Source organism: Geothrix fermentans DSM 14018 (assembly GCF_000428885.1).
Classification (GTDB): domain Bacteria; phylum Acidobacteriota; class Holophagae; order Holophagales; family Holophagaceae; genus Geothrix; species Geothrix fermentans.
On sequence record NZ_AUAU01000012.1, the window covers coordinates 56508 to 112622 of the forward strand.

Below are 56115 nucleotides of genomic sequence, written 5' to 3' on the forward strand. Positions count from 1 at the left end.
CCTGCTGCTTGCTGTCCTGCCCTCGCTTCTGGTCGCCCAGGAGTCCGTCACCACGCTCAAGGACCAGAAGGCCCTGGCAGTGACGATCTACAACGACAACCTGGCCCTGGTGAAGGACAGCCGGGAGGTGCGGCTGCCGAAGGGTGAGTCGCGCCTGGCCTTCCAGGAGGTGTCGGCCCAGATCCGGCCGGAGACGGCGCTGCTGCGGAACCTCACCCATCCCAGGGACTTCTGGGTGGCCGAGCAGAACTTCGACTTCGACCTGCTCACGCCCCAGAAGCTGCTGGAGAAGTATGTGGGCGAGAAGGTGACGGTGGTGCGCAGCGTCCCGAACGAGTCGGGCGCCGGGGCCAAGGAGGTCCGGGAGGAGGCCACGGTGCTGGCCACCAACAACGGCACCGTCCTCCAGTTCGCGGACCGCATCGAGACCAGCGTCCCCGGGCGGATCATCTTCCCCAGGGTGCCCGGCAACCTGCGGGCCCGGCCCACCCTGGTGATCAGCCTCAACAGCGGCGCCGACCGGGAGCAGAAGCTGGAGCTGAGCTACCTCACGGGCGGCCTCTCCTGGCGGGCCGACTATGTCGCCAACCTGGCCCCCGACGAGAAGACCCTCGACCTCAGCGGCTGGGTGACCCTCACCAACCAGAGCGGCGCCGCCTATCCCAACGCCACCCTGCAGTTGGTGGCGGGAGATGTGAACCGGGTGCAGCCGCGGGCGGAGCGTGTCTATGCTTTTGACGGATTGGCGGCCAAAGCCGCCCCGGCCCCCCCGAAGATGGCCGAGGAGAGCCTCTTCGAATACCACCTCTACACCCTGGACCGCCCCACCACCCTGGCCGTGAACCAGACCAAGCAGGTGGCCCTGCTCAGCGCCAGCGCCGTGCCCGTGCGCAAGGAGTACCTGCTCCGGGGCCAGTCCTACTACTACTCCGGCAGCTACGGCGACCTGGGCGACAAGCAGAAGGTGGGCGTCTTCGTGGAGTTCGACAACAAGGAGGCCAGCCGCCTGGGCATGCCGCTGCCCAAGGGCATCATCCGCGTCTACAAGCGCGACAGCGAGGGCCGCGCCCAGTTCGTGGGCGAGGACAACATTGACCACACCCCGAAGAACGAGTTGGTGCGCCTGAAGCTGGGCGACGCCTTCGACATCACCGCCCGGCGCAAGCAGACGGACTACAAGAGCCTCGGGAAACAGGGGAAGTTCGGCTTCGTCCACGAATCCGCCTTCGAGATCGAGCTGAAGAACGCGAAGAAGGAGCCCGTCACCCTCACCGTGCTGGAGCCCATGCCCGGCGACTGGGAGGTGCTCCAGAGCAGCCACCCCTGCACCAAGGCCGCCGCCGGCACCGGCAAGTTCCAGGTCGCCGTCCCCGCCGAAGGCAAGACCACGCTGACCTACCGCGTGAGGGTGAGGTGGTAGGGGCAGTCTTCAGGTATCAGTCTTCAGTCTTCAGTAATGGCACCCAGGGGCGGCCTTCGGCCGCTCCTGGGCTACTGAGGACTGAGGACTGAGGACTGAAGACTGCCATACTGACCCTCCATGCCCCTCCCCGCCCGCTTCCTCGCCCGCCTGCGTCGTCTGCCCCTGCGCCTGCGGGGGCGGCTGGGCGGGGGGACCGAGGGACTGCACCCCTCGAAGCTGAAGGGCGCGGGCCTCACCTTCGTGGAGAATCGGCCCTACGTGCCGGGGGATGATCCCCGCTTCATCAACTGGCCCCTCACCGCCCGCACGGGCGAGCCGATCATGAAGCGCTTCGAGAGCAGCCGGGACCTGGTGCTCTGGCTGGTGGTGGATCCCTCGCCCTCCATGTTCCTGGGCGACCCCGTCTCACCCCTGCGCTGGGCCCTGGAGCTCTGCGGCGCCGCCTTCGCCACCCTCCAGGCCACGGGCGACCGCCTGGGCCTCATCGTGCCCGGCGACGGGCGCACCCCGGCCCTGCGCATCGCGCCCAAGCGGGGCCGCATCCACGGCCTGCGCATCCTGGAGACCTTGGCCGAGCGCGGCCCGTCCATCCCCACGGAGGCCGCCTGGCGCGAAGCCCTGGGCCACTGGGGCGAGCACGGCAAGGGGCACCGCCTCTGGCTCTTCAGCAACGGCGCGGGCCTGCAGGGCCTGGCGCCCCTGCTGAAGCCCCTGGCCACGCGGCACCGGCTGGTCTGGTTCCAACCGGAGACGCCCGGCGGGCCCAAGGCCCCGGCCTGGCCCGATCCGGGCTTCTCCCCCGCCATCGAGCGGCAGCGCTGGGACCTCCTGGAGGATCCCATCGTGAAGCTGAACGCCTGGCTGCGGGCGGGGGGGGCGTGATGGGTGGTGAGGGTTCCATCCATCCATCGTTCTTGCTCGGAATCCGCTTGCGGATTCCGAGCAGAGGGAAGGCGGCGCTATGGGTGGCGGCGAGTCTGGTGGCTTCCGCCGCGCCGGCCTGGAAGGCGCCGGGGCAGCTGAGGCTCGGGGAGCTGGAGACGCTGGAGCTGCGAGAGGAGGACCCCGGGGCGCCGGCACCGCCGCGGCCCACGGTGGAGGATCGCCTCGGCCCCCTGCGCCTGCGCTCCATGGAGCCCCTGCCGGACGGGCGGGGCTGGCGCTTCCAGGTGCAGGCCCTGGAGCCGGGCCCCGCCGTGATCCCCGCCCTGGACCTGGGCAACGGCCAGCGGACGCCTGAGCTGCGGCTGGAGGTGCCGCGCACCATCCCCTTCGGCGGCCCCTGGGTGGGCTTCGGCGGCGGGAATGACGACCGCCTGCCCGCCATCCCCTTCCCCTGGGCTTGGGCCAGCCTCCTGCTGCTGCCGCCCCTCGGGCTGGCGGTCTGGATCCTCCGCCGCTGGCAGAAGGGCTCGGGCAAGCGCCGCCTGCACCACGCCGTCCACGCCTTCCGCCGGCACTGGCCTCCGGCCCGGCGCGACCGCGCCGCCCTCGACGCCGCCCACGCCCTGGGCCGCGACCTGCTGGCCGCGCGCTTCGGCGAGGAGGCCCGGGCCTGGGGGCCCGCGGAGTTCCAGTCCCGCAACCTCGATCCCTGGGACCAGTGGACCAAGAGCCTGGACGCGGCCCGCTTCGGCCGGACGGAACCGCCCTTCCCGGCCCCGGAGCCGCTGGTGGCTGCCCTGGACGCCCGTGGCGACCGGAGGGGGGACGCGTGATCGCCCTGCGCCATCCCCTCCTGCTGCTGGTGGCCGTGCCCCTGCTGATCTGGGCCTGGCGGGTGGTCTACCGCTGGGGCATCCCCTCCTCGCGCCCGTCCAGCGCCCTGGCGCGCCTCAGCTCCCACTGGCTGCCGCCGGTGCTGGCCCTGGCCCTGGGGCTGGCCGCGGCGGGCCCCGAGTGGCGCCGCCCCGTGCGGGGCGAGGCCCCCGTGGTGGACTTCGCCGTGGTGCTGGACGGCAGCAGCAGCATGAAGATCCTCGACCGGCCCGACGAGGACCGCTGGCACGCGGCCCGCCGCACCCTGGCCCAGTTCGTCCAGCGCCGGCCCGACGACCGCTTCGCCCTCATCCTCTTCAGCGCCCACCCGGTGACGCTCAGCCCCCTCACCGCCGACCACACGCGCCTGCTCCGCATGCTGGCCCGCCTCGACCTGGACAGCCGCGACGACGGCACCGCCATCGGCTCGGCCCTCATGACCGCTGTGCGGCGCCTGGAGGAGAGCCCCGCCCGCAGCCGCGTGATCCTGCTCCTTACGGACGGCGTGCAGAACCGCGGCCGCGTCACGCCCCAGGAGGCCGCAGAGGAGGCCCACCGCAACGGCATCCGCATCCACGCCGTGGCCATGGGCGCCGAGGGGGAGAGCCTGGTGCCCCTGGAGGGCGGCGGCTTCGCCCGCCTCCGCGTGGAAGTGGACCACGCCACCCTCCAGCAGGTGGCCCACCTCACCGGCGGCGAGTCCTTCAGCGCCGAGGATCCCGGCGGCCTGGCCCGCAGCCTCGCTGCCGTGGACCAGCTGGAGAAGACGCTCCTGCCCGTGGACCAGCCCACGGAAGGCGAGCCACTGGCCCGCTGGTGCCTCCTGGCCGCCGCCCTGCTGGCCCTGCCCCTGGCCGCGGACCTCGCTTTCAAGCGCGGCAGGCCCCGGCCCGCCTGGGTGGAGGGACCATGAACCTGCCCTTCACCCATCCCTGGCTGCTGGCGCCCTTCGGGGCGGCGGCGGCCGTGGCCCTCGCCCTCGCCCTGCGGGCCCACCTGCGGCCCGGGCTGGGCGTGCAGGTGGTGGGCCAGCGCCCGCTCTGGCAGGGCCTGGGCATGGCGCTCATGCTGGCGGGCCTGGGGCTCGGCCTAGCGGAGCCCCGCTGGGGCCTGCCGGAGTTCCCGCGGCTCACGGTCCATGTGGTGCTGGACGCCAGCCGCTCCATGAGCGTGCCAGACGCGGGTGGCCGCTCGCGCTGGGATGCGGCCGTGGCGGCCCTGGACCGCATCTGGTCCCAGCCCCAGGCGGGCCTCCGCTGGGGATTGGACCTGCTCACCGGCGACGACATCCCCCTCCAGCCCCCGGGCGAGGACCGCACCCTCCTGCGGGAGGCCCTGCGCGCCGTGACTCCCGGCGAAGTGGGATCCCCGGGCACGAGCCTGGGCCGGGGCCTCCCCCAGGTGGCCGCCCAGGCGGACCGCGATGCGCCTGCCGTGATCCTGCTGCTGAGCGATGGGGAGGAGACCTGGGAGGCCCCGGAGGCCGCCCTGGACCGCGCGATCGAGACCCTGAAGAAGGCGAAGCTCCCGGTCTGCGTGCTGGCCTTCGGAGACGGCCAGCCCCACACGGTGCCGGCCCGGCCCGCGTCTCAGGACCAGCCTCCCGCCCAACCACCATCCTCGCCGGAGCCGGCCGTGAGCACGGCCCACCTGGACTTCCTGGCCCGGCTGGCCCAGGCCACCGGGGGCCAGGTGTTCACGGACGGCGAGACCGCCGCCGCGGGCCTCCAGGCCCTGGCCGCCGGCAAACTGCCCCTGCCCGCCCAGCGCTCCCTCCAGCCGGCGCATCCCGAGGTGGGCGCCTGGCTGGCCCTGGCGGGCCTGGCCCTCTGGCTGGCCTTCGCCGGCAAGCCCATGGCCCGCTGGCGGCCGGCCCTGCTCCTGCTGCTGGCCCTGGCCGCCCCGCTGCGCTCCCAGAGCCGCCCCTGGGCGCCGCCGAGCGTGAAGGCCTGGCTGGCCCAGCGGGCCCTGGAGGATGGGGATCTGCCCGGCGCCCGCCGCTGGCGGCCCGGCGATGCCAAGCCCAACCATGTGCTCCTGGCTGCGCAGATCGACCTGCGGACGGGATTCCCCGAGGACGCCCTCAAGACCCTCTCGCCCCTGGTGGGCCAGGGCACGCCCCGCCCGGTCCCCGCCTGGCGCGCCCCGGCCCTGCTGCTGGCCGCCCGGGCCCACCTGGAGGCCCAGAGGCCCGCGGAAGCCCGGGCCCTGCTGGAGCGCCTGCTGCTGGAGCAGCCCGGCCAGCGGGACGCCATCCACGACCTCCAGACCCTGGTGAAGGACGCCGCGCCGCCTCCCCCGCCGGATCCGAAGAAGCCTCCGCCGCCGCCCCCGCCCCGCCCCAGCATGGGCGCCCAGCAGGACGAGCTGGAGGGCCTCAAGCAGCGCCTGCCCAAGCCGCCGAAGACACCGGCGGGCGTGAAGGATCTTTAGGGGCTGTCAGCTCTCAGCTATCAGCTATCAGCTAAAGAAACGGCGGCCCGGAGGCCGCCGTGCTTTGACTGAGAGCTGACAGCCGATAGCCAAAAGCTACTTCTGCCCCAGCCAGGCCGCGAACTCGGCGCCGGTGCGGAAGGCGCCCACCTGGCGGCGGACCTCCTTGCCATCGGCGTCCAGGACCACCATGGTGGGATAGGCTTCGAGGCCGAACTTCTCGGCCAGCTTCTTCCCCTCGGCCAGCGGCGTCCGGTCGCGCTTCTCCACCAGGGCGGAGAAGGGCACCACCTTGGCCAGGGCGGCCTGGCCCTCGGCGCTGGGGAAGACGTTCTTCTGCAGGTACTGGCAGGGCGGGCACCACTCGGTCCAGAGGTCCATGAAGATGATCTTCTTCTCGGCCTTGGCGCGCTTGAGCGCGGTCTGGTAGTCGTGCTCCCACTTCACGGGTCCCTGGGCCACCAGGGGCGCGGCGATGAGCAGGACGGCGGCAAGGGCTTTCATGCTGGAACTCCGGAAAAGGGGCGGACTGACCGCACATGGAATTGGATGGAGGCGGGCGGGCTTCCGTTCCATCTTCCAGGATAACCGGGCTAATCCGCCGGGTCCGAGGCCCGTAATCCCTGGTGAATCGGCGAGTGCCGAACCCCTTTCCTTCCAAGGAGGCCGCCCATGCGCGCCGTCATGATCCCGCTGGCCCTGGCGGCCAGCCTCAGCCTTCCTCTGGCCGCGCAGACCGCGCGGTTCATCAAGGTGGACATCGTCTCCAAATCCTTCCACCACCATGCCAGGCAGAAGGGCGTGGACGGCCCCAACGAGGTCCATGTCCGCATGCCCATCACCCTGGCCAACGGCATCCTCGACATGGCCGGCGAGGGCGAGATCAAGATCAACGGGGAAACCAAGAAGGGCATGAAGCCCGAGCAGCTCCAGAAGCTCCTCTCCAGCGCCAAGCCTGGGGACCTGCTCCTGGAAGTCACCACGGACAAGGGCGATCACATCCGAGTCACCGTCGAGTAGCCGGGAGCCCCTCCGCGCGCACCACAAGCCCCGCCCCGGCGGGGCTTTTTGATGGACGATCACGCCGCGCCACTGAAGACTGAGGACTGAAGACTGAAGACTGAGGACTGCCCCCATGGAATCGCTGACCGAACTCCGGGTGCGCTACGCCGAGACCGATGCCATGGGCATCGTGCACCACGGGGCCCCGTCCGCGACCGCAAGCGCAGCGCAGCGGGAGCGGGAGGGCAGCGCGGGGCGCTGTCCGATATGGGGGTAGTCAGAGTGGTGGATAATCCAACCATGGAATCTCTGACCGAACTCCGGGTGCGCTACGCCGAGACGGATGCCATGGGCATCGTGCACCATGCGACCTACCCGGTGTGGATGGAGCTGGGGCGCAGCGACTTCCTGCGGGAGCTGGGCCAGAGCTACGCGGACTGGGAGGCCCGGGGCGTGCGCCTGGTGGTCAACGAGATCCGTGTGCGCTTCCGCGCCCCGGCCCGCTACGACGAGCTGGTGCAGGTGAAGACCTTCCTCCAGGAGACCGGCCGCCGCCGCATGGTGTTCGGCTACCGCATCGAGCGGGAGGGCACCCTCCTGGCCGAGGGGGAGAGCATCCACCTGGTGGCGGGGTCCGACAACCGCGCCCGGGTGCTGCCGGACGACCTCCTGGCCCTGGTTCAGGGCCGCTGAGCCGTCTCCGGGCACAGGCAGGTGGACATCAGGGCCGCCAGGGCGTCCATGACCCGCCGCCGGCTCTCGCTGAAGGCGTCCGTCTGGAAGCTCTGGAAGCTCACGAGCCCCAGGGGCCGCGCCCCGCGCCCCAGGGGCACGCCGTACCAGGAGTGCGGGATGAGTCCCGTGGCCTGTTCGGCCGCGGTGAGCAGGCTCCCCGCGGCATGGCCCTCCTCCATGGTGCGGATGTAGATGGCCCGGTTGCCGGAGAGCACCCGCTCGGAGAGGCCGGCCCGCTCGGACAGCCGCCGCGCGGGATGCTGCCGCACCCGCCCGCCCTCGTGGTAGAGCACGAACTCCAGCTGATCGCCCTCCCAGTCCGCCATGGCCACGTAGAAACAGGCCAAGCCCAGGGGCTTGAAGCAGACCTCCATGAGCGCCTCGCCCAGCTCCCGCGCGGAGAACCCCGGACGGAGCCGCTCCACGGCGCCCAGGAGGAGGTCCCGGTCCTGGTCGAGGTGACGCACCAGTTCCTGAGTCTCCTCCAGGCGGAACCGGAGGGCCCGGGTCTCCCCCTCCAACTGATGCAGACGCTCCTCCCGCCCGGGGGGCGCCTGGTCCCTGGTTTTTCCCCCGAAGAGACCCATCACGTCACACGAAGCCTTCAGAAGATTGGATAAAGATGGTTACCTAGTGCCATGAAGATGCAGCGACGGATCTCCCTTTTCAACACCCTGACCCGGAAGATCGAGCCCGTGGTGCCGGTGGTGCCCGGAACCATTTCTTTGTACACCTGCGGTCCCACCGTCTACAACTATGCCCACATCGGAAATTTACGCACGTTCCTATTCCAGGACCTGCTCAAGCGGACCTTCCAGGCCGCTGGCCATGAGGTCCGCCACTGCATGAACATCACGGATGTCGAGGACAAGATCATCCGGGATTCCCAGGGCGCCCTACCCGCGGAAGCCACCAACGAGGCCCGCCACGGGGCCATGAAGGCCCTCACCGAGCGGTTCACGGCCATCTTCCTGGAGGATCTGGACACCCTCCGCATCCAGAAGGCCGACTTCCTCCCCCGGGCCACGGGCTACCTTCCCCAGATGATCCGCCTGATCCAGGATTTGGAAGCCAAGGGCCTGGCCTATGCCCGCGAGGGCAGCGTCTACTACCGCATCGCGGGCCTGCCCCAGTACGGCTGCCTGGCCCACCTGGACCGCGAGGGCATGCAGGCGGGCGCCTCCGTGGATGCGGACGAATACGAGCGCGACTCGGTCACCGACTTCGTCCTGTGGAAGGCCGCCAAGCCCGGCGAGCCCTGGTGGGACAGCCCCTGGGGCCACGGCCGCCCCGGCTGGCACATCGAGTGCTCGGCCATGGGCATGGAGCTGCTGGGCGAGCGGGTGGACATCCACAGCGGCGGCGTCGACCTCATCTTCCCCCACCACGAGAACGAGATCGCCCAGAGCGAGGGCTGCCTGGGCCACCGCTGGGTGAACCACTGGGTCCACGGCGAGTTCCTGCTGGTCGAAGGCCAGAAGATGTCCAAGAGCCTGGGGAACTTCTTCACCCTGCGGGATCTGGTCGCCAAGGGCGTGGATCCCATCTCCCTGCGCTACGCCATCCAGAGCAACCACTACCGCAAGGTGCTGAACTTCAGCTTCGAGGGCCTCCGGGCCGCGGACAACTCACTGAAGCGCATCCGCGCCTTCCGCACGCGCATGGAGGGCGAAGGCCAGGCCGGCGGCGGCCCCTGGGCCGAGGCCCTGGATCCCGCGAAGCGGCTGGAGGAGGCCCGGGAGGCCTTCTGGGCGGCCATGGCCGATGACCTCAACACCCCCGAGGCCCTGGCGGCGATCTTCACGCTCATCAGCGACCTCAACGCCCAGGACGACCACGTGGCCCTCACGCGCGAGGCGCGGGACGCCGTGCTGGCCTTCCTGGACGAGACCGACGCCATCTTCGCCGCCTGGCCCCACGAGGAAGCCAGCCTCGACGCCGACGTGGAGGCCCTCATCGAGGCCCGCCGCGCCGCCAAGGCCGCCAAGAACTGGCCCGAGGCCGACCGGGTCCGCGACCAGCTCAAGGCCATGGGCATCGTCCTGGAGGACCGCAAGGACGGCACGGTGGGCTGGAGAAGAGGCTAGTCTTTCCGTACGGAGAACGGCCCTCGCGCCTTGGCGCGAGGGCCGTTCTCCGCTAGCGGCTCAGCCGCTTCAAGGCGATCTGGATGAACTCGGGCGGGCCCGGGAGGAGGCCGGAGTCGGCCACGGCGTTCTGGCCTTCCTGGGTCAGGAGGAAGTGGATGACCTCGTTCACCGGCGCCGGGAGGGGCTGGCCGGGGGTCCGGTTCAGGTAGGCGTAGAAGAGGCGGGGCATGGGGTACTTGCTGGTGGTGACGGCTTCCTGATTCGGGAACCGGGCGTCCTCCATGTGGTAGGGCGTCACGGGCAGCACCTTGTTGGCGAAGTACCAGGAGGCCATGGTGCCGAAGGCGATGCCCGCCCGATCGGTCATGACTGCCTCCGCCAGCGCCGAGGAATCGCCGCGATCCTGGATGCCCGGGCGGTATTCGCCCTTGAGCATGGCCTGGGTGGCGAAGGAGGTGCGGGTGTTGGTGCCCTCGGCCCGGGCATAGGCCACGATGGGCAGCTTGGCCCACTCGCCCTTCAGCCCGAGATCGCCCCAGGTGAGGGCCGGTGCCTTGCTGCCCCCCAGGCGGGTCCTGGAGTAGATGGCGTCCAGCTGTTCCATGGAGATGGAAGTGATGGGGTTCGCCTTGTTGACGAAGACGATGTTGGCGTCCAGGCAGACGGGGATGCGCATGGGCATGTAGCCGAACTTCGTCTGGAAGGCCTTGCTCTCATCCTGCGTCAGCTCCCGGTCCGCGAGGATGAGCAGGGCGCCGCCATCCTGGAAATCCTTGACCGCATCCTTGGTGAGCTTGGAACGGTAGATCAGCTTGGCTTCGGGGTGGAACTTCCGGAAGCCGGCGGACCACTCGTCGCCGAGGTCCATGAGCTCGTCCGCCCCCGGCAGGTCGACGGGGCCCTTCACCGCGGCCTGCGGCTGGTAGCGGGGCACCGACGCGGGCACCTTGGCCCGGGCCTGGGCCGTCTGGGCCCGGAGCCCAGGGAAAGACATCCCCAGCACCACGGCCAAGCCCGCGGCGAAGTGCGTGCGGTTCCCTCTCATATGGACCCTCCGGACTCAGGGACGCCGGGAGAATACCCTCCGCGTCGGTCTCCTGAATGTTCAACGATTAACTAGCAATGATCTGGAAAGATGCCGCCATAGATGCCTTAGTGGTCATGATCCTACACCCGTATCAGCGGCCCCCATTCCCCCGCATCCAAACGTGATTGAGGTCACGCATGGGCGGAAAAACCGACCGGAAGCTGGATCCGGAGCGCCAGCCGAGGCACGCTGCTCGCACAAGGCCCCTGTATTCTGTGGACTTCCCCCCCGACCCGGCCGCGCCGCCCGGGCCATGAAGGATTGCCATGACCCCTGTCCGATGCCTCGCCAGCCTGCTCTGCGGCCTGTTCCTGGCCCTGCCCTCGTCCGCCCAGGAAACCGGCAGCCACAAGCTTCCCGAGCACCATGCGAAGGCGGGGGTCCACTGCTTCGACTGCCACCACGAGGAGAAGCCCACCAAGAAGGCGGTGGCATCTGACTCCTGCATGACCTGCCACGGCGACTACCCCGCCATGAAGGCCCTGACCAAGGATGCGAAGCCCAACCCCCACGATTCGCACCTGGGGGAGATTCCCTGCACGGAGTGCCACCGGCAGCACCAGGCCCCCAAGGTGAAGTGCCTGGAATGCCACGAGGGCAAGTTCAAGTTCAATATCCGGTGAGGGCCGCGCGGACCTGATCGGGCGCCAGTTCCTCCAGGCACTGCCGCCGCTGGCAGGCGCGTTCCCGGCAGGGGGAGCAGCCGATGCCCGTGCGGAGCACCACGCCGGCGCCCTCCGGCAGGCCCGCCACCACCGGATCGCTGGATCCGTAGAGGCCGAGGGCGGGCACGCCCAGGACGACCGCCAGGTGCAGGAGGCCCGTGTCCGGCGCCACCACCCGGTCCGCCTGCCGCAGGGCCGCCGCCAGCTGCCAGAAGCCCAGCCGGGGCAGGGCCGCCACCCCCGTCGTCTCCGGCAGCCAGTCCCGAAGATCCTCCTCCTCGGGCCCCAGGGACCAGCGCAGGTCCCAGCGGTCCTTCAGCATCGCCGCCAGGGCGATCCAGTGCCGCAGGGGCCAGCGCTTGATGGCCCCCCGGCGGGAGGCGCCGGGCACCAGGACGGCGCGGGGTTTCGCCCCCTTCTGCCAGAGGTCGCCCGGATCCGGCAGGGCCACGTCCTTCAGGACTGGCCGGAAGCGGCCCAACCCAGGCACGCCCCGGTCCAGGCCGAAAGCCCGGGAGAGCCCCAGGGCCTGGCCGTAGCGGGTCTGGTGGCGGAAGGGCAGCGGGCGGGTCTGGAGGGAGCCCGCGAACTCCTTGGTGACGCCATCGCCCCAGCGCTCGGGGATGGCCGCCAGCTTCGGGATGAGGGCCGCCTTGAGGATGCCGTGGAAGTCCAGGCTGGCCTCCGCATCCCGGATCAGTCCCGCCACACGCTTCAGCTCCGGCAGGGCCGACAGAGGGTTCGACAGGCGCCGGCGGCGCACGATCACCGGCTCCAGCCAGGGCAGCGGCTCCAGCAGGAAGGCGTGGCGGTCCTCCACCACGGCCCGGAAACGGGCGTCGGGAAAGGCTTCGCGCAGGTTGGCCCAGGCGGGCATGACCCGGAGGATGTCGCCGAGGGCGGAGAGGCGGAGCAGGACCAGATCCATGCCCCCATGCTACCTGCCGACTCCGCTAGGCTGTCGGCATGAAGCCTTTTGCCAGGGACCAGTCCAAGAATCCCCCTCCGGTGAACGCGCTGGACCGGCTGCTGCGCCGCTTCTCCCGCTTCGCCTACGGGGCCGCGGTCCTGGCGATGTACGCCGTGGCTTCCACGGCCCTGGGCCTGGCCCTCGCCCCGGCCCTGTGGCTCTGGCCCATCCTCCACGGGTGGATCCGCCCCCTCCCGGGGCCCCTCTCCTGGATCCTGGCGGGCTGCGGCCTGGCCTTCTGCTTCTTCCTCTCGGGGCTGACGCTGCTGATCGTGGTCCCCGTCTACAACTGGGTGCTGCCCACCCGGGTGAGGGCCTTCAAGGGCGGCTACTACACCCTCCACGCCGTGCCCTGGTTCCTGCACAACGGGCTGTTCTACCTGGTGCGGTTCACCTTCCTGCCCTTCGTCACGCTCACCCCCTTCGGCGTGTGGTTCCTCCGGGCCATGGGCATGAAGATCGGCCGCCACGCCTTCATCAACACCGAGCACATCAGCGATCCCCAGCTCATCACCATCGGCGACGACGCGGCCCTGGGGGGCAGCGTGCGCCTCTGCGCCCACTACGGCGGCGCGGGAAACCTGGTCATCTCCCCCGTGGTCGTGGGCAACCGGGCGACCCTGGGCCTGGCCTGCTGCATCATGGGCGACGTGGTCATCGGCGACGACGCCACCATCCTGCCCGAGAGCGTGGTGCTGCCGGGGAGCCGGGTGGGGACGGGGGAGACCTGGGGCGGCGTCCCCGCGCGCAAGATCGAGCGAGCTGAGATGGACAAGATCAAGGCTGAGGTCCGGGGCATGGCCGAAGCCCTGGGGTGACGCCGTATCCGAGGTGATGCCCTCCCTGTGGGGCCACTTCTGAGGTGATTCCCTCCCTGTGGGGCCACTTCTGAGGTGATTCCCTCTCTGTGGGGCCCTTCTGAGGTGATTCCCTCCCTGTGGGGCCACTTCTGAGGTGATTCCCTCCCTGTGGGGCCACTTCTGAGGTGATTCCATCTCTGTGGGGCCCTTCTGAGGTGATTCCCTCCCTGTGGGGCCCCGCTCCAGGGGCTGCCCCGCAGCCCCTTCCGCGACCCACATGGTCGGGACATGGTCGGGAGCCTTGGGATAAGCCGACATCCGACCCCAGGACTAGCCAAGGCTGGCGGATCCCGGAACAATGAAGGTTTCCCCCCGGGGGCGCCCCCCTTCATTCTGGGTCTTGCTGATGCGTACACTTGCCCTTCTTCCCGCTCTTCTCCTTCCCGCTGCCCTGATCGCCCAGGCTCCGGCCCCCTCCTTCGGGGACCGCCTGAAGGCCGAGCGTCCGGCCGTGGACAAGCTGATGGCGGACCTCCAGTACCCCGACGCCATGAAGCGGGCCGAGAGCCTGCTGCCCGCCGCGAAGCCGGCCTTCGTCAAGACCGACAACCAGACCCTGGTGCAGAGCGCCGTGACCTACATGGACCTCTGCCAGACCTATCGCCTGGCCGTGGAGACCGCGGACGCCGCCGGCAGCTGGGAGAAGGCCCTGGAATACGCCAAGACGGCCAAGGCCCTTAGCGCGGAGAGCTACGCCGCCATCAAGGATCCCTTCACCCAGACCGTCACTTACTACACCCAGGCCGAGGCCCGGGCCAAGCAGGTGCTCGCGGAGAACGATGCGCGCATCAAGGAGCTGAAGGGCAAGGCCGTGCTGGATCCCGGCGAGCGCCAGGAGTTGGACCTCGCCCTCGGCGTGGAGAAGGAGCAGGTGGACGACGCCAAGTGGGTGAAGTTCTTCCAGACCTACCTGGACGTCACCAAGCGCGAGAGCGAGGCCTACGATCCCCTGGTGAAGGTGATGGAGGACAAGCTCAAGGGCGAGGCGGCCCAGGTGGAGGAGTACAAGGCCGGCAAGGGCGACAGGCTCAAGTGGGTCGAGGCCGTGGTCTCCAGCCCCGCCTACCTCGAGGCCCAGGGCGACAAGGCCGGCAAGGCCCGGTTCCTCTACCGCCTGGCGGTCGTGGACCCGGAGAACAAGAAGGTGCAGAAGCAGCTGGACGTCCTGTTCGGCCGTGCGACCGCCGCCCCCGCCAAGCCCGTCAAGCCCGCCAAGAAGGGAAAGAAGGGCTGATCCCCTCCGGGGGCCTGTACCCTGGGGACATGGCCCGCCGTTCCGCCTCCCGCATTCCCGTCCGCCCCCCGGCCCGCACCCCCGATCGCCGGGAAGCCCCGAAAGCCCCGCGGCCATCCGCGGGGCTTCGTCCGTACGAAACCTTCGAGGCCACCTTCCTCGGCCACCCCGAGGGGACCGGCGGCTTCCTGAGGGTGGCGGGCATGCCCAAGGGGCCGGGCATGGATCTCCTGGTGGACTGGCGGGATGCCCACGGCGCCATCCACGGCGACCGCGTGGTGGCCGAGGTCAGCGGCGAAGGCTGGGACGGGCGCCTCAAGGCCCGCGTGCTGGAGATCAGGGGCCGGGGCGACACCCCCCTGCCCGGCACGCTCCAGAAGCAGCCCTGGGGCTGGCGCGTGGTGCCCCTGGAGCCGCGCCTCTCCCAGATCATCTCGGTGCCGCCCACGGACCTCGCCGAGGACGGCGAGCTGGTGAGCGTGAAGCTGGATCCCGATCCCGAGGCCAAGCAGCTGCACGGCACCGTGGTGGCCCGCCTCGGCAAGAAGACCGACCTGAAGATCGAGAACAAGCTCACGGCGGCCCTCTTCAACCTCCGCACCGCCTTCCCGGACGCGGTCATGAAGGAACTGGCGCCCTTCCCCACCGTCATTCCCCCGGAGTGGATCCAGGGGCGTGAGGACCTGCGCGAGACGCTGACCTGCACCGTGGACCCGCCCACGGCCAAGGACTTCGACGACGCCATCAGCCTGGAGGTGCTGCCAAGGTCCGAGGGCGGCGGCTGGCTCCTGGGCGTGCACATCGCCGATGTGAGCCACTATGTCGCCGAAGGTGGCCCCCTGGACGAGGAGGCCCGGCTGCGGGGCACCTCGGTGTACTTCCCGGACGAGGCCATCCCCATGATCCCGGACCGCCTCAGCGGCGATCTGTGCAGCCTCCGCGAGGGTGTGGACCGGCTCACCATGACGGCCTGGATGACGATCTCGCCCGAGCTGGAAGTCGTGGAGACGCGGATCTCCGAGAGCGTCATCCGCAGCGCCAAGCGCCTCACCTACGACGAGGTGAAGGAAGCCTCCATCGACCTGTCCACGCGGAAGCGCGCGGAGCTGGGCGAGGACCTCTGCGCCCTGCTGGACGAGTCCCTGGTGCTCTCGCGGCGCCTCACGGAGGCCCGCCTGGGCCGGGGCGCCATGAACCTCGACACGGAAGAGGCCGAGTTCATCTTCGATGCGGAAGGCCGACCCGTGGACGCCCGCCGCTACCCCCGCCACGATGCCCACCGCATGATCGAGGAGTTCATGCTGCTGGCCAACGAGACCGTGGCGCAGTTCTTCACGCGGAAGAAGATCCCCACGATCTACCGCATCCACGACGAGCCCGACCCGCTGAAGCTGGAGATCTTCGCGGAAGTGGCCCGCACCTTCGGGCTGCTCAAACCGAAGGAGACGCCCACGCCGGAGCACCTCAACGCCATGCTGGACAAGATCCGCGGGGGCCCCCTGGAGGCCATGATCAACACGCTGCTGCTGCGCAGCCTCAAGCGGGCCGAGTACAGCGCCGACAACATCGGCCACGCGGGCCTGGCCCTCCAGGACTACCTGCACTTCACGAGCCCCATCCGCCGCTATCCGGATCTCGTCGTCCACCGGCTGCTCCGCAAGGTGCTGCGCGGGGAGCGCCTGCCCGAGGGGCTCCACAGCCACTTGGCCGTGTTGGCCAAGGGCGCCAGCGATGCCGAGCAGAAGGCCACCGAGGCCGAGCGCGAGAACGACAAGTGGAAGGCCTGCCTCCTGATGAAGGGCCGCGTCGGCCAGCGCTTCCAGGGCCGCATCCAGGGGTTCTCCGCCAAGGTGGCGTTCATCACGCTGGACGCCCCCTTCGTGGAGGTGGGCGTGCCCCTGGCGGCCCTGGGCGGCGGCTTCTGGATCGATGAGCACCGCACCAAGGCCACGGGCCTGCGGGGCTCCGTGGTGATCACCATCGGCGACGCGGTGGAGGTGGAGATCACCGCCGTGGACGAGGACCTGCGCCGCATCAGCGCCTGGGTGACCGAAGCCAAGGCTCAGGACGCCCATGGAAAGGCGTTCACGTTCGTGCCGACACTCGCAGCGCCTGCGACGTTGCGGGAAGGGGACTTCGAGAAGCCGAAGCGGCGAGGCACGGAACGTGGCGTCCGCGTGCGGAACGAGGCACCCAAGGGGCGCCCGCCGAAAAAGGCCCGCGAGGCGGGTGGGAAGGCCCGCGAGGCCAAGCCCAAGCCGCCGAAGGGCAGCGTCCGGGGCGCCGGCAAGCGGAAGGCCCGGTGATCGTCGCGCCCTCCCCTGTGCGCTGCCTGGGCGTGGATCCCGGCTCCCTGGCCTGCGGCTGGGCGGTGGTGGAGCGCTTCGGGTCGCGGCTGACCCTGGTGGAGGCCGGCGTCATCCGCAATCCGCGGGGGGCGGACTTCGACCAGCGGGCCCTGCGCGTCCATGAGCGGCTGGCCGAGGCCATCGCCGCGCACCAGCCGGGCTTCATGGCCGTGGAATCCCCCTTCGTGGAGAAGAACGCCGCCACGGCCCTCAAGCTGGGCCAGATCCGCGGCGGCATCCTGCTCACGGCCGCCCTCCATGGCCTGCCCGTGGGCGACTACAACCCCATGCAGGTGAAGAAGGCCGTCAGCGGCTACGGCTGGGCCGCCAAGGACCAGGTGGGGAAGATGGTGATGACCCTGCTGAACCTGAAGGAGCCCCTGGCCGCGGACGCGGCCGACGCGGCGGCCGTGGCCATCGGCCACCTGCTGGCCACCCGGCGGGCGGGATAGCGCCTCTGAAAACGAGTCTCAAGACTCATCGACGACCTCGATGTCATGTTTTTCAAAGGCTTTCGAAATTGTCATGCCGATCGTGACAAAAATGTTCGTAACTCGTGACATTTCTTGTGATGTCCATCACTAGCATTGGTGATCATCAAAGACGATGATGATGTCCAGCAAGTGAGTGGAGCGGCCATGCACATGGATTCCAGCGTTCGACAGCACAACCCGGCCTTCTGGACCACCGCCGAGCGGTTGCACGAGGTGTTCAACCAGCTCGAGTCCAAGATGAGCGCCTCCCCGCGCGGCCTCGCCGTCCTCCGCCAGGTCCAGGCCCTTGAGGCCGAGCTGGAAGCCGAGGTCATGCACCGCAGCGGCCGCGTGCACGCCGCCTGATCCACCCGCCCTGTGCAGAACGGCCCGGCGATGCCGGGCCGTTCTGCGTACGGAGCGCCGTCTACGGCTGCTTCATCTGGAAGGTGAAGGTCTTCCAGGGCGCGTCCAGCTGCACCCGGGTTTCACCGCGCCAGCCGATGCCAGATTCCTCGCCACGGATCACCAGAGCGGCCCCGGCCTTGGAGGCATCCAGCAGGATCCTGGGCCTGGCCTCCATCCAGGGGCCCACGGTGTAGGTCCCATCCGCATGCTTCTCCCCAATCTGGACCGTTCCCAGCGCCCCGGTGCCTTCCGCCGGCAGGACCTCCAGCTTCAGGTTCCCCCGGCCGCTGGCGCGGAGCTGGAGTGAGATCCGGCCGCCACTGCCGCGGCGGATGACGCCCTGGATCTCCCCTTCCGTCAGCGGGACCTCCGGCTGCACGGCCTTGGCGGCCAGCACGCCCAGCACCAGCGCCCGGTAGCGGGTGGCCTCCTCGGTGATGCGCCCCTCGTCCAGGGCCTTCTCGCCGCAGTTGTAGGCCGCCACGGCCTTCTGGACGTCCCCCTGGTAGCGGTCCAGCAGGAAGCGCAGGTATCTCGCCCCCGCCGCCATCACCTGGGCGGGATCGTCCAGGTCCTTCGCCCCGTAGGTGCGGGCGGTCCCTGGCATGACCTGGAGCAGGCCCGTGGCGCCCATGGGGCTCTTGGCCGTCATGTTGAAGCCGCTCTCCACCCAGGCCATGCTGCGGAGCAGCTGGGGATCCAGGCCCTCACGGGCCGCCAGGGCGTCCAGCTGGGCCACTGCCTCCGCGGGCGCTCCGATGGGAGGCTGGGCCGGGGCCGCGGCGCGCAGGGCCAGGACCAAGCAGGGCGCCAGCAGCAGGGGCGCGAGGCTCCAGGGGGAGCCGCCGGCGGGGCGGGGCGAGAGCAGGCGGTCGATGCGCGTGAGCAAGTGTCCTCCTCGGGCCGCGAGGGCCGGGAACAGGGGGTGGTGGAGGGTGGGCTGGAGGTCGTCCAGCGCGTTGAGGGCCAGGGCCAGGCGCCGCGGATCGCCCAGGGCCCGGGCCGCCAGGCCGTCCGCGAGTTCTTCGCGCTCGGCCCGGATCCTGGCCGAGAGCCACCAGACGGCGGGATGGAAGAACAGCAGGGTCTCGGCGAGGCCCTGGAGCAGGTTGGCCAGGTAGTCCAGGCGGCGCACATGGGCCAGCTCGTGCGCCAGGAGGGCCTCCAGGTAGGCCGGCGGCAGGCTGGTGAGCAGGGCCGCCGGGACCACGACCACCGGCTTCCACAGCCCGAGGGCCATGGGCGTATCGCCCCGCTCCGCCAGGAGCAGGCGCACCGGCCTCAGGGTGCCGATCCGCCCGGCCAGGGCGTGCAGGCGCTCCTGCCAGGCCCGGGGGGCCGGAATCGCGCGGCGCCGCCAGCGCAGGCTGAGGACGAATCCTCCGCCGAGGCGCAGGGCCATGAGGGCGGCGCCCAGGGCCCAGCAGGCCACCAGAAGGGGCAGCCGGGGCTGCAGGGAGGCTTCCAGCCGCGCCAGCAGGGGCTGGGCGGGCGCATCCCTCCGGGGCGGGCGGGCGACGGGGGCCAGCTGGGCGGACTCCATGAGAGCCGGGTCGGGTCCCGCCGGCCCGGGCCCGTGGAAATGCCAGGCCGTGGCGGCGGGCAGGCCCAGGCAGAGGAACAGGACCAGGCCATTCAGCCCGTGCCGGACCCGGCCGCGGAGGACGGCGCCGAACACCGCCGACGAAGCCACCAGCAGGCAGTCCTGCCAGAGGGCGTGGATCAGGGCCCAGCCGAGGATCTGCACGAAGGCACCCATCAGTCCTCCTTCCCCAGCAGCTCACGGATGCGGGCCTTCTCTTCGGGGCTGACCTTCCCGGAGCGGAGGGCCGTGAGCACCAGGGCCGCCGCGGAGCCACCGAAAAGCCGGTCGGCCAGGTCCTCCACCAGGCCGCCCGCCATGGCCGTGCGGCTGTGGGCGGCGGCGTAGATATGGTTGCGCTGCCGCTCATCGCGCGTCACGAGACCCTTGTCCAGCATCACCTGGAGCATCCGCAGCACCCCGGTGTAGGCGTAGTCCTCCCGGCGGCTCAGGCAGGCATGGACCTCCTTCACGGTGGATGGGCCCAGGTCCCACAGGACGTTCAGGAACTTGAGTTCGACTTCGGTCGGCTTCAGGGGGCGCTTCATGGGATTCCTACACAAGATGATGTAGACAATTTTGTGTAGTTCACTCTCCCTGTCAAGGGGCCCCCTGATCCCAGCCGCCGCCCTGCCCGCCGCCCTGTCCGACCGGCGCACAAGAAAAGGGCACCCCGGAGGGTGCCCAGAGGTCTCGGCCGAAGGGTGCGTTGGCCGGAAGGGGCTGGCTTAAACGGTCGCCCCGTGGGAGGAAAGAGGGACTCTTCCCGCCCCAAAGGCTAGGCCGCCTCCCAGGCTGCTCAAGGGGAAAAACTGTCCCTGTTCTTAATCCGGCAGGCGGAGCGTCCCGGGCCGGTAGGAGGGATAGTGGGGATCCCACTGGGCCTTGGCGATGATGGCGGCGATCTGTTCATCGTCCAGGAGGCGTCCCAGCCCGGCGTTCCGGGCCTCGATGCCCACGGCCGTGGCCACGGCGGCGGAGACGTCGCGGATGTCCTTCATCTCCGGGAGCAGCAGGCCCGTGGCCTCCTGGGCGGGCGTCACATAGGCGCTGATGGCCTTGCTGGCCGCCAGGAACATGCTGTCGGTCACGCGGGTGGCCTTGCAGACCAGGGCGCCGAGGCCCACGCCGGGGAAGATGTACATGTTGTTGCACTGGGAGGCCTGGAGCGTGCGGCCCTTCCAGTCCATGGGCGCGAAGGGGCTGCCCGTGGCCACCAGGCCCTTGCCGTCCGTGGCCTTCCAGACCGCCTCGGGCGAGCACTCGCACTTGTGGGTGGGGTTGGAGAGCGCCAGCACGACCGGGCGTTCCGAGTGCCTGGCGGTCTCCGCCAGGATGGCGTCATCGAAGAGGTTGGGCTGGGCGGTGACGCCGATGAGCACCGTGGGATGAGCGTTGCGCACCACGTCCTGGAGGCCGATGCGGGAGGAGTCGTCCAGCTTCCAGCCCTCCACCGCGGACCGGCACTGGGCCAGGGGCATCTGGGGCCCTTCCAGCAGCGGGTCGCCCTCGAGGAGCAGGCCCTGCATGTCCACGGCGAAGATGCGCTTGCGGGCCTCCTCGTCGGAAAGGCCCTCCGCCTTCAGGGCGGCGCGGATGTTCATGGCGATGCCGGTGCCCGCCTGACCCAGGCCCACGATGACGTAGCGCTCGTCCTGGAAGCGGCTCTTCTTGATGCGCATGGCCGTCATCAGCGCGGCGAGCGCCGTGGAGCCCGTGCCCTGGATGTCATCGTTGAAGGAGAGGATGCGCTCGCGGTAGCGGTCCAGGTTCTTGAAGGCCGTGTGCTTGGCGAAGTCCTCCCACTGGAGCAGGGCCCCGGGGAAGTTGCGCCTCACGCCCAGCACGAACTTCTCCACCAGCTCCTCGTACTCGGCGCCCCTCAGGCGGGGCCTGCGGATGCCGAGGTAGAGGGGATCCTCCAGCAGGCGGGGGTTGTTGGTGCCCACATCGAGCGTGATGGGCAGGCAGACGCCGGGGTGCACGCCGCCGGCGGCCACGTAGAGGCTCACCTTGCCCACGGGGATGCCCATGCCGTCGGAGCCCAGGTCGCCGAGGCCCAGGATGCGCTCGCCGTCGGTCACGACGATGAGGTTGACCTGGGGCTGGGCCAGGCCGTGGAAGATCTGGTCGATGTTCGCGATGTTCTCGGGCGTGATGTAGATACCCCGGTAGCGCCGCTGGATGTGGCTCAGCTGGAGGCAGGCCTGGCCCACGGTGGGCGTGTAGACGATGGGGACCATCTCGTCCAGGTGGTCCACCAGGAGCCGGTAGAACAGCACCTCGTTGCGGTCCAGCAGGCCCGAGAGGTAGATGTAGCGCTCTAGGTCGTCGGTCTTGCGCCGGAAGGCCTCGTAGGTCCGGTCCAGCTGGGATTCCAGGCTCGAGATCCCGGGCCGCAGCATGCCGTCCAGGCCCAGGCCCAAGCGCTCCTCCTTCGTGAAAGCCGACGCCTTGTTCAAGTGGGCGTTGTTGAGAAGCTGCCGGCCGCGGACATAGACCTCGTAGTATTCCTCCCCGGTCAGAGGATCGATCTTCAAGGCGAAGGTCTTCATGGCAGCCCCTTTATCACATGACCGTACGCGCACACCGCAGATACCGCGGCTGCCCGCGTGGCGAGCCTCCAGTCTAGCCCCCCGCCCCGGGGGGAGAGGGTCACATCCGGGCGCTCAGGAGAGGAGCGAGGCCAGCTCGGTGGGGGTGGTCACGGGCCTGGCGCAGGTGCGGCCCTGGCAGACGAAGGCGAAGGGGCCGTGCTCCGAGGCCGGACGGTCCTCGTGAAGGGGGAGGAGCTGGTCCCCGGAGACGGACAGGACCCGGCCCGGCAGGAGGCGGCGGTGGACCTCCGCCAGCATGGCCCGCACCGCGGGGCTACCGGGATCGCCCGAGATGGCCACCTCCACCGGCTCGTGCAGCGCCAGGTCGAGCACGCCGAGCAGGCCCAGGAAGGCCCGGGGCGCCCGCTCCATCCAGGGTGCGAAGCAGCGGAGGGTGCCCTCGGCGGCCAGGCGGAGGTCCTCCCGCTGGAGGTGCCGGGACAGGCGCAGCAGGGCCCGGGCCGCCAGGGTGTTGCCCCCGGGGATGGCATTGTCGAAGCCGGGCTTCTGCCGGAAGAGCAGGTCCTCCTGGCCCGCCTCCGTGCTGAAGAAGCCGCCCCCGGTGGTGTCCTGGAACCGCGCCAGCAGCCCCTCCGCCAAATTCTCCGCCCACCCCAGCCAGGCGGGATCGAACCCCGCCTCGTAGAGATCCACCAGCCCCTCCACCAGGGCCGCGTGGTCCTCCAGGAAGCCCCGGGTGTGGGCCTGCCCCTGCCGCCAGACGCGCAGCAGGTGCCCGTCCCGCCACAGCTCCCGGCGCAGGAAGGCCGCGCAGTCCCGGGCGGCGTCGAGGTAGCGGGCCTCGCCCAGCACCTGGGAGCCCCGAGCCAGGGCGGAGAGCGCCAGGCCGTTCCAGGCCGCCAGCACCTTGTCGTCCTTGCCGGGCCGCACGCGGCGGTCCCGCCATTGCCGCAGGCGCTCCCGCAGCGCTCGATCCTCTTCCTCTGGAAGCCTCGCTTCCCGAGCACAGGAAAAGCGGTGGACCACGCTCTTCCCGTGCTCGAAATTCCCGCCTTCGGTGATGCCGAAGGTCGCGCAGAACCTCGCGCCATCCGCCTCGCCCAGGGCCTCGCGGATCTCGGCGGGCGTGAAGACGTAGAACTTCCCCTCCTCGCCCTCGCTGTCGGCGTCCTCGCTGGAGTGGAAGCCGCCCTGGGCGTCGCGCAGGTCCCGCAGCAGGTAGTCCAGGGTTCCGCGCGCGACCTCGGCGTAGCGCGCCTCTCCCGTCGCCTGGAAGGCGGCCAGGTAGGCACAGGCCAGCTGGGCGTTGTCGTAGAGCATCTTCTCGAAGTGGGGGACCAGCCACTGGCCGTCCACGCTGTAGCGGGCGAAGCCGCCGCCCAGGTGGTCGTACATGCCGCCCTCCCACATGGCGTCGAGGGTGCGCAGGGCCATGGCCCGGTCCTCCGTCGAGCCGCGGGCCAGGAGCAGTTCCACCGCCATGGACTGGGGGAACTTGGGCGCCGGGCCGAAGCCGCCCCAGCGGGGGTCGAAGCCGGCCCTGAGCTGGGCCAGGGCCCCGTCCAGGGCTGCCCGGCCCGGTAGCTCCGTGCCTGGCTCCACCGCGGCCTGGCGCCGCAGCTCGGCGGCGAGGTTCCCCGCCTGGCCCACCACGCCGTCCCGATCCTCCTGCCACACCTCGGCGATGCGCCGCAGCAGGGAGATGAAGCCCGGCATCCCGCCCCGGGGCTCCGGCGGGAAGTAGGTGCCCCCGTAGAAGGGCTCCAGATCCGGCGTGAGCCACACGCTCATGGGCCACCCGCCCCGCCCGGTGAGGGCCTGCACCGCGTCCATGTAGAGGTCGTCCAGGTCGGGCCGCTCCTCCCGATCCACCTTGATGCTCACGAAGTGGGCGTTCAGCACCTCCGCCACCGCGGGATTCTCGAAGCTCTCCCGCTCCATGACGTGGCACCAGTGGCAGGCGCTGTAGCCGATGCTGAGGAAGATGGGCTTCTGCTCGGCCTTCGCCTTCGCCAGCGCCGCCTCGCCCCAGGGGAACCAGTCCACGGGGTTGTGGGCGTGCTGGAGGAGGTAGGGGCTGAGGCTTCCAGCGAGATGATTGGACATATCCGGCTCCACCGGACCGGATTATGACCGAGGATGCCTTTCGTGACAGGGAAATGAGTCGCGGCGCCGGTAGAATGGATTTTTCGTGCCGATCCGGAGCCCCATGTTCGACAGCCTCACCCAGAAGCTCAGCCAGGCGATGAAGGCCCTCCGGGGCCAGTCCAAGCTGACGGAAGCCAACCTCGAAGCCGTGCTGCGCGAAGTGCGCATGGCCCTCCTGGAGGCGGACGTCCATGTGAGCGTGGCCCGCACCTTCCTCCAGCGGGTGAAGGAGAAGGCCCTCGGCGCCGAGGTCATGCAGGGCCTCAACCCCGCCCAGGCCTTCATCGACATCGTCCACCGCGAGCTGGTGGAGATCATGGGCGGCCAGGCGCCGGAGCACCCCCTCACCTTCGCCGCCAAGCCGCCGACGGTGGTGATGATGGTGGGCCTCCAGGGCGCCGGCAAGACCACCACCTGCGGCAAGCTGGCTGTGTTCCTCAAGAAGCTGGGCCGCTCCCCCCTGCTGGTGCCCGCCGACGTCTACCGCCCCGCCGCCATCGAGCAGCTGCACGTGGTGGCCAAGGACGCCGGCGTGCCCTCCTTCCGCACGGAGGAGAAGGACCCGGTCGCCATCTGCGCCGCGGCCGTGGCCGAGGCGAAGCTCAAGGGCTGGGATGCGGTCATCCTCGACACGGCGGGCCGCCTGCACCTCGATGAGACCCTCATGGAGGAGCTGGTCCGCATCAAGGGCGCCGTCTCTCCCGACGAGATCCTCTTCGTGGCCGATGCCATGACGGGCCAGGACGCGGTCCGCAGCGCCACGGCCTTCCACGAGAAGCTGGGCATCACCGGCGTGGTGCTCACCAAGACCGACGGCGACACCCGCGGCGGCGCGGCCTTCAGCATCAAGCAGGCCACGGGCCAGCCCCTCAAGTTCGTGGGCGAGGGCGAGAAGCTGGAGGACTTCCAGCGCTTCCACCCCGACCGCATGGCCCAGCGCATCCTGGGCATGGGCGATGTCCTCAGCCTCATCGAGCACGCCAAGGACAAGCTCGACGAGAAGGAAGCCGAGGTCATGGCCAAGCGCCTGGCCAAGAACCAGTTCACCCTGGAGGACATGCGCAAGCAGTTCCAGCAGGTGCAGAAGCTGGGCTCCATGAACAAGATCCTGGGCATGCTGCCGGGCCTGGGGCAGATGAAGGACCAGCTGGCCCAGGTGGCCACGGACAAGCGCATCAAGCACCTGGAGGCCATCATCAACTCCATGACTCCCGCCGAGCGCGCCAACCACAACCTGCTGGACGGCAAGCGCAAGCGCCGCATCGCCGCGGGCTGCGGCCGGCCCGTGAGCGAGATCAACCAGCTCATCAAGCAGTACGTGGAAACCAAGAAGATGATGGGCCAGATGAACGATCCCAAGTTCATGGCCCGCATGCAGCGCATGGCGAAAATGGGCGGCGGCCCGAACCTTCCCTTCTAGAGGTCCCCCTTGCTCCTGAGGCCCCCGACATCCACGAAAGCCTGGATGCTCCTGGGTCTGGCCCTGGGTGTCTGCCTGACCGGGGCCTGGCTGTGGCGATCCAGCAGCCGCACCACCGCCACGCACCGGGTGCTGGTCGTCGCCCCCGAGTCCTCCCAGCAGACCGACGTGAACCTGGGCCTCGAGACGCTGATGTCGGACCACTTCGAGGTGCTGGCGGGCCTCACGGTCACCCACGCCCCCTCCATCCCGAGCCCGGCGGAGCTGCGGAAGCTCCCCGCGGACCTGGCGCTGTTCCGGTTCCAGGGCCGCCAGGAGGGCGGGAAGCTGGCCCTGACCACCCAGTGGACCACAGCGCCGGACCTGTTGGCCGGGCGCCCCTGGCGGTGGGATGTCCAGCCTCCCATGGATCCCGGCCAGGCCATGGAGACCTGGGTGGCCCGGTGGCCCCTGGACCGGCGCCACCGCATCCGGGCCGAGCTCTACCCCCGGGACCCGGGGCGCTTCTGGGAGCTGCTGCGGGCCATGGCCATCCGGGATGACCGGGAGGCCACGAGCCGCCTGGCCGACACCCAGGCCCTGGCCGAGGCCGAGCCCATGTGCGCCACCGCCTGGGCCACCCTGGGCGACCATCTCTACCGCAGCCTCTGGGTGGATCCGGCCCAGGCGGGCATCGGCCTCAACTCCCGTACCCACAAGGCGTTCCAGCGGGCCGTGGACCTGGTGCCGGGCTACCCCCGGGCCACCTTCCTCTGGTCCCTCATGCTCACGGACACCGGCAACCAGGACCTGGCCCTGCGGGCCCTCGATGAGGCCATGCACCTGCGTCCCCGCGTGCCGGACCTCTTCCTGGGCTTCACCTACGCCGGCCGCACCTCGGGGCTGCTGGCCGGGGCGCACTCGGCCATGGTCCGGCGGGAGGCCCTCCTCGCCCCCTTCAGCGCCGCGTCCACCTGGACCGTGGAGACCACCAACCTCTACCTCGGCGACTGGGCAGCCTTCGAGGAAGACCTGCGGCAGACCGCGGCCCTGCGGGTGGATGCGGGGGTCCTGTTCTACCAGGGCTACCTCGCCCTGCTGAAGGGGGACCGGAAGACGGCCCTGGCCCGCATGGAGGCCGCCGGGACGGCACAGGGCTTCAGCCCCTTCCAGGACCTCAGCCGCGTCTACCGCGCCCTGCTGGAGGGGCGGAAGGAGGACGGGCTGGCCGAGCTGCGAAGGATCGACGAGGTCCGCGGCAAGCTGCGCATCCCCGACGGCGAGCTGACCTTCAAGCAGGCCGAGGCCTACTCGCTCCTGGGCGACGGGGGCCGGGCCGTGGACTGCGCCACGCGGGCCTTCGTCCAGGGGTTCAGCTGCGCCCGCTGGTACGAATCGTCGCCCTTCCTGGAGACCATGCGGGCCCATCCCCGCTGGCCGACCCTGCGGCGGAACATCCGGGAGCGCCAGGCGGTGCTCGAGGGGACCTTCCCGCCCGCCAGCTTCGAGCCCTGAATTAGCGCTTGGGAACGGTTGAATTCCGCGATACACTTCCCTGCTCAGGGAGTGTCCATGCTTTCGATCCGACTTGCTCGCAATGGTGCCAAGAAGCGCCCGTTCTACCACATCGTCGTCTCCGAGAATGACCGCATCCCCACCGGCCGTGCCGTGGAGGTGCTGGGCTTCGTGAACCCCATCGCCGGCTCCGGCGAGGAGGTCCGCATCGATGCCGAGAAGGCCAAGACCTGGCTCCAGAAGGGCGCCCAGCCCTCCAAGACCGTGCTCGATCTGTTCAAGAAGAACCAGATCCTCTAGCCGGTTTCCGTTCCCCGAAAGCCGGGCCAGGGTCCGGCTTTCTTTGTTCGTGGAGCGACCATGAACCTCGAAGCCTTCCTGCGCGATGTGCTGACCCCCCTGCTGGACCACCCGGAGGCCCTCCGGGTCGAGATCAGCGGCGAGGGGAAACAACGGGATGTGCTGGTCTTCGCCGCTCCCAGTGACCGCGGCCGCATCATCGGCAAGCACGGGCGCATGATCTCGGCGCTCCGCACCCTCTGCCGGACCGCCGGCGAGAAGGCCGGGCTCGCGGTGAACCTCGAGTTGGACGACGAGGACGAGCGGGAGGCCTAGATGCTGCTCGCCGGCCATTTGGCCAAGGTCCAGGGACTCAAGGGCGAGTTCCTCCTCCACGCCGTCATGGACGAACCGGAGCGCCTGGACGGCATGGCGGGCCTGGTGCTGGCCCCGCCCGAGGCGGACCTGGAATCCGCCGAACCCGCGACCCCGGCCCGGCCCGTGAAGCTGCGGAGCTTCCGCTGGCACCAGGACCGCCCCTGCCTCGCCTTCGCCGAAGTCCCCGACCGCACCGCGGCCGAGAGCCTGAAGGGTTGGGCCCTCTGGATGCCTGAATCCGAGGCGATCCTGGAGGACGGCGAGAGCTTCCGCCATCAGTGGATCGGCTGCGACGTCTTCATCGGCGGGTGCAAGGTGGGCGAGGTGCTGCGCCTGGATCCCGGCCCCGCCGGCTACGACATGGTGGTCATGCGCGACCTGCGGCCCGGCCGCACGGGCCAGCGGGACATCCCCTACATCAAGGCCTGGTGGACCCTGGACCTGCCGAACCGGCGCCTGGACCTTGATCCTCCCGAAGGTCTGCTGGATGTGAACCAAGCCTGAGATTCCAGTACACGAGGGAAAAGATTCCCTGGCCATCGGCGGACTCCCGCTCAAAAAAGATCTCCGCGAAGCACACGAAAATACCCTGCGGGTGCCACAAGGGCACGAATGAGGCTCGACCCATGGTGGACATCCCATCGCGGGTGGCGGCCCGGATGTCCTGGCCGAGTCGCCGGGCCTGCCTTCGTGGCCTTTACCTTCTTCTTCGTGCGCATCGTGGAGGCTTTTCAAGCTGAAGCCCCCTGATGGCGAGGTCCCCTGGAATCCCCCGTTGGACAGGCTCAGGCTGGGAACGGACAATCGGAGGATGTCCCCCCGATTCGAGCTCCTGAAACAGACCCTCGGCATGCGCCTGTTCGGGTGGCTGAAGATCCCCCTGCTGGCCTCGGTGCGGCCCAGCGTCGTGGAGCTGACCGAAGCCCGCTGCGTGGTGCGGATCCCGCTGCGGCGGTGGACGAGGAACCATCTGGGCTCCATGTACTTCGGCGCCCTGGCCATCGGCGCCGACTGCGCCGGGGGCCTGCTGGCCATGGACCAGATCAAGCGGACCGGGAACAAGGTGTCCCTGGTCTTCAAGGCCTTCCAGGCGCAGTTCCTCAAGCGCCCGGAAGCCGACGTCTACTTCATCTGCGAAGAGGGGGCGGCCATCCGCGACCAGGTGGGCCGCGCGCTGGCGTCCGAAGACCGCATCACGGAGCCCATGCACATCCAGGCGGCGGTGAAGCTGCCGGACGGCGCCTTCGAGCCCGTGGCGGAGTTCACGCTGGAGCTGAGCCTCAAGCGGCGGAGCTAGACCGCGCGCAGCTGCAGCACGAACTTCTGGATGCCGGCCAGCAGCATCTCGATGGCGATGGCCGTCAGCACCAGGCCCATGAGCCGCTCGAAGGCCATGGTGACCTTCTCGCCCAGGAAGTCCGCGATCTTCTCCGCGAAGCCGAGCACCACGGCCGAGATGGCCATGGCCACGGAGATGGCGCCCAGCCATTCCCAGAGGCGGTGGGGCTCCCGGCTCACCAGCAGCAGCACCGTGGCGATGGCCGAGGGCCCGGCGATGAAGGGGACGGCCAGGGGCACGAGGAAGGGCTCCCCGTGGAGGGGATGGTTCGCGGGGCCCTCCGGGCGGGGGAAGACCATCTTCAGGGCGATGAGGAAGAGGATCACGCCGCCGGCGATGCCCAGCGACGTGTCCGTGAGGTGCATGAGGCGCAGCACCCGCTGACCGAAGAGGGCGAAGAAGAGCAGGATGCCGGAGGCGAAGAGCACCTCGCGGATGATGATCCGCTGGCGCCGGGCCGGATCCACCTGGCGCAGCAGCCCGATGAACACCGGGATGTTGCCCAGGGGATCCGTCACCAGCACCAGAAGGATGATGGCCGAAGCGAACGAAGACGAGTCCATGGAGGCTATTTCAGCTCCAGCTCGAAGGGCAGCCGGGCGTAGACGCCCTGCGGATCATTCAGGGAGGTCAGCAGCTCCATCTGGCGCCGGAAGGAATCCACCAGGCCGTCCACGGCGCCCGGATGGGCCAGCTTTCGGGGCTTGCCGCCCAGGTTCTTCAGGATTTCCCGCAGGGTGTCCGGCTCCTTCTCCGGCCCCACCACCTGGTAGTCCCCGTCCGCCTTGATCTTGCCGGCCGCGTACTTCACGGCCGCGTCGAGCCCTCCGACCTCGTCCACCAGGCCCAGCTTCACGGCCTCCTGTCCCGACCAGACCCGGCCCTGGGCGATCTCGTGGACCGCCTCCTTCTTCATCTTGCGGCTGTCCGCCACCTTGGCCACGAACTGCTCGTAGATGCGGTCCACCAGGCCCTGGATGCGGGCCAGCTCCAGATCATTCTTGGGCCGGGCCAGGGTCATGGGGTTGGCCAGCTTGGCCGTCTGCACGCTGTCCCAGGTGATGCCGTGCTCATTGGCCAGCTTCTTCACATTGGGCAGCAGGCCGAAGACGCCGATGGAGCCCGTGATGGTGCTTGGCTCGGCGAAGATGCGGTCGCCGTAGGTGCTGATCCAGTAGCCGCCGGAGGCCGCCAGGTGCCCCATGGACACCACGAGGGGCTTCACCTTCTTCGTGAGGATCACCTCGCGCTGGATGAGCTCCGAGGCCGCGGCACTGCCGCCGGGGCTGTTCACGCGCAGGACCACGGCCTTGATGCGGTCGTCCAGGCGCAACTGGCGCAGCTCGCGGCTGAGCCGCTCGCCGCCCACCTGGTTGGCCTTGCCCTCGCCATCCACGATCTCGCCTTCGGCGACGACCACGGCGATGCGGGTCCGGCCGGTCTTCGCCTCGCCGGGGATGCCGGCGTAGGTGGCCAGGGAGATCTGGGGGAAGTCCTTGTCCTTGGGCTGCTTGCCAGCCAGCTTCTTCAGCTCGTCCAGCACCTCGTCGTAGGGCGCGATGCGGTCCACGAGGCCCAGCTTCTTCGCCTCGTCGGCCTCCACGAGCCCCTTCTCGTCGGCGATGGCCTGGAGCTCGTCAGGCGTTTTCTTGCGGTCCTTGGCCACCGTGGCCTTCCACTCGCCCCAGATGTCGTCCAGCAACTTCTGCACCTGCTCGCGGTTGGGATCGCTCATGCGGTCCGCGATGAAGGGCTCCACAGCGCTCTTGTACTTGCCCACGCGGGTGACCTGCACCTCCACGCCGTACTTCTTGAAGGCCTCGCCGAAGAACATGGGCTCGCTGGCCAGGCCGTTCACCTCCATCTCGCCGAAGGGATTGATGAACACCGTGCTGGCGCCGGCCGCCAGGTAGTAGTCCCGCTTGCTCCAGCCCAGGTTGTAGGCCAGCACGGGCTTCTTCGCCTTGAAGCGCTGGAGGGCGTCCCGCAGCTCCCGCAGCTGGGCCGGGCCCGCGCTGCGGAGGTTCCCCGTGAGGAACAGGGCGGTGATGCGGCTGTCCGAAGCCGCCCGGTCCAGGGCCTCGATGGCCGCAGGCAGGGACTGGGGGTGGGCCCCCCCGCCGCCCAGCGCCTCGCCCAGGGCCTCGCCAGGCTCGGGCTCGCGGTCGGCATCGGACAGGCTCGTGTCCAGGTCGAAGACCAGCACGGCCTTGCCCGGCACCGTGGGCTTGCCTGCGGAGCCGATGGCCGCCAGCATCCCGAAGAAGAGGACGAAGGCTGCGGCGCCCGCCACGAGCAGGGCCAGCAGCGCGGCGAAGAAGCTCTTGAAGAAGTCCTTCATGACAGCTCCAGGAAGAAGGTCCAGGATCGCACGATCTCAGTCCTCCAGCCCCGGCCGCAACCGCGCCGCCAGGGCCAGAAAGCTGTCCAGGGCCTTCGCCATGTGCCCTGCGGTGCGCGGGTCCGTCGGGGCGCCGGCGCCGTCGAGCTGGTGATCCGCGTGGGGGACCGTGATGGCGTCCGGGCAGACCAGCGCGCCCATGTTGGCCAGGGTCAGGCGCCAGGGGACGAGGCCGCGGGCCCCGCCCAGGGCGCCGGGGCTCGCGGCGCAGAGCAGCACCGGCAGGCCCTGCCATGGGTTGGGCCGCAGGGTGCTGGGCCAGTCCACGGCGTTCTTCATGTGGCCGGGGATGCCCGCGTTGTATTCCGGGGAGACGATCACCACGCCCTGGGCGTCCATGAGGGCGGCGTGGAGGGCCTGGACCCCCTCCGGCACCGCGAGGTCCTGCTCATACAGGGGCAGCCTCAGGGCCTCCCCGGCGAAGGAGGCCACCGCGTGACCCCGTGCCGCCAGGTCCGCTACGAGGTGGCCCAGCAGGCGGAGATTCAGCGAATCGGGGCGTAGGCTTCCGCCCATCAGGACCATGCGCATGGGGCCTCCAGGTTGCAAATTGTGACCTGGATCAATCCTTACTTGATCGGTAAACTTTTAAGGCCCGAGGAGGACATCGTGTCGAACTATCCCGAATACATGGTCGCCCCCATGCGCGAGGAACTGGTCCGGGAGGGTTTCGAGCAGCTCCTGACCCCCGCCCAGGTGGACGCCGCCCTCCAGCGGCCCGGCACCACCCTGCTGGTGGTGAACAGCGTCTGCGGCTGCGCGGCGGCGGGCGCGCGACCTGGCGTCACCGAGGCCCTGCACTCCCAGAACCTGCGCTTCGACCACTTGGTGACGGTCTTCGCGGGCATGGAGAAGGAGGCCACGGCCCAGGCCCGCGAGTACTTCGAGGGCGCCATGCCCACCAGCCCCCAGGCCGCCATCTTCAAGGACGGCCAGCTGGTCCACCTCATGCAGCGCCCGGACTTCCTGGGGCACAGCCCCGAGGAGATCGCCGCCACCCTGACCGCGGCCTACCGCCAGACCGTGGCCGCCAGCTGATCCGCCCGGGGACCTGAAGTAGGCTGGACCTCGGAGAATCCGATGCCCAAGCCCCTGTCCCACTTCAGGATCGTGGATCTGTCCTGCGTGCTCGCGGGCCCCTTCGCGACCCAGCTGCTGGCGGACTTCGGCGCCGAGGTGCAGAAGCTGGAGCCTCCGGACGGAGACCCCAGCCGCGGCTGGGGGCCTCCCTTCGCCGATGGCGAGGAGGGCGAGAGCGCCTACTTCCGCTGCGCCAACCGGGGCAAGCGGAGCCGCCCCGTCGACCTGCACACCGAGGAAGGCAAGGCGCACCTCTTCGACCTGCTGAAGGACGCGGACGTGCTGGTGGAGAACTTCCGGGCCGACTCCGCGGACCGCCTGGGCCTGGGCTGGAAGCGCCTCCACGCCAAGTTCCCCAAGCTCATCCTGGCCTCGGTCCGCGGCTTCGCCTCGGACGTCACCGCCTCCCGCCGGACCGGCTACGACTTCATCATCCAGGCCGAGAGCGGCTGGATGGCCATCACCGGCGAGCCCGAGGGCCGCCCCATGAAGGTGGGCGTGGCCCTGGTGGACGTGCTGGCCGGCCTCTACTGCGCCAACGGCATCCAGGCGGCCCTGCTCCATCGCGAGCGCACCGGCGAGGCCCTCCACATCGAAGTGCCCCTCATGGAGGCCGCCCTGGCGGGCCTGGTGAACGTGGCCGCCGGCTCCCTGATGACCGGGAAGGCCCCGCAGCGCTGGGGCAACGCCCATCCCCAGATCGTGCCCTATCAGACCTTCCGCTGCTCCGACGGTGACGTGGCCATCGCCGTGGGCAGCGACCGCCAGTTCGAGGTCCTGGCCATGTGGCTGAGCCTGGACCTGGAGGCCCGCCCCGAGTGGCGCCGGAACCGCGGCCGCGTGAAGGACCGCGAGGAGCTGGTGCCCCTCATCGAGGCCCGCACCCTCGCCAGCACGGTGGAGCGCGTGCTGGCCTTCTGCGAAGCCAACGCCATCCCGGCCAGCCGCGTGCGCAGCGTGGATGACGTGCTCTTCCGCCACGGCGGCGAGCTGCACAACCTGCTGCAGCCCCTGTTCGATCCGGAGACCAACACCATGATCCCCGCCCTGGCCTCCCCCGTGCTCCTCAACAGCGAGCGCGCCTGCGCCCCCCTGCCCCCGCCCCGCTGGAACCCGTGAGCCCCAACCGCCGCCGCACCCCCCGCCTCGTGCCCCTGGGCGCCCGCCAGCCGGACCAGAAGGCCCTGGCGCGCCTCCGCACGGCCTGGGCCTTCGTGGTGGGCCCCGCCCTGGCGGACCGGACCCGCCCCCTCCGCGTGGAGCGGAACGTGCTCGTCATGGGCTGCTGGGAGCTGACCCGCATCGGCCCCCTCCGTGAGGCTGCCGCCGCCGTCTGGCCCCAGATCCGCGACCGCATCCGGCGGTCCCTGGACCTCGACCTGACCGGCCTCCAGGTCGTGCCCTGCGACCCCCCCCAGGAACCCTCCGCCCCCTCCGAGGATCCCGACCCCCTCCGCCGCGCCATGCTCCTCCTCGAAGTCCGCCGCCAGGAGCGCATCCGCCTCGGCCTCGAGACCGAATAGGAGCGGGCTGGACGCCCCCGCCCGTTTCCAGTAAAGTCAAACCTTCGTCGGGGCGTGGCTCAGCCTGGTAGAGCGCTCGGTTCGGGACCGAGAGGTCGGAGGTTCGAATCCTCTCGCCCCGACCAGATAGGCCAAGGGGAGTGCCGGATGGCACCCCCCTTGGCCTATCTGAATGAAACGAAAAGGCGATTCGAACCTCCGAGTGGGATCGCGGAGGCGCGACTAGATGTCGCGCCGGAACGAGACCGGCGGCTGGCAAAGCCAGACGCGTTCGAATCCGGAGTCCCGGTGGGTCGGCGCCGAATACGGAGAACGGCCAACCTCCGAGTGGGACCGCCCCAAACCGATGCTCCCAGAACGGATATCGCCCCCAGGTCACGATCCGCCAGTGGTCAGACCACGCCGAGTCCCGGTCAACCCACCCCCGAGGTTCGTGATCCGCGGCCGCCCGGCTGGCGCGATACAATGACCGGTTCCGCCCGCCGGGCGGGGAGCCCACCCGATGAGCGAAGCCTGCACCATCATGACCACCTGTGGCAGCGAGGAGACCGCCCTCACCATCGCCGCTGCCCTGGTGGACCAGGCCTACGCCGCCTGCGTGAACATCGTCCCCAGCATCAAGAGCTACTACTACTTCAAAGGCGAGACCCACCTCGATGAAGAGGTGATGCTCATCATCAAGACCACCCGCGACATGTTCCCCCAGGTGACCGAGGTGATCACGGACCTCCACACCTATGAAGTCCCGGAGATCCTGATGTTCCCCGTGGAGGTCGGCTCCGAGCCTTTCCTCGACTGGATCCACCAGAGCGTGAACCGGCTCGCCTGACCCTGATTCCGACAAGCCTCCCCGGGAGCCCCACCATGGAACAGACCCTGTCCCTCGAATTCCTGCGCGTGGTCGAACAGGCCGCCATCGCCTGCGCCACCTCCGTGGGCCACGGCCGCCGCAAGCACAGTGACAAGCTGGCGGTGGAGGCCATGCGGAAGGCCATGGAGACCGTGCGCATGGACGGCACCATCGTCATCGGAGAAGGGGAGCGCGACGAGGCGCCCATGCTCTTCATCGGTGAGAAGGTGGGCATGGGGGCCGACCTGGACGGGGACCACCCGGCCGTGGACATCGCCGTAGACCCCCTCGAGGGCACCAACCTCTGCGCCACTGGCGCCCCCAATGCCATCGCGGTGCTGGCCGCCACGGAGCGGGGCGGCCTGCTGCACGCCCCGGACCTCTACATGGAGAAGCTGGTGGTGGGCCCCGCCGCCAAGGGCAAGGTGAGCCTCGACGCGACCGTGCAGGAGAACCTCGAGATCATCGCCAAGTCCCTGGACCGCAAGGTCGAGGAGATCACCGTGTCCGTGCTGGACCGGGAGCGGCACGCCCAGCTCATCGCCGACATCCGCCAGGCCGGTGCCCGCATCCAGCTCATCGGCGACGGCGACCTCAGTGCCGCCATCAGCGCCGCCGTCAGCGGCACGGGCATCCACGCGGTCATGGGCACCGGCGGCGCCCCCGAGGGCGTGCTCTCCGCCGCGGCCCTCAAGTGCCTCAACGGCGAGATCCAGGGACGCCTCAAGGTGGACACCAACACCGCCAGCCGCGAGAAGGCCGAGGCCATGGGCGTGGACTTCAACCGCATCTACTTCACGGACGACCTCTGCCCCGGGCAGGAGATCGTCTTCGCCGCCTGCGGCGTCACCCACGGGAACCTGCTCAAGGGCGTGCTCAACTTCGGCCACGGCGTCCGCACCCAGAGCCTCGTGCTCACCTACCGGGACCGGAAGGTGCACTTCATCGACACCGTGCACATGAAGGAAGGCGAGAAGGTCACGGTCCGCTTCTAGTCCAAACCGAATCCCTTGCGCGAATCCCTCCGCACCCGCCTCTTCCGCTGGGCCTTCAACGTCTGGCCCTGCTTCCGGGGCACGGGGGCCCGGGTGACCTTCATCGCCACGGACTGGTCCGAGGTGCGGGTGCGCCTGCCCCTCTCCTGGCGCACCCGGAACTACGTGGGCACCATCTTCGGCGGCAGCCTCTATGCGGCCGTCGACCCCTTCTTCATGCTCATGCTCATCCATCGCCTGGGGCCGGAGTACGTGGTGTGGGACAAGGCCGCTTCCATCCGCTTCCGGAAGCCGGGCCGAAGCCCCCTCTTCGCCACCTTCAGGCTGGAGGAGGCCGAGGTGGACGAGATCCGCCGCCTCCTCCGGGACCAGCCCAAGGTGGACCGCACCTACCCGGTGGAGCTGAGGGATGCGGAGGGCGTTCTTCACGCGGAAGTGCAGAAGATGATCCACATATCCCTGCGCTCGCCTTCCTGATAGGCTTTTAGCCTCATCTTACGAGGTTATTCATGGCTTCCCTCCTGCGCGCCTCCCTCGGCCTCTGCCTGGGCCTCGCCACCTGTTCCCTCATCGCCCAGTCCAAGCCCGGCGTGGATCCCGCCAACCTGGACACCTCGGTCAAGCCCTGCGAAGACTTCTACCGCTACGCCAACGGCGGCTGGCTCAAGTCCCACAGCCTGCCCGCGGACAAGTCCCGCTACGGCGCCATGGAGGAGCTGAGCGAGCGCAACCGCGCCATCCTCCAGAAGATCCTGGCCGAGACCAGCGCCAAGACCTCCTGGGCCAAGGGCAGCGTCCAGCAGAAGGTGGGTGATTTCTACGCCTCCGGCATGGACGAGGCCGCCATCGAGAAGCGGGGCCTCGCCCCCATGAAGCCCATCTTGGCCACCATCGACGGCCTCAAGGACACGAAGCAGCTCCCCGCCCTGCTGGCGAAGCTGCACAACCAGGGGCTCCCCGGCGGCTTCGGCTTCTTCGTCCGCCAGGACGCGACGGCCTCGACCCAGTACCTGGGCTACCTCAGCCAGGGCGGCACAGGCCTGCCCGACCGCGACTACTATCTGAAGGATGACGCCCGCAGCCGGGACATCCGCGCCAAGTACGAGGCCCACGTGGCAAAGATGCTGGAGCTGGCCGGCGACGCGCCGGACCTCGCCCGGATCCGCGCCAAGGTGGTGCTCGACCTGGAGACCCGCCTGGCCCAGGCCCAGTGGACCCGCGTGGAGATGCGGAACCCCCTGAAGACCACCAACAAGCGCACCCTGGACAAGGTGGCCGCCGAGGCCCCGGGCTTCGACTGGAAGGGTTACTTCGCGGCCCGCGGCGTGAAGTTGACGGACCTCAACCTCACCCAGCCCTCCTTCTTCCAGGCCTTCGGCAAGCTGGTCTCCGAAGTGCCCGCCCCCCAGTGGCGCACCTACCTGCGCTGGCACGCTCTCAGCGCCACCGCCAACCTGCTGCCCAGGGCCTTCGGGGAGGAAGCCTTCGCCTTCCACGGCAAGACCCTCAACGGGACCCCCCAGCGGGAGCCCCGCGCCAAGCGCATCGAGGCGATGACGGACGGCACCTTGGGCGAGGCCCTGGGGCAGCTCTACGTGAAGGTGGCCTTCCCGCCCGAGTCCAAGAAGAAGGTCCTCGAGATGGTGGAGAACCTCCGCATCGCCCTCCGCGAGCGCATCGCGAACCTGGACTGGATGGGCCCCGAGACCAAGCAGCAGGCCCTCACGAAGCTCAATGCCTTCGGCGTGAAGATCGGCTACCCGGACAAGTGGAAGACCTACGCCTTCGACGTGAAGCGGGACGACTTCTTCGGCAACGTGCGCCGCGCCGCCGCCTTCCGTGTCGCCAAGAACCTGGCCAAGCTCGGCAAGCCCATCGATCGCACCGAGTGGGGCATGACGCCGCCCACCGTGAACGCCTACTACAGCCCCACCATGAACGAGATCGTGTTCCCCGCCGGCATCCTCCAGCCGCCCTTCTTCGATGCGAAGGCCGATGACGCCGTGAACTACGGCGCCCTGGGCTACGTCATCGGCCACGAGATGACCCACGGCTTCGACGACAGCGGCAGCCAGTTCGACGCCGAGGGCAACCTGAAGAACTGGTGGACCGAGGCGGACAAGAAGGCCTACCAGACCCGCACGGACCTGGTGGTGAAGCAGTACGACGCCTACGAGCCCATCCACGGCGAGCATGTGAACGGCAAGCTCACCCTGGGCGAGAACATCGCCGACATCGGCGGCATGAAGATCGCCTTCGCCGCCTACCAGAACAGCCTCAAGGGCAAGCCCGCCCCGGCGCCCATCGACGGCTTCACGGGCCCCCAGCGCTTCTTCCTCGGCGCCGCGGCCGTGTGGCGCAACCACATCCGCGAGGCGGCGCTCTCCGTGCGCCTCAAGACCGATCCCCACAGCCCCGGCCGGGAGCGAGTCATCGGCCCCCTCTCGAACCTGCCGGAGTTCTACGAGGCCTTCTCCTGCGCCGACGGACAGCCCATGAAGCGGGACGTCAAGGTGCGGCCGGCCATCTGGTAGCCCCTGCTCCGGAAGGCTGCGCCTTCCGGAGCATGAAAAAGGACATGATGTGAACACTCGATCCGCATTGCTCGCCCTGGCGCTGATGGCGCCGCTCTCCGCCCAGGTGGCCTACAAGGGCTTCAACCCGGCGAACATCGATCCCACCGCGAAGCCCTGCCAGGACTTCTTCCAGTACGCCGTGGGCGGGTGGGCGAAGCGCACGGCCATCCCCGCCGAATATGAGCGCTACGGCGTGGACCAGGAGATCGACACCCGGACCCACCAGATCCTGCGGGAGATCATGGAATCCGCCGCAGCCTCCAAGGCGCCCGCGGGGTCCGAGACCCGGAAGGTCGGCGACTTCTACGCCAGCGGCATGGACGAGGTGGGCATCGAGGCCGCGGGCCTCGCGCCCCTGAAGCCCCTCTTCACCCGCATCGACGGCGTGAAGGATGGGGCTTCCCTGGCGGCCGTGCTGGCGGACCTCCACCGGCTGGGCGCCTTCGCGGGCTTCCATTTCGGCGTGGAGCAGGACGACAAGGCCAGCAGCCGCTATGCCATGGTGCTGGCCCAGGGTGGGCTCGGCCTGCCGGACCGGGACTACTACGTGAAGGAGGATCCCAAGTCGAAGGTACTCCTGGCGGCCTACCGGGCCCACGTGGCGAAGGTGCTGGCGCTGGCGGGCCTGGACCCCAAGGACGCGGATCGCGTCCTGGCCCTGGAGACGCGCCTCGCCAAGGCCAGCATGACCCGCGTGGAGCAGCGGGATCCCAACGCCATCTACCACGCCATGACCCCGGCCCAGCTCCGGGCCGCGGCGCCGGGATTCCCCGCGGACCTCTACCTGAAGGGGCTGGGCCTGCCGGCCCCGGACCGCTTCATCGTGCGCCAGCCCGCCTTCCTGGCGGAGCTGGGGCGCATGGTCCAGGACGTCCCCGCGGACCAGTGGCGCATCTACCTCCGCTGGACCCTGCTGCGGAACGCCGCCCCGGGCCTGCCCGCGGCCTTCGAGCAGGAGTCCTTCGCCTTCTACGGCACCCGGCTCCAGGGCACCACGGCCCAGCACCCCCGCTGGAAGCGCGTGATGTTCGCCGCGGACCGGGGCCTGGGCGAGGCCCTGGGCAAGCTCTACGTCCAGCGTGCCTTTCCTGCCAGTAGCAAGACGAAGGTCCGCGAGATGGTGGAGAACCTCCGCACGGCCCTGGGAACCCGAATCGACCACCTGGAGTGGATGAGTGCCCCCACCAAGGCCAAGGCCCGGCAGAAGCTGGCGGCCATGCGCGTGAAGGTGGGCTACCCCGATGCCTGGCGCGACTACGCCCTGCTGGAGGTCAAGCGCCAGCCCTACGTCCTGAACCTCCTGGAGGCCCGGCGCTTCGAGTTCCAGCGGCGCCTGGCGAAGCTGGGGAAGCCCATCGACCGGAACGAGTGGGAGATGACGCCCCAGACCAACAACGCCTACTACAGCCCCACCATGAACGAGATCGTGTTCCCGGCGGGCATCCTCCAGGCGCCCTACTTCGACGCCTCGGCCGATGACGCCGTGAACTACGGCAACATCGGCGCCACCATCGGCCACGAGATGACCCACGGCTTCGACGACGAGGGCCGCCAGTACGACGCGGACGGCAACCTGAAGAGCTGGTGGACGCCGGCGGACGAGAAGGCCTACAACGCCCGCGCCGAGCTGGTGGTGAAGCAGTTCGACGCCTTCGAGCCCCTGCCCGGCCTCCACCTCAACGGCAAGCTCACCCTGGGCGAGAACATCGCCGACCTGGGCGGCCTCAAGATCGCGTGGGACGCCTGGAAGCTGAGCCAGAAGGGCAAGGCGCAGGTGGGGAGGATCGAGGGCTTCACCCCCGAGCAGCGGTTCTTCCTGGGCTACGCCGAGACCTGGCGCACGCTCACGCGGGAGGAGGCCGCCCGGCTGCGCGTCGTCACCGATCCCCACAGCCCGGCGAAGTTCCGCGTCAACGGCCCCCTCGCCAACCTGCCGGAGTTCTACCAGGCCTTCGGCTGCAAGGATGGCGACTCCATGAAGCGACCCGAAAAGGACCGCCCGGCGATCTGGTAGCCTCCTCCCATGTCCAGACGCGCCCTCACCCTCCTGTTCGCCACCCTGTCCCTCGCGGCCCAGGAAAGCCCGGACGGAAACCGGTTCGGGATCGGCCTGTCCGCCATCAAGCCCACGGGGGACTGGGGGTCGTACTTCGATCCCGGCTTCCAAGCGGGAATCCAGATCCACTTCAACCGCGAGGGCCGGCATCTCCAGCGCCTGCGCATCGACTACCTGCGGATGGACGACTCGGGCCCCGTGCCCTTCGGCACCAACGTCTTCTGGAATGGCACGACCTGGGTCACGGCCGCCGCGAACGCCCGCAGCCGGATGGAGGCCTACACCGTGGCCTACGAGTGGATGCCGCACCTTGAGAACCACAGCCGGAGCGGCGCCTTCTTCATCCTCGGGGTGGGCGGCACACTTTGGAACGAGACCCGCCGGGCCGTGGCCCCCGGCACGGGGACAGTGACGGACACCGAGTGGAGCATGACCTTCTCGGCCGGCGCCGGCTGGCGTTTCAACACCCACGCCACCCTGGAACTCCGATACGTCCACGGGGACCTCTCCTCGTTCTGGCACCACCAGCCCGACTACGGGTCCACGCGCGACTTCCTGTCCGTGGGCACCAGCCTCCGCTTCTGACCTTCACCATCCCGTTCAAGGAGTTCCATGCGCCTTCGCCCCCTCGCCGTCCTCGCCACGCTCCTGACCGTCAGCGCGGCCCTGGACGCCTGCACCAACCTGCTCGTGACCAAGGGCGCGAGCAAGGACGGCTCGACCATGATCACCTACGCCGCCGACAGCCACACGCTCTACGGCGAGCTCTACTTCAAACGCGGCGGGCGCCACCTGCCGGGCGAGATGCGCGACATCCGCGAGTGGGACAGCGGGACCACCTTCGACACGGGCAAGCTCCTGGGGAAGATCCCCGAGGCGCCCGTCACCTACACCCGCGTCGGCAACATGAACGAGCACCAACTCACCATCGCCGAGACCACCTTCGGCGGCCGGAAGGAGCTGCACGTGCCCAGCGGCATCGTGGACTACGGCAGCCTCATCTACATCGGCCTGGAGCGCGCGAAGACCGCCCGCGAGGCCATTGAGGTGATGACCTCCATCGCCGAGACCTACGGCTACGCCTCCGAGGGCGAGAGCTTTTCCATCGCCGATCCCAACGAGGTCTGGATCCTCGAGATGATCGGCAAGGGCAAGGGCCAGAAGGGCGCCCTCTGGGTGGCCTACAAGCTGCCTGACGGCACCATCAGCGCCCACGCCAACCAGGCCCGCATCCGCCAGTTCCCCCAGAACGATCCCAAGACCGCGCTCTTCAGCAAGGACCTCATCCCCTTCGCCCGCGAGAAGGGCTGGTTCAAGGGCGCGGACAAGGACTTCAGCTTCGCCGACACCTACGCGCCCCTCACCTTCGGCGCCCTGCGCGCCTGCGAGGCCCGCGTGTGGAGCCTGTTCCGCCGCGCCGCCCCCAGCCTGAACATCCCCATCGACTACGTGAAGGCGGAGAAGGGCGCCAAGCCCATGCCCCTCTTCATCAAGCCCGATCAGAAGCTGGACGTGCGCGATGCCATGCAGCTCATGCGCGACCACTACGAAGGCACTGAGTTCGACATGACGAAGGACGTGGGCGCGGGCCCCTACAAGCTGCCCTACCGCTGGCGGCCCATGGGCTTCAAGATCGACGGCCAGGACTACATCCACGAGCGCGCCATCAGCACCCAGCAGACCGGCTTCTCCTTCGTGAGCCAGGCCCGCGGCTGGATGCCCGATCCCGTGGGCGGGGTGCTCTGGTTCGGCGTGGACGACACCTTCACCACCGTCTACGTCCCCATCTCCTGCGGCATCAAGGAGCCCCCGAAGGCCTTCGCCATCGGCACGGGCAACTTCGACTCTTTCAGCTGGGACAGCGCCTTCTGGACCTTCAATTTCGTCTCGAACTACACCTACACCCGCTGGAGCGACATGATCGTGGATGTCCAGAAGGTGCAGCGCGAGTTCGAGGGACGCTTCCTGGCCGACCAGGCCGAGGTGGACCAGACCGCCCTGGGCCTCTACAAGCAGGACCCCGGCGCCGCCCGGGAGTACCTCACCAAGTACGCCGCCAGGCAGACCGACGAGCTCATGGGCCGCTGGAAGAAGCTGGGCGAGTTCCTCATTTGGAAGTACATGGATGGCAATGTGCGCAACGAGAAGGGTGAGGTCACGCATCCCAAGGCCCCCGAGGACTGGCTGCGCTGCATCGTCAAGGACCACGGTGACGTCATCAAGGTGAAGAAGGTGGAGGGATTGGCTCCGGACGAAGAGTAGCTCCGAGCTGAAAACCTCCGGTTTTCAGGAAGATAAAAGAAGGAATGGCGACAGCCATTCCCTACGCAGGCCCCGCATCGCGGGGCCTGCGCCTTGCAGGGCGCTTGTGACTGGCTAGAACGGCCACCCGTGGGATGATGGCGGGTTCCCCGAGGTCCCCATGCAGCGCCCCGATCCGCACTCGTACTACGATTCCGCCCAGCCCCGGGCTAGGCGCCTGCGGTTGAAGCTCGGCGTGGACTTCGCGGCCAAGCGCATCGACGGCGAGGTGATGCTGGAGTTCGGCGAGGCGGTGTCGGGCGTCCTGGACCTGGACACCAAGGGTCTGGAGATCCAGACCGTCCAGGTGCCCGGCCAGGGCTCCATCCCCTGGGAGCTGGGCGAGGCGGATCCCATCCTCGGCAGCCGCCTGCGGGTGACCGCGCCCGCGGGCACGCGGGAAGTCGCCATCCGCTACCGCACCGCCCCGGACGCCATGGCCCTCCAGTGGCTGGATCCGGCGCAGACCGAGGGCAAGGTGGCACCCTACCTCTTCAGCCAGTGCCAGCAGATCCACGCGCGCACCATGGTGCCCTGCCAGGACACGCCCCTGGCCCGCATCGCCTATCAGGCGGAGGTCACGGTTCCCGAGGGCCTCACCGCCGTGATGTCCGCGGGCCCGGATGGGGACCAGGCCACCGGCGACGGCCGCCGCACCTTCCGCTTCGCCATGCCCCAGCCCATCCCCAGCTACCTGCTGGCCCTGGCCGTGGGGCGCCTGGAATCCCGGGACCTGAGCCCCCGCAGCCGCGTCTGGGCCGAGCCGGAGACCGTGGCCTCCGCCGCCTGGGAGTTCGCGGGCGTGGAGGAGATGATCCTCAAGGCCGAGGGCCTCTTCGGCTCCTACCCCTGGGACCGCTACGACATGCTGGTGCTGCCGCCCTCCTTCCCCTACGGCGGGATGGAGAACCCCCGCATGACCTTCCTCACGCCCACTCTGCTGGCGGGGGACCGCAGCCTGGTGGACGTGGTGGCCCACGAACTGGCCCACAGCTGGACCGGCAACCTCGTCACCAACGCCAGCATGGAGCACTTCTGGCTGAACGAGGGCTTCACGGTGTGGGCCGAGCGCAAGATCCTGCGTACCCTCCACGGCGACGATGCCGCCGCCCTGGGCTGGGCCATGGGCCAGAAGGCCCTGGAGGACAGCCTCGAGCGCTTCAGAAAGGAACCCCACCTCACGGTGCTGCGCCTGCACCTGGAGGGCATCGACCCCGACGACGCCTTCTCCAGCATCCCCTACGAGAAGGGCGCGCGCCTCGTGGCGGCCCTGGAGCAGCACGTGGGAGAGGCCGCCTTCGGCCGCTTCCTCCACGAGTACATGGACGCCTTCCGCTTCACCTCCATCACCACCGAGCAGTTCTGCGCCTTCGTGGAGGAGAAGCTGCCTGGCGCACTAAAGGCCGTGAACGCCAAGGCCTACCTGGACGAGCCGGGGATGCCCGCCACCGCGCCCGCCTTCCACAGCGCCCAGCTGGACGGCCTCACGGCCCTGGCGGAGGGCTGGGGTAAGGGCCGGCGGCCCACCGAGGCACAGATCGCCGGCTGGACGCCGGCCGAGCTGCTGGTCTACCTCCAGAAGCTGCCCCGGCAGCTCTCCCAGGCCGACTGCGCCTGGCTGGACGGGCACTTCAAGCTCATGGGCCGCGGCAACCACGAGATCCTGGTGGAGTGGCTCACCCTGGCCGCCGCCGCGGACTACGAGCCGGCCTTCTCCCGCATCCGAGAGGTGCTGGTGCGCGTGGGCCGCATGAAGTACCTGCGCCCCCTCTACGGCGCCCTGGGCCAGCAGGCCCGCACCCGCGCCCTGGCCCGGGAGATCTTCGCCGCCGCCAGCCCCGGCTACCACGGCCTGTCGCGCCGCGTGGTGGCCTCCGTGCTTGAGTCCTATCCGTCCTGAAATCTCACCACCAAGACACCAAGACACCAAGAAAAGCCCAAAAAAGGATCATTCCCATGCAGTTCTTGGTGTCTTGGTGTCTTGGTGGTGATCCGTTGTCTTTAGCCTCTAGGAGCGCCTGATGTCCCACGATGCCGCACCCCAGGAGATCAAGGGTCTGCCCGCGAATGCGCGGCGGCCGCTGAACCCCGGCGAAGCCTACGTGCCCCTGGTGCCCCAGGACGGCGTGCCGGAAACCACGCCGCGGGCCATCACCATGGGCCTCATCTTCTGCGCCATCTTCAGCATGGCGGCGGCCTACCTGGCCCTGAAGCTGGGCCAGGGCATCGAGGCGGCCATCCCCATCGCCATCCTGGCCGTGGGCCTCTCGCGCTTCTTCCCGCGCAAGAACACGATCCTGGAGAACGTCATCGTCCAGAGCATCGGCGCCAACAGCAGCCACGTGGTGAGCGGCGCGGCCTTCACCATCCCCGCCCTCTACATCCTGGCCCAGACGCCCGGCAGCGGCGTGCCCACGCCCACGCTGTGGCAGGTGGTGCTGGTGAGCTTCCTGGGCGGCTGCATCGGCATCCTGTTCCTGATCCCCCTGCGCCACCACTTCATGGTGGAGAACCACGGCATCTTCCCCTGGCCTGAGGCGACGGCCACGGCCGAGATCCTCGTGACGGGTGAGAAGGCGGGCAACCAGGCCAAGGAGCTGGCCATCGCCGCGGGCATCGGCGCCCTGTATGACGGCATCACCTCGATCTTCCGCGGCATGGGCGAGTACCTCCGCCTGGAACACGTCTACGTGGGCCGGGCGCTGCGCGAGAAGTTCATGTCCTTCAACTTCCTGAACAGCGCGGCCACGCTGGGCATCGGCTACATCATCGGCCTGCGCTATTCCGCCGTGATCGCCGCCGGATCCTTCTTCAGCATGTTCGTGCTGGTGCCCCTCTTCCACGCCATCGGCCAGCATGTGCCGGTGATCGTCCCGCCGGGCGCCAAGCTCATCGCCGACATGACGCCGGAGCAGGTCTTCTTCGCCTACGTGCGCATCATCGGCGTGGGCGCCATCGCGGGCGCGGGCGTCATGGGCGTGCTGGCCTCCATGCCCAACATGATCCGCAGCATCATCAGCAACATGAAGGCCCTCATGAACCGCGACGCCGCCGCCGAATCCCCCAAGGTGGCCATCCGCACGGAGCGCAGCCTGGCGGGCTCCATGATCGCCGTGGGCCTTGTCACCAGCATGGTGGGCACGATGGCCTTCCTCAGCTTCGGCCTGGGCATCAAGCAGGCCCTGTTGCCGGCGCTCATCGCCACCCTCGTGGTGATGGTCATCTCCTTCTTCTTCGCCCCCGTGGCGGCCCGCGCCATCGCCACCATCGGCACCAACCCCATCAGCGGCATGACCATGCTGACCCTCGTCATCACCGGCGTGCTGATGCTCAAGCTGAACTTCACCGGCGGCTACGGCATGTTCCTCACCATGATGGTGGGCGGCATCGTCTGCACGGCCCTGGCGGCCTCCGGCGCCTTCAGCACCGACCTCAAGATCGGCCACTGGATCGGCGCCACGCCGGCCCGGCAGATCGGCTGGAAGTTCGTGGGCACCTTCGTGGCCGCCCTCTTCACGGGCATCGCCATGTGGCTCATGGCGAAGCAGGTGAACCTGGACGGCACCATGGCCCTGGGCAGCTCGATTCCCGCGCCCCAGGCCAGCGCCATGAAGGCCATCCTCGAGGGCATCTTCGGCACCGTGTCCATGCCCCTGCGCTGGTACGCCTTCGGCCTCGGCATCATGCTCTCCATCGTGCTGCGCATGGTGGAGCTGCCCGCCCTGGGCTTCGCGCTCGGCATGTACCTGCCCATCGAGCTGAACACGCCCCTCTTCCTGGGCGGCATCCTGGCTCATCTGGTGAACCGGCCCAAAGCCGGGACGACCGAAGCCGACGCCAAGGCCCGGGAAAACCGCGGCGTCCTCATCGCCAGCGGCCTCATGGCCGGCGGTGCCATCATGGGCGTGGTCGCCAGCTTCGTGAAGCTCAAGTGGACCGAGGGCTTCCCCCTCCTCACCACCCACCAGGCCGAAGGCGCCCTGGGCGAGTGGCTGGGGCTCGCGGCGCTGGTGGCCCTGTGCCTCTACGTCGTCGTCTACAGCCGACGAGCCAAGGGCGAGGCGTAGCCTTTCGTCAGACGAAAAGAATCAGATAAACGGAGGAAAACGGAAGAGCAGAGGAAAGCGGAGAAAGACCTGCTCTTTTCCTCTGCTTTCCTCCGCACCTCAGTTTTCCGCCGCTTCTTGAATTCCGTTCTCATTACTGAATTTCGGATCAACACTTCGCCTGCCCTGCCGGTATGGATAGGTGAAGGAGGAATTGTGTCGTGTTCCATGGAACCGAGGCCGCGCTGATGGATGAGGGGCTGACCTCTCTTCCGGAAGCATCGGCAGACGATCCGTTGGAGCCGCTGATCTGCCGTATCCGGGCTGGCGACGTGGAAGCCTTCGGTGACCTGCTGGCGCGTACCGAGGGGCGGATCCTGGCCCTGGCTTGGCGGATTCTCGGCGATCGGCACCTGGCCGAGGATGCTGCCCAGGAGACCTACTTACGGGTGTTCCGGTCTCTGAATTCCTTCCGGCTGGGCGAGCGCTTCGAGGCCTGGATGGTCCGCATCGCCGTGAACGTCTGCTACGACCTCGCCCGGAAGCGCGGCCCCCTGCCTGCACCCGCTGAAGTCCTGGACGGCCTTGAGGGCGATGCCGCCCCCATGGCCGCCGAAGAGGCCGTTCTGCTCCACCAACGCCGCGCCCTGGTCCGACAGGCGCTGGCAACCCTTCCCTTGGCCGAGCGCACGGCCCTGGTGCTGCGGGATCTGGAGGGCCACTCCACGGAGGAGGTGGCCCGCATCCTGGGGGTCCGTCCCGTCACCATTCGCTCCCAGGTCGCCTCGGCCCGGGCCAAAGTGCAGGCCTTCTGCTCCCGCCTGTTAAAACCTACCGATGGAGGACGTCCATGACGCTTCATGTCCTCGACCAGCTTCCCCTCTGGGTGGAAGGCGATCTGAGCGCCGCGGACCTCGCCGCGGTCGAACACCACCTCGCGAAATGCCCTGCCTGCCATGCCGTCGCGGAGCGTCTGCGGACCAGCCAGGTTTGGCTGCGGGAGGCCATGCAGCCGCCATTCGTCCCCATCGACCACGAGCACCTGCGCCACGCCGTCATGGCCCAGATCCGCACAGAAGCGGCAGCCAAGCCCGTTCACCGCCTCGCCGCCATCCGCCCTACCCTGCTGGCCGCCTGTGTGGCATCGCTACTCATCGCCACCCTGATCTGGCGGCAGGAACACGCCACGGTATCTTTGCCACCCCTGGGAGTGCCCTCCGCCCTTCCAGCAGGATCTGCCACTCAAACGGCGCCGGTTGTTACCCCCCCCATGGCCCGCCAGGACCTGGCGCGGGTCGCTCCGCTGAAAGCGCCTCTCCGCAGGCCCGAGGAACCTGTTTCTTCTCCCATCGAAGGCCCGGCACGCATCGAGTTCCAGACCGCCAATCCGAACATCCGCATCATCTGGCTGGCGCAAGCCAAGCCCCTTCCCGAAATGAATCCAACCCCACTGGAGGCTCCATGAAACCCGTAACTTCTCTCGTACTCGCCGCCCTGTTGGCTACGTCCTTCCAAGCGTTTGCGCAGCAGGTGGCAACTCCCCCCCAAGCCAAGGAGGCCGAGCCGGATCTTGCGGTCCTGCGGGCGATGAAGAGCAGGTTGTTTGTGCTCCGTTACCGCGATTCTCTTCAGATGCTGCGAAGCCTCTCCGCACTCGGTAGTGGCGCCAATGGGGCAACGATGAAGTGGGCCAACGAGAATGGTCTCAATTCGCTCGCCGTCAGGGACTTTCCCGAAAACCTCGCCATCATCGAGGAAGCCATCAAGCGGCTGGATGTGCCAGCAGCCAATCAACCGACTCCGGATGTGGAACTGCATCTGGACGTGTTGTTCGCGTCGAGGAATCCGGGCCCAGACATTGGAATTACCGAGGGGCTCAAGGATGTCATCAAGACTTTGAAAGGCACGCTCACCTACCGCAGCTATACCCTTGGTGCGGACTTCGTCCAGCGAGCCCGGCCCCGATCCGATTCCTCATCAGGAGAGAGTATTCAAATTACGGGAGCCATTGATCCTGCCGCACTGGGCCCAGAACACAGCAAGGACGCTACCCGAATGTCCGTGGAATGCGGCATCTACCACGGTATCGCGCTAGAAGCCCAAGAGAATGGGCCGGCCATCATCCGGATGAAATCCTTCCGGTTGAGCCTCCGGGAAGGAAATGGTTCTGAAAAACAGACCCTCGCTGCCATCGCAACAGAGTTGAGCCTTAAAGAAGGTGAAAAAGTGGTCGTGGGTACCTCTGTGGTGAAGGATCGCGGCCTCGTCGTCGTGCTCAGCGCCAGGCGCGTGAATTAGCGGAACCTGCTTATCGGCCAAGCTCAGCCCCATGTTCGCAAGATGAAAGGCTGGAGCCGGAGATGACGGAGAAACGGCCTCGGGTCCACAGATTTGCACAGATTGAAAACGGGGCTGCGGCTGATTTGGGGGTGCAGCTTCGCAAGCGTGGGCTCCATGGGGGGCGACAGGGTCGCGCCCTTTTTGGGGTGCGCGGCCCTGGCGCCCCCCATGACCTCCGGCAACGCCGGAGGCCGCCTTCGGCGGGCCCACGCATGGTGGGTCGAGCCCCCTCCGCGCTCTCCGTGCGCCCGAAGGGCGGTCTCTGCGCCCTCTGCGTTCCGCTTTTCTGGCTGAGGCTCGCCGATAATCAGGTAGCGGAAAATCAAACCACGAAGAAGAACCCGCTTTTCTTCGTGGTCTTCCTGTCTTCGTGGTGATTTTTTTCTTTTCAGCCCTTCAAACTTCCCAGAAGATCCCGTGCCACGCTAGGCGTCCCCACCACCAGGTTCCCGCTCTCGAACCAGCCCTGGCCGCCCTCCCAGTCGGTGATCACCCCACCGGACTCCTGCACCAGCAGGGCGCCGGCGGCGATGTCCCAGGGCTTGAGGCCCAGCTCGAAGTAGCCGTCGAAGATGCCGCAGGCCACGTGGGCCAGGTCCAGGGCGGCGCTGCCGGCGCGGCGGATGCCCTTGGCGCGGGGGAAGACGCGGCCCAGGGCGGCGTTGAACATGGGCCAGCGCTCGCCCAGCTGGAAGGCGAAGCCCGTGGCCAGGAAGGCGCCGTCCAGGCCCGGCTGCTGCGACACGCGCATGGGCTGGCCGTTCCAGGTGGCACCCTTGCCGCGCACTGCCAGGAAGGTGTCGTTCCGAAGGGGATCCAGTATGCAACCCACCACCGCCCCATCGGCGTCCCACAGGGCCACAGAGACGCACCAGTGGGGGAAGCCCTGGACGAAGTTCAGGGTGCCGTCCAGCGGGTCGACGATCCACCGCCGCTCGACGTCGCCCGAGGCGCCGCCCTCCTCGCCCAGGAAGCCGTACTGGGGGAAGCGGAAGTCCAGCTCGGCGCGGATGGCGGCCTCGGCCTCGCGGTCCGCGATGCTCACCACATCGTTCTTGGTCTTCTCGGTGATGGTGGCCGGGTCCAGCCGCCGGAAGTGGCCCAGGAGGACCTTCCCCCCGGCCTGGGCCGCAGCCAGGCAGGCGTCTCGTTGCGCGTCGTACATGATCACCATCCTGGTTCGATTGTCATATGGGTTCCCGATAATTGACCTTGCTCGGCTTGGCACAGCCTTTTCCAGACCTCCACGAATGACACAAAGGAGAAGAAAAGAAAGAGCACGAAGACAACCCAACGCGCCGGCGGGGTTCATCCGGGCCTGCGGCCCCCGGGCGCGCTGCGACCGGCTTTGCGGGCGGCGGCCCGAGCGGCCCCCGAGAGGCCGTTCTGGCCGCCGCCCGCAAAGGGATGACCCAGGTTGTGCCAGGGCCCATTCGTGGGCTTCCTGGGCCCGGAGGGCCTATTCGTGCCATTCGTGGTGGGCTTTTCGAGGTGGGACAGGCCGATGAGCAGCCATCAGGGGGCCTCACTCGCCGCCTCGGCCCGCTTCTTGAGCGCCCGGATCATGCCGGGGAACACGAAGAGGTGGAACGGCAGCATCGCGTACCAGTAGATCAGGCCGAGGACGCCGTGGGGCTCGAAGAAGGCCATCTGCTCCAGGCGCGAGCCCTCCCCCTCGGGGCGCACCGTGAACTGAAGCCAGGCGTTGCCGTCCAGCTTCATCTCGGAGCGGAGCCGCAGGAGGCGGTCCTCCTCCAGGGCCTCCACCCGCCAGAAGTCCACGGGATCGCCCACGCGGAGCTGCCGGGGATGCCGCCGCCCCCGGCGCATGCCCATGCCGCGGAAGACCCGGTCCAGCAGGCCCCGGATCTGCCACAGCCAGTTCCCGGCGGGCCAGCCGTTCTCGCCGCCCAGGGCGCAGAAGGTCTCGAACACGGCGCGGGGCGGGGCTTTGACGTGGCGGTGGTGGCGCTCCAGGAACATGCCCTCGTGGGAGCCGAGGACCGCCTCCTCCTGTTCCCGCGAGAGGCTCGTGGCCCAGGTGGTCTCCACGGCGTCCTCGTCCAGGCGCTGGAGGGCCAGGGCCAGGGCTTCCCTGTAGGCCATGGGCCGCACCCGGAAGACCTCCAGGGCGCGGGAATCGCGCACCACCACCTCCGTGGTCATGCCTTCGATCAGGGGCTTGGCCAGCACCAGGGGGATGGGCGTGACCATGTCCACCCACAGGGCCGACAGGATGGGCAGCGGCACGCGCATGGGGATGATGAAGCGGCGGAGGCCCCGGGCCTCGGCATAGCCCAGCATCATCTGCCGGTAGTTGAGGACGTCGCGGCCCCCGATCTCGAAGATGCCCGAGACGTCCGGGTGCTCCAGGGCCTCCGTGAGGTAGCCCAGCACGTTGCGCACCCCGATGGGCTGGCAGCGGGTGTTCACCCAGCGGGGGGTGATCATGACCGGCAGGCGCTCCGTCAGGTGGCGGATCATCTCGAAGCTGGCGCTGCCGCTGCCCACGATGACCGCGGCCCGGAACTCCAGCACCGGCACGCCGGTGGACGCCAGGGCCGCGCCCACCTCCTGGCGGCTGGCGAGGTGATCGCTCCGGTGGCCCTTGGGGTCCCCCAGCCCGCCCAGGTAGATGATGCGCTGCACGCCCGCCTTGGCGCAGGCCGCCGCGAAGACCAGGGCGTGGCCCAGGTCCCGGTCGCGGAAGTCCGGCCGGTCCTCGGCCATGGCGTGGACCAGGTAGTAGGCCTGCGACACGCCCGCCAGGGCCGCGGCCAGGGAGGCCGGATCGCCCACGTCCCCCTTCACCGCCTCCACGCCGGGCCAGTTCCGCCCGGCGAGACGGTCGGGGTTGCGGGCCATGCAGCGCACCCGGCGGCCGGCGGCCAGGAGGCGGGGCACCAGCCGCCCGCCGATGTAGCCCGTGGCGCCGGTCACGAGGATCAGCGGCTTGCCGGGGTCCATCAGGCTGGCGCCTGTGGCCTGGGGGCTCATGCGGGCACCAGGTCCGCGAAGACGAAGCCGTCGCGCGCCACCACCTCGCCCCGCCGCACGGGCACGGGGTGGTCGAACATGGGGCCGTCCCAGGCGAAGGTGTGGAACTCGCCCCGCTCCCCGCAGGGATCCACGGCGGCCGGCAGGTCCGCCAGGAGCGCCGCGTCGAACTCCCGGCCGGCGAAGGAGGCGTCCAGGGCCCGGGGATCCACGCAGGTCAGGGTGGCCTTCAGGCCCGCCGCCGCCATGCGCCGGGCGAGGGCCGCCGTGTCCGGGTCCCAGATGGGGAAAAGGGGGGTCAGGCCCGTGCCCGCCAGCTTCTGGATGCGGTAGTCCCGCACGTCCTCCAGGAAGAGGTCGCCGAAGGCCATGGCCCCGATGCCCTCCGCCACGGCCCGGGCGCAGGCCTGGGCCATGAGGGCCTCGTAGGCTTCGTTGGGACAGGGCCAGGGGAGGGGTACCTTCCAGAGGGGGAGCCCCGCCGCCTCGGCCTGGGCCTCCAGAAGCGCCTCCCGCACTCCATGCATCGCCACCCGCTCGAACGCCTCATTGGTGGTGGTGAGGAGGCCCACCACCTCCACCTCCCCGGCCTGCCGGAGCGTGTGCAGCGCCCAGGCGGCGTCCTTGCCGCTGGACCAGCTCAGGAGGGCCTTCGTCCGTGTCATGGGATCTCCGGATCCAAGTATGGGCCCTCGCAAATCCTGACGAATTTGGTAAACTTTCCTGGGAGCCTTCCATGCCCAAGGTCATCAACATCGAGCCCACCCCCAACCCCGATGCCCTCAAGTTCCTGGTGCATCCGGCCATCCTGAAGGCCGGCTCCCGGTCCTTCAAGGACTTCGGCGCCGCGGTGGGCGATCCCCTGGGCTCGGCCCTCTTCGCCCTCGGCAAGGTCACCTCCGTGTTCTACATGGACCGGTTCGTGACGGTGAACAAGGAGCCGGCAGCGGACTGGAGCGACCTCATCGACCCCATCTGCGAGTCCATCGAGGACCTGAAGCTGCCGGAGACCGACACCGGCGACGGGACCCTGACGCCCGGCGGCGACGCGGACGCCACCCTGGAGCGCATCAACCACCTGCTGGACAGCCGCATCCGGCCCGGCCTGGCCGGGGACGGCGGCGGCCTGGAGGTCATCTCCTTCGACGGCCAGACCCTCCAGATCAGCTACCACGGCGCCTGCGGCTCCTGCCCCTCCTCCACCAGCGGCACCCTGCGCTACATCGAGGGATTGCTCCAAGAGGAGATCAGCCCCAGCATCCGCGTCGTGAGCTGGTAGGAGCGCCCCATCTCGGCTCTTGCGTCCTGGGAAAAGTCCGGCACCCTAAGGGTACCTTCTGGAGACACGAGTGAGCCCTGGAAAGGCCGTCAAGCGACGCAGCGCCAAGGGAAACCACCTCGCCGCGCTGGCGGATCTGCTCAACGCCAGCCGGACGGACCCGGTGCGGCTCTTCGAGCATGGCCTGGCCCTGCTGGTGGACCGCCTGGGCGTGGACCGCGCCATGCTCACCCGGGTTTCGGGGCTGGGCTACGAGGTCTTCTGGTGGGCCGTGGCCGACGGCGCCGACATGGCCGGGGTGTTCGAGGCGCCGGAGAAGGGGTTCTGCCCCTGGGTCATGGCCCATCCGGACCGTCCCCTCACCATCCGGGATGCCGCCCTGGAGGCCCGCTGGCGGAAGAGCGCCGGCTACCTGGAGCTGGGCATCCGGGCCTACTCGGGCGTCGCCCTCAAGGAAGGCGAGAACGTGGTCGGGACGCTCTGCGTGCAGCATCGCGCCCCAAAGGCCTTCGATCGCGGCGAGACGGAACTGATCCGCGCCATGGGCCAGCTCATGGCCCGCACCATGGAATCCGAGAGCATGAAGCAGGAGCTCCATGGCGCCCTGGAGGCCCTGGAACTCAGCGGCGCCATCGTGGAGGACAGCGCCCTCCAGAGCGCCCGCTCGGGCCTGCCCAACCGGCGCTACCTGGACATCTGGCTCCGGGCCTCGCTGTTCATGGCCCGGCGCCGCAAGGAGCCCATCGCCCTGGCCCTCTGGTCTCAGTCCATGGTCACGGGTACCCGCGGCCGGCTGGCCGCGGCGGCCTCCCACCTGCGCGGCGAGGATCTCCTCATCGAGTTGTCGACGGACCAGTACCTGCTGATCATGCCGCACACCAGCGAGGAAGGCGCGGAAGTCCTGTTGGCGCGGCTTCGCGGGATCCTCGGCGAACATCCCACCGGCGCCACGCTGTGGTTTCCGGGCGAGGACGACATGACCTTGAAGTCGGCTTTGACGCGCGCCGCCAAAGCCTTCACCGAGGCCAATCGCGAGGGCCTGGCCCTGTTCTGGAGCCGCCGGCAGGGCTGACCCGCAGCCTGCCCGCTGGCCCGTCCGGCAGGTCCATGGGAAGATGGAAGGCTCTGGCACAGCCGGTGGGAACCCGGCCTCGTGGAGGTGGATGTTGGACACTCCGACCCTGGTAAAAGCGGCCTGGAATCCGCTGGAGGGCGATGCCGCCCCCAGCCGCGACGAGCTGCGCCACTGGTATGAACTGATGCACCTCGGACGGCTGCTGGACAGCAAGGCCCCGAACTACCTCAAACAGGCCATCGGCTGGTCCTACCACGCGCCTTGCGCCGGCCACGACGGCATCCAGCTGGCCGCGGGCCTGGCCTTCCGCGCCGGCCAGGACTTCCTCTTCCCCTACTACCGCGACATGATGACCTGCCTCGCCGCGGGTCTCAGCGCCGAGGAGATCCTGCTCAACGGCATCTCCAAGGCCACGGACGTCGCCAGCGGCGGGCGCCACATGAGCAACCACTTCGCGAAGCCGTCCATCGGCATCCAGAACGTGTCCAGCCTCACGGGCAACCACACCCAGCACGCCGTGGGCTTGGCGCGCGCGGTGAAGTACTACCAGCGGGACGCCATCGTGTTCTGCAGCCAGGGCGAGTCATCCCTGTCCGAGGGCTACTGCTCCGAGAGCATCAACGGTGCCGACCGTGAGCAGCTGCCCGTGGTCTTCGTCGTCCAGGACAACGGCTACGGCATCTCCGTGCCCAAGCACGACCAGAGCGCGAACGACTACATCTGCGACAACTTCAGCGGCTACTCCAACCTGAAGATCATCAAGTGCGACGGGCTGGACCTCCTGGATTCCATGCGTGCCGTGGCGGAGGCCGTCGCCTACATCCGCACGGGCCAGGGCCCGGCCATGGTCTACGCCATGTGCGTGCGCATCGGCAGCCACTCCAACTCCGACCGCCACGAGCTCTACCGGGACGACGCCGAGCGGGCCGAGGCCAAGGCCAAGGATCCCCTGCCCCGCTTCCGCGCCTATTGTCTGGCCCACGGCCTGACCGAAGAGGAGCTCACGGGCATCGAGGCGGCGAACCAGGCCCACTACCTGGCGGCCCACGACCAGGCCATGGCCGCGCCGAACCCAGATCCCGCCACCATCCACGACTTTGTCATCCCCGAGGGCTGGGTCTCCGCCCAGTTCCCGGACGGCACCCACCACGCCGAAGGCACGCCCGTCAGCGTGATCACCGCCCTCAACCAGACCCTCAAGGAAGAGTTCCGCGCGAACCCCGACACCTTCATCTGGGGCCAGGACATGGCCAACAAGGAGAAGGGCGGCATCTTCAACGTGTCGAAGGGGATGCAGCAGGAGTTCGGCGAGAAGCGGGTGTTCAACGCTCCCATCGCCGAGGACTTCATCGTCGGCACCGCCAACGGCTTCTCCCGGCTGGACGACAAGATCCGCGTCGTGGTCGAGGGTGCCGAGTTCGCCGACTACATCTGGCCCGCCGCCGAGCAGATCGTGGAGTGCAGCCACGACTACTGGCGCAGCAACGGCCAGTTCGCGCCCAATGTCACCATCCGCCTGGCTTCCGGCGGCTACATCGGCGGCGGCCTCTACCACTCGCAGAACGTCGAGGGCTGGCTCACCACCCTGCCCGGCATCCGCGTGGTGGTGCCCGCCTTCGCGGATGACGCCGCGGGCCTGCTGCGCACCGCGCTGCGCAGCCGCGGCACCACCCTCTACCTCGAGCCGAAGTTCCTCTACAACGCGAAGATGGCCCAGGCCGTGGTGCCGCCGGACTTCGCCGTGCCCTTCGGCAAGGCCCGCGTCCGCCGCGAGGGCACGGACCTCACCATCCTCGCCTACGGCACGCCGGTGCACTTCGCCCTGGAAGCCGCCGCCAAGCTGGAGAAGGAGGGCAAGTCCGCCGAGGTGATCGACCTCCGCAGCCTCAGCCCCCTGGATACCGGCGCCATC

General features: G+C 69.1%; 52 protein-coding genes and 1 tRNA gene (2 of these 53 running past the window's edge). 39 read left to right on the forward strand and 14 right to left on the reverse strand.

Annotated elements, in window-relative coordinates; genetic code table 11:
- From G398_RS0105785 to G398_RS0105805, 5 genes are all read left to right on the forward strand, one after another.
- Positions 1-1420: the 3' portion of a DUF4139 domain-containing protein gene (locus G398_RS0105785; RefSeq protein ID WP_026852890.1), read on the forward strand. The gene continues 11 nt to the left of window position 1, outside the view; only the last 1420 of its 1431 coding nucleotides appear in the window; its start codon lies off the left edge, out of view; the stop codon is at positions 1418-1420.
- A 120-nt stretch (positions 1421-1540) separates the two neighbouring features.
- A complete protein-coding gene (locus G398_RS19390) occupies positions 1541-2305 on the forward strand; it encodes a DUF58 domain-containing protein (RefSeq protein WP_052571546.1) in 765 nt (254 codons plus the stop codon).
- 98 nt (positions 2306-2403) lie between these two features.
- A complete protein-coding gene (locus G398_RS0105795; protein ID WP_026852891.1) occupies positions 2404-3141 on the forward strand; it encodes a hypothetical protein in 738 nt (245 codons plus the stop codon).
- Positions 3138-4094: a VWA domain-containing protein gene (locus tag G398_RS16575; RefSeq protein ID WP_052571548.1), complete on the forward strand. Its 957-nt coding sequence runs from the start codon at positions 3138-3140 to the stop codon at positions 4092-4094. Before G398_RS0105795 ends, G398_RS16575 begins: the two co-directional genes overlap by 4 nt.
- The gene (locus G398_RS0105805; protein WP_026852892.1) at positions 4091-5614 is read left to right on the forward strand and encodes a vWA domain-containing protein; all 1524 of its coding nucleotides are present in this window, start codon (positions 4091-4093) and stop codon (positions 5612-5614) included. The genes G398_RS16575 and G398_RS0105805 overlap by 4 nt, the downstream gene beginning before the upstream one ends.
- 96 nt (positions 5615-5710) lie before the next feature.
- On the opposite strand, the gene G398_RS21000 is transcribed toward G398_RS0105805, so the two are convergent.
- Complete coding sequence (locus tag G398_RS21000) at positions 5711-6118, reverse strand: thioredoxin family protein (protein WP_052571549.1); 408 nt, start codon at positions 6116-6118, stop codon at positions 5711-5713.
- 168 nt (positions 6119-6286) lie between these two features.
- Between G398_RS21000 and G398_RS21005 the strand changes: the two genes are divergently transcribed.
- Both G398_RS21005 and G398_RS0105825 read left to right on the forward strand, forming a co-directional pair.
- Positions 6287-6634, forward strand: coding sequence for a hypothetical protein (locus tag G398_RS21005; RefSeq protein ID WP_026852893.1), 348 nt, complete (start codon positions 6287-6289; stop codon positions 6632-6634).
- Between the two features lie 282 nt (positions 6635-6916).
- Positions 6917-7309, forward strand: coding sequence for an acyl-CoA thioesterase (locus G398_RS0105825; protein ID WP_026852894.1), 393 nt, complete (start codon positions 6917-6919; stop codon positions 7307-7309).
- On the opposite strand, the gene G398_RS0105830 is transcribed toward G398_RS0105825, so the two are convergent.
- Positions 7297-7818 carry a GAF domain-containing protein gene (locus tag G398_RS0105830; protein ID WP_157492297.1) on the reverse strand — a complete coding sequence of 174 codons (522 nt, stop codon included), beginning with the start codon at positions 7816-7818 and terminating at the stop codon, positions 7297-7299. The genes G398_RS0105825 and G398_RS0105830 overlap by 13 nt on opposite strands.
- Positions 7819-7989: 171 nt before the next feature.
- Between G398_RS0105830 and cysS the strand changes: the two genes are divergently transcribed.
- Complete coding sequence (gene cysS, locus G398_RS0105835; RefSeq protein WP_026852896.1) at positions 7990-9438, forward strand: cysteine--tRNA ligase; 1449 nt, start codon at positions 7990-7992, stop codon at positions 9436-9438.
- A gap of 52 nt (positions 9439-9490) precedes the next feature.
- On the opposite strand, the gene G398_RS0105840 is transcribed toward cysS, so the two are convergent.
- Positions 9491-10486 (reverse strand): PstS family phosphate ABC transporter substrate-binding protein, encoded by a 996-nt coding sequence (locus G398_RS0105840; RefSeq protein WP_026852897.1) that lies wholly within the window; start codon positions 10484-10486, stop codon positions 9491-9493.
- Between the two features lie 308 nt (positions 10487-10794).
- Between G398_RS0105840 and G398_RS0105845 the strand changes: the two genes are divergently transcribed.
- On the forward strand, positions 10795-11151 hold the full coding sequence (locus G398_RS0105845; protein WP_052571551.1) for a cytochrome c3 family protein: 357 nt from the start codon (positions 10795-10797) through the stop codon (positions 11149-11151).
- Here the strand turns inward: G398_RS0105845 and G398_RS0105850 are convergent.
- On the reverse strand, positions 11138-12121 hold the full coding sequence (locus tag G398_RS0105850; RefSeq protein WP_026852899.1) for a glycosyltransferase family 9 protein: 984 nt from the start codon (positions 12119-12121) through the stop codon (positions 11138-11140). The genes G398_RS0105845 and G398_RS0105850 overlap by 14 nt on opposite strands.
- A gap of 38 nt (positions 12122-12159) precedes the next feature.
- On the opposite strand from G398_RS0105850, the gene G398_RS0105855 reads away from it, so the two are divergent.
- The 5 genes from G398_RS0105855 to G398_RS0105875 all read left to right on the forward strand — a co-directional run bounded on the left by G398_RS0105855 (position 12160) and on the right by G398_RS0105875 (position 17444).
- Positions 12160-12981 (forward strand): hypothetical protein, encoded by an 822-nt coding sequence (locus G398_RS0105855; protein ID WP_026852900.1) that lies wholly within the window; start codon positions 12160-12162, stop codon positions 12979-12981.
- 388 nt (positions 12982-13369) lie between these two features.
- Complete coding sequence (locus G398_RS0105860) at positions 13370-14257, forward strand: hypothetical protein (RefSeq protein ID WP_026852901.1); 888 nt, start codon at positions 13370-13372, stop codon at positions 14255-14257.
- A gap of 29 nt (positions 14258-14286) precedes the next feature.
- Positions 14287-16563, forward strand: coding sequence for a ribonuclease R family protein (locus G398_RS16585; RefSeq protein WP_052571553.1), 2277 nt, complete (start codon positions 14287-14289; stop codon positions 16561-16563).
- Positions 16560-17057: a crossover junction endodeoxyribonuclease RuvC gene (gene ruvC, locus G398_RS0105870; RefSeq protein WP_211229050.1), complete on the forward strand. Its 498-nt coding sequence runs from the start codon at positions 16560-16562 to the stop codon at positions 17055-17057. The genes G398_RS16585 and ruvC overlap by 4 nt, the downstream gene beginning before the upstream one ends.
- A gap of 186 nt (positions 17058-17243) precedes the next feature.
- Positions 17244-17444 carry a hypothetical protein gene (locus tag G398_RS0105875; RefSeq protein ID WP_026852903.1) on the forward strand — a complete coding sequence of 67 codons (201 nt, stop codon included), beginning with the start codon at positions 17244-17246 and terminating at the stop codon, positions 17442-17444.
- Positions 17445-17505: 61 nt separating this feature from the next.
- On the opposite strand, the gene G398_RS19395 is transcribed toward G398_RS0105875, so the two are convergent.
- The 4 genes from G398_RS19395 to G398_RS0105895 all read right to left on the reverse strand — a co-directional run bounded on the left by G398_RS19395 (position 17506) and on the right by G398_RS0105895 (position 23732).
- On the reverse strand, positions 17506-19245 hold the full coding sequence (locus tag G398_RS19395; RefSeq protein ID WP_052571555.1) for a M56 family metallopeptidase: 1740 nt from the start codon (positions 19243-19245) through the stop codon (positions 17506-17508).
- Positions 19245-19616 (reverse strand): BlaI/MecI/CopY family transcriptional regulator, encoded by a 372-nt coding sequence (locus G398_RS0105885; protein WP_043483861.1) that lies wholly within the window; start codon positions 19614-19616, stop codon positions 19245-19247. The genes G398_RS19395 and G398_RS0105885 overlap by 1 nt, the downstream gene beginning before the upstream one ends.
- A gap of 276 nt (positions 19617-19892) precedes the next feature.
- Entirely contained in the window at positions 19893-21623 is a 1731-nt protein-coding gene (locus G398_RS0105890; protein ID WP_052571557.1) for an NAD-dependent malic enzyme, read from the reverse strand.
- Between the two features lie 114 nt (positions 21624-21737).
- Positions 21738-23732, reverse strand: coding sequence for a thioredoxin domain-containing protein (locus G398_RS0105895; RefSeq protein ID WP_026852906.1), 1995 nt, complete (start codon positions 23730-23732; stop codon positions 21738-21740).
- Between the two features lie 85 nt (positions 23733-23817).
- On the opposite strand from G398_RS0105895, the gene ffh reads away from it, so the two are divergent.
- The 6 genes from ffh (at position 23818) to G398_RS0105925 (ending at position 28642) form a co-directional block, all read left to right on the forward strand.
- Positions 23818-25194, forward strand: coding sequence for a signal recognition particle protein (gene ffh, locus G398_RS0105900; RefSeq protein ID WP_245576275.1), 1377 nt, complete (start codon positions 23818-23820; stop codon positions 25192-25194).
- A 45-nt stretch (positions 25195-25239) separates the two neighbouring features.
- Positions 25240-26688, forward strand: coding sequence for a tetratricopeptide repeat protein (locus G398_RS21895; RefSeq protein ID WP_026852908.1), 1449 nt, complete (start codon positions 25240-25242; stop codon positions 26686-26688).
- A 57-nt stretch (positions 26689-26745) separates the two neighbouring features.
- Positions 26746-26988 carry a 30S ribosomal protein S16 gene (rpsP, locus tag G398_RS0105910; protein WP_026852909.1) on the forward strand — a complete coding sequence of 81 codons (243 nt, stop codon included), beginning with the start codon at positions 26746-26748 and terminating at the stop codon, positions 26986-26988.
- 60 nt (positions 26989-27048) lie between these two features.
- Entirely contained in the window at positions 27049-27303 is a 255-nt protein-coding gene (locus G398_RS16595; RefSeq protein ID WP_043483864.1) for a KH domain-containing protein, read from the forward strand.
- Complete coding sequence (locus tag G398_RS0105920) at positions 27304-27849, forward strand: ribosome maturation factor RimM (RefSeq protein WP_026852910.1); 546 nt, start codon at positions 27304-27306, stop codon at positions 27847-27849.
- Positions 27850-28156: 307 nt separating this feature from the next.
- The gene (locus tag G398_RS0105925) at positions 28157-28642 is read left to right on the forward strand and encodes a PaaI family thioesterase (RefSeq protein WP_026852911.1); all 486 of its coding nucleotides are present in this window, start codon (positions 28157-28159) and stop codon (positions 28640-28642) included.
- Here the strand turns inward: G398_RS0105925 and G398_RS0105930 are convergent.
- From G398_RS0105930 to G398_RS16600, 3 genes are read right to left on the reverse strand one after another with little or no spacing between them, the layout of a single operon-like run.
- On the reverse strand, positions 28639-29247 hold the full coding sequence (locus tag G398_RS0105930; RefSeq protein ID WP_026852912.1) for a MarC family protein: 609 nt from the start codon (positions 29245-29247) through the stop codon (positions 28639-28641). The two genes, G398_RS0105925 and G398_RS0105930, sit on opposite strands and share 4 nt — an antisense overlap.
- Before the next feature lie 5 nt (positions 29248-29252).
- Entirely contained in the window at positions 29253-31025 is a 1773-nt protein-coding gene (sppA, locus tag G398_RS0105935) for a signal peptide peptidase SppA (protein WP_026852913.1), read from the reverse strand.
- Positions 31026-31061: 36 nt separating this feature from the next.
- Positions 31062-31616 carry an NADPH-dependent FMN reductase gene (locus G398_RS16600; protein ID WP_052571559.1) on the reverse strand — a complete coding sequence of 185 codons (555 nt, stop codon included), beginning with the start codon at positions 31614-31616 and terminating at the stop codon, positions 31062-31064.
- A 99-nt stretch (positions 31617-31715) separates the two neighbouring features.
- Here G398_RS16600 and G398_RS0105945 point away from each other — a divergent pair, with 99 nt between their 5' ends.
- The 16 genes from G398_RS0105945 (at position 31716) to G398_RS21015 (ending at position 48810) form a co-directional block, all read left to right on the forward strand.
- Positions 31716-32123, forward strand: a complete 408-nt coding sequence (locus G398_RS0105945; RefSeq protein ID WP_043483920.1) for a BrxA/BrxB family bacilliredoxin — start codon at positions 31716-31718, stop codon at positions 32121-32123.
- A 42-nt stretch (positions 32124-32165) separates the two neighbouring features.
- Positions 32166-33284 (forward strand): CaiB/BaiF CoA transferase family protein, encoded by a 1119-nt coding sequence (locus tag G398_RS16605; protein WP_052571561.1) that lies wholly within the window; start codon positions 32166-32168, stop codon positions 33282-33284.
- Entirely contained in the window at positions 33281-33688 is a 408-nt protein-coding gene (locus G398_RS0105955; protein WP_026852915.1) for a DciA family protein, read from the forward strand. Before G398_RS16605 ends, G398_RS0105955 begins: the two co-directional genes overlap by 4 nt.
- 48 nt (positions 33689-33736) lie before the next feature.
- Positions 33737-33813, forward strand: a tRNA-Pro gene (locus G398_RS0105960).
- Between the two features lie 377 nt (positions 33814-34190).
- Positions 34191-34517, forward strand: a complete 327-nt coding sequence (cutA, locus tag G398_RS0105965) for a divalent-cation tolerance protein CutA (protein ID WP_026852916.1) — start codon at positions 34191-34193, stop codon at positions 34515-34517.
- Between the two features lie 35 nt (positions 34518-34552).
- Positions 34553-35533: a class II fructose-bisphosphatase gene (glpX, locus tag G398_RS0105970; protein WP_043483867.1), complete on the forward strand. Its 981-nt coding sequence runs from the start codon at positions 34553-34555 to the stop codon at positions 35531-35533.
- Positions 35534-35548: 15 nt separating this feature from the next.
- Positions 35549-36010: a DUF4442 domain-containing protein gene (locus G398_RS0105975; RefSeq protein ID WP_026852918.1), complete on the forward strand. Its 462-nt coding sequence runs from the start codon at positions 35549-35551 to the stop codon at positions 36008-36010.
- Between the two features lie 32 nt (positions 36011-36042).
- Positions 36043-38067: a M13 family metallopeptidase gene (locus G398_RS16610; RefSeq protein WP_052571563.1), complete on the forward strand. Its 2025-nt coding sequence runs from the start codon at positions 36043-36045 to the stop codon at positions 38065-38067.
- A gap of 49 nt (positions 38068-38116) precedes the next feature.
- Positions 38117-40123, forward strand: coding sequence for a M13 family metallopeptidase (locus G398_RS0105985; protein WP_026852919.1), 2007 nt, complete (start codon positions 38117-38119; stop codon positions 40121-40123).
- Between the two features lie 9 nt (positions 40124-40132).
- Entirely contained in the window at positions 40133-40750 is a 618-nt protein-coding gene (locus G398_RS0105990; protein WP_026852920.1) for an outer membrane beta-barrel protein, read from the forward strand.
- A gap of 27 nt (positions 40751-40777) precedes the next feature.
- Positions 40778-42427, forward strand: a complete 1650-nt coding sequence (locus tag G398_RS0105995) for a dipeptidase (RefSeq protein ID WP_026852921.1) — start codon at positions 40778-40780, stop codon at positions 42425-42427.
- Positions 42428-42587: 160 nt separating this feature from the next.
- Positions 42588-44366, forward strand: a complete 1779-nt coding sequence (locus tag G398_RS0106000; RefSeq protein ID WP_026852922.1) for a M1 family metallopeptidase — start codon at positions 42588-42590, stop codon at positions 44364-44366.
- A 121-nt stretch (positions 44367-44487) separates the two neighbouring features.
- A complete protein-coding gene (locus tag G398_RS0106005; protein WP_026852923.1) occupies positions 44488-46533 on the forward strand; it encodes an OPT family oligopeptide transporter in 2046 nt (681 codons plus the stop codon).
- A gap of 311 nt (positions 46534-46844) precedes the next feature.
- On the forward strand, positions 46845-47366 hold the full coding sequence (locus tag G398_RS16615; RefSeq protein WP_169720621.1) for an RNA polymerase sigma factor: 522 nt from the start codon (positions 46845-46847) through the stop codon (positions 47364-47366).
- Positions 47363-47977 carry an anti-sigma factor family protein gene (locus tag G398_RS21010; protein WP_026852924.1) on the forward strand — a complete coding sequence of 205 codons (615 nt, stop codon included), beginning with the start codon at positions 47363-47365 and terminating at the stop codon, positions 47975-47977. Before G398_RS16615 ends, G398_RS21010 begins: the two co-directional genes overlap by 4 nt.
- Positions 47974-48810: a secretin N-terminal domain-containing protein gene (locus G398_RS21015; RefSeq protein WP_026852925.1), complete on the forward strand. Its 837-nt coding sequence runs from the start codon at positions 47974-47976 to the stop codon at positions 48808-48810. Before G398_RS21010 ends, G398_RS21015 begins: the two co-directional genes overlap by 4 nt.
- Before the next feature lie 430 nt (positions 48811-49240).
- Here G398_RS21015 and G398_RS0106025 read toward each other — a convergent pair whose 3' ends face one another.
- The 3 genes from G398_RS0106025 to G398_RS0106035 form a co-directional block, all read right to left on the reverse strand.
- Complete coding sequence (locus tag G398_RS0106025; protein WP_026852926.1) at positions 49241-50017, reverse strand: inositol monophosphatase family protein; 777 nt, start codon at positions 50015-50017, stop codon at positions 49241-49243.
- Between the two features lie 350 nt (positions 50018-50367).
- Positions 50368-51849, reverse strand: coding sequence for an SDR family oxidoreductase (locus G398_RS0106030; RefSeq protein ID WP_211229051.1), 1482 nt, complete (start codon positions 51847-51849; stop codon positions 50368-50370).
- Positions 51846-52514: a Dph6-related ATP pyrophosphatase gene (locus tag G398_RS0106035; RefSeq protein WP_026852928.1), complete on the reverse strand. Its 669-nt coding sequence runs from the start codon at positions 52512-52514 to the stop codon at positions 51846-51848. The genes G398_RS0106030 and G398_RS0106035 overlap by 4 nt, the downstream gene beginning before the upstream one ends.
- A gap of 71 nt (positions 52515-52585) precedes the next feature.
- Between G398_RS0106035 and G398_RS0106040 the strand changes: the two genes are divergently transcribed.
- The 3 genes from G398_RS0106040 to G398_RS0106050 form a co-directional block, all read left to right on the forward strand.
- Positions 52586-53128, forward strand: coding sequence for a NifU family protein (locus G398_RS0106040; RefSeq protein WP_026852929.1), 543 nt, complete (start codon positions 52586-52588; stop codon positions 53126-53128).
- Between the two features lie 70 nt (positions 53129-53198).
- Complete coding sequence (locus tag G398_RS0106045; RefSeq protein ID WP_026852930.1) at positions 53199-54200, forward strand: sensor domain-containing diguanylate cyclase; 1002 nt, start codon at positions 53199-53201, stop codon at positions 54198-54200.
- Positions 54201-54387: 187 nt separating this feature from the next.
- Positions 54388-56115, forward strand: the 5' portion of a protein-coding gene (locus G398_RS0106050) for an alpha-ketoacid dehydrogenase subunit alpha/beta (protein ID WP_342669697.1). Its footprint extends 240 nt past the window's final position; the window shows 1728 of its 1968 coding nt (coding positions 1-1728); it begins with the start codon at positions 54388-54390; its stop codon lies beyond the right edge, outside the window.

What these genes read in the sequence shown, in the direction of transcription:
- G398_RS19390 (WP_052571546.1), top strand. Translation starts at nt 1,541, where the DNA reads ATGCCCCTCCCCGCCCGCTTCCTCGCCCGCCTGCGTCGTCTGCCCCTG.
- G398_RS0105805 (WP_026852892.1), top strand. Translation starts at nt 4,091, where the DNA reads ATGAACCTGCCCTTCACCCATCCCTGGCTGCTGGCGCCCTTCGGGGCG.
- G398_RS21000 (WP_052571549.1), bottom strand. Translation starts at nt 6,118, where the DNA reads ATGAAAGCCCTTGCCGCCGTCCTGCTCATCGCCGCGCCCCTGGTGGCC.
- G398_RS21005 (WP_026852893.1), top strand. Translation starts at nt 6,287, where the DNA reads ATGCGCGCCGTCATGATCCCGCTGGCCCTGGCGGCCAGCCTCAGCCTT.
- G398_RS0105825 (WP_026852894.1), top strand. Translation starts at nt 6,917, where the DNA reads ATGGAATCTCTGACCGAACTCCGGGTGCGCTACGCCGAGACGGATGCC.
- cysS (WP_026852896.1), top strand. Translation starts at nt 7,990, where the DNA reads ATGAAGATGCAGCGACGGATCTCCCTTTTCAACACCCTGACCCGGAAG.
- G398_RS0105840 (WP_026852897.1), bottom strand. Translation starts at nt 10,486, where the DNA reads ATGAGAGGGAACCGCACGCACTTCGCCGCGGGCTTGGCCGTGGTGCTG.
- G398_RS0105845 (WP_052571551.1), top strand. Translation starts at nt 10,795, where the DNA reads ATGACCCCTGTCCGATGCCTCGCCAGCCTGCTCTGCGGCCTGTTCCTG.
- G398_RS0105850 (WP_026852899.1), bottom strand. Translation starts at nt 12,121, where the DNA reads ATGGATCTGGTCCTGCTCCGCCTCTCCGCCCTCGGCGACATCCTCCGG.
- G398_RS0105855 (WP_026852900.1), top strand. Translation starts at nt 12,160, where the DNA reads ATGAAGCCTTTTGCCAGGGACCAGTCCAAGAATCCCCCTCCGGTGAAC.
- G398_RS0105860 (WP_026852901.1), top strand. Translation starts at nt 13,370, where the DNA reads ATGCGTACACTTGCCCTTCTTCCCGCTCTTCTCCTTCCCGCTGCCCTG.
- G398_RS16585 (WP_052571553.1), top strand. Translation starts at nt 14,287, where the DNA reads ATGGCCCGCCGTTCCGCCTCCCGCATTCCCGTCCGCCCCCCGGCCCGC.
- G398_RS0105875 (WP_026852903.1), top strand. Translation starts at nt 17,244, where the DNA reads ATGCACATGGATTCCAGCGTTCGACAGCACAACCCGGCCTTCTGGACC.
- G398_RS19395 (WP_052571555.1), bottom strand. Translation starts at nt 19,245, where the DNA reads ATGGGTGCCTTCGTGCAGATCCTCGGCTGGGCCCTGATCCACGCCCTC.
- G398_RS0105885 (WP_043483861.1), bottom strand. Translation starts at nt 19,616, where the DNA reads ATGAAGCGCCCCCTGAAGCCGACCGAAGTCGAACTCAAGTTCCTGAAC.
- G398_RS0105890 (WP_052571557.1), bottom strand. Translation starts at nt 21,623, where the DNA reads ATGAAGACCTTCGCCTTGAAGATCGATCCTCTGACCGGGGAGGAATAC.
- G398_RS0105895 (WP_026852906.1), bottom strand. Translation starts at nt 23,732, where the DNA reads ATGTCCAATCATCTCGCTGGAAGCCTCAGCCCCTACCTCCTCCAGCAC.
- G398_RS21895 (WP_026852908.1), top strand. Translation starts at nt 25,240, where the DNA reads ATGCTCCTGGGTCTGGCCCTGGGTGTCTGCCTGACCGGGGCCTGGCTG.
- rpsP (WP_026852909.1), top strand. Translation starts at nt 26,746, where the DNA reads ATGCTTTCGATCCGACTTGCTCGCAATGGTGCCAAGAAGCGCCCGTTC.
- G398_RS16595 (WP_043483864.1), top strand. Translation starts at nt 27,049, where the DNA reads ATGAACCTCGAAGCCTTCCTGCGCGATGTGCTGACCCCCCTGCTGGAC.
- G398_RS0105920 (WP_026852910.1), top strand. Translation starts at nt 27,304, where the DNA reads ATGCTGCTCGCCGGCCATTTGGCCAAGGTCCAGGGACTCAAGGGCGAG.
- G398_RS0105925 (WP_026852911.1), top strand. Translation starts at nt 28,157, where the DNA reads ATGTCCCCCCGATTCGAGCTCCTGAAACAGACCCTCGGCATGCGCCTG.
- G398_RS0105930 (WP_026852912.1), bottom strand. Translation starts at nt 29,247, where the DNA reads ATGGACTCGTCTTCGTTCGCTTCGGCCATCATCCTTCTGGTGCTGGTG.
- sppA (WP_026852913.1), bottom strand. Translation starts at nt 31,025, where the DNA reads ATGAAGGACTTCTTCAAGAGCTTCTTCGCCGCGCTGCTGGCCCTGCTC.
- G398_RS16600 (WP_052571559.1), bottom strand. Translation starts at nt 31,616, where the DNA reads ATGCGCATGGTCCTGATGGGCGGAAGCCTACGCCCCGATTCGCTGAAT.
- G398_RS0105945 (WP_043483920.1), top strand. Translation starts at nt 31,716, where the DNA reads ATGGTCGCCCCCATGCGCGAGGAACTGGTCCGGGAGGGTTTCGAGCAG.
- G398_RS16605 (WP_052571561.1), top strand. Translation starts at nt 32,166, where the DNA reads ATGCCCAAGCCCCTGTCCCACTTCAGGATCGTGGATCTGTCCTGCGTG.
- cutA (WP_026852916.1), top strand. Translation starts at nt 34,191, where the DNA reads ATGAGCGAAGCCTGCACCATCATGACCACCTGTGGCAGCGAGGAGACC.
- glpX (WP_043483867.1), top strand. Translation starts at nt 34,553, where the DNA reads ATGGAACAGACCCTGTCCCTCGAATTCCTGCGCGTGGTCGAACAGGCC.
- G398_RS16610 (WP_052571563.1), top strand. Translation starts at nt 36,043, where the DNA reads ATGGCTTCCCTCCTGCGCGCCTCCCTCGGCCTCTGCCTGGGCCTCGCC.
- G398_RS0105990 (WP_026852920.1), top strand. Translation starts at nt 40,133, where the DNA reads ATGTCCAGACGCGCCCTCACCCTCCTGTTCGCCACCCTGTCCCTCGCG.
- G398_RS0105995 (WP_026852921.1), top strand. Translation starts at nt 40,778, where the DNA reads ATGCGCCTTCGCCCCCTCGCCGTCCTCGCCACGCTCCTGACCGTCAGC.
- G398_RS0106000 (WP_026852922.1), top strand. Translation starts at nt 42,588, where the DNA reads ATGCAGCGCCCCGATCCGCACTCGTACTACGATTCCGCCCAGCCCCGG.
- G398_RS0106005 (WP_026852923.1), top strand. Translation starts at nt 44,488, where the DNA reads ATGTCCCACGATGCCGCACCCCAGGAGATCAAGGGTCTGCCCGCGAAT.
- G398_RS21010 (WP_026852924.1), top strand. Translation starts at nt 47,363, where the DNA reads ATGACGCTTCATGTCCTCGACCAGCTTCCCCTCTGGGTGGAAGGCGAT.
- G398_RS21015 (WP_026852925.1), top strand. Translation starts at nt 47,974, where the DNA reads ATGAAACCCGTAACTTCTCTCGTACTCGCCGCCCTGTTGGCTACGTCC.
- G398_RS0106025 (WP_026852926.1), bottom strand. Translation starts at nt 50,017, where the DNA reads ATGTACGACGCGCAACGAGACGCCTGCCTGGCTGCGGCCCAGGCCGGG.
- G398_RS0106030 (WP_211229051.1), bottom strand. Translation starts at nt 51,849, where the DNA reads ATGAGCCCCCAGGCCACAGGCGCCAGCCTGATGGACCCCGGCAAGCCG.
- G398_RS0106035 (WP_026852928.1), bottom strand. Translation starts at nt 52,514, where the DNA reads ATGACACGGACGAAGGCCCTCCTGAGCTGGTCCAGCGGCAAGGACGCC.
- G398_RS0106040 (WP_026852929.1), top strand. Translation starts at nt 52,586, where the DNA reads ATGCCCAAGGTCATCAACATCGAGCCCACCCCCAACCCCGATGCCCTC.